Genomic DNA, 56,633 nt, shown 5'->3' on the forward strand with positions numbered 1-56,633 from the left:
GGCGGGGCCCTATTAACCCCGGTTCTTCACTCCCGGCGGTCGGTCGCTGCGCTCCCTCCCTCTGGTCGCTCCAGAACCGGGGCGGGCCCCGCCCGTGGGTGTGACCTGCCCGTAGAGGTCGAGGCCCGTCCTGTGTTTCCGGCCTCGAAGCGAGGCGGTGTAGCCGTGAGTCTCGAGGGCGGAAACACAGGACACAAGGGGGCTTCGACCCTGCGACGCCGGAGGCGGCGCCGACAGAGTTGACGTACCTGGGTGTAGCTGTAACTATGGATTACAGATATGCGCCCGAATCATCGACGAGAGGCAGTGACGATGACGTCCTCAGCCACCACGGTGTCCGACGAGCAGTTGGTCGCCCAGGCCCAGGAGTACGCGGAAAAGCTGTTGCTGCTGTCGGAGGGTTCGGTCAACCGCAACTTCGATCCCTTCGAGGACATCGACTGGGACAATCCCGACTTCGACGCCGACGCCCGCCCCGAGCGCTGGATCCTGCCGATCTCGGGCGATACCGTCGGCCGGCACCCCTGGTATCAGGCGCTGCCGAAGGACAAGCAGATCGCCCTCGGCAAATACCGCCAGGCCAATGTCGCGAAGGTCGGTCTGCAATTCGAGGCCATCCTGATCAGCGGCATGATGCAGCACGTCTTCGGTCTGCCCAACGGTGATCCCGAATTCCGCTACTGCTCCCACGAGATGATCGAGGAGCACAACCACACCCTGATGTTCCAGGAGATGGTGAACCGGATCGGCGTGGACGTACCCGGTATGGGCCCGCTGGTGCGGCAGTTCCGCCATATCGCGGTGCCGGTCGCGGTGGCGTTCCCGAACCTCTTCTTCATGGCGGTGCTGGGCGGCGAGGAGCCGATCGACCACATCCAGAAGGAAGTGCTGCGCTCCGGGGAGGATGTCCACCCCATCATGCGCGGCGTGATGGCCATCCATGTGGCCGAGGAGGCCCGGCACATCTCCTTCGCCCACGAATTCCTCAAGCGGCACGTCCCGGAATCGTCGCGGACCAACAAGTTCGTGCTGTCGATCGCGATGCCGATCGTCATGTGGATCCTGGGTCGCGCGATCGTGACACCGCCCAAGGCGTTCTTCGACGAATTCGATATCCCGAAGAACGTGCGCAAGGAACTGTTCCACGGTTCCGACGACGCCAAGCAGACCTTCAGCGACTACTTCGGCGACGTCCGCACCCTGGCCAAGGAGATCGGCCTGATCAACCCCATCTCCAAGCGGGTCTGGAAGGCGCTGGGGATCGACGGCCACACCACCCGCTACCGGTCCGAGCCGCTGCGCGCCGCGTCCGGCAAAGCGGCCTGAGCCGGCGGTAGCACCTCGATGCCCTACGTCGTCACCCAGTCGTGCTGTAGCGACGCGTCCTGCGTCTACGCGTGCCCGGTCAACTGCATCCACCCCACCCCGGACGAACCCGATTTCCGGACCGCGGAGATGCTCTACGTCGATCCGGCCGCGTGCGTGGACTGCGGCGCGTGCGCGTCGGCGTGCCCGGTGGACGCCATCACCTCGTCGAAGAAACTGACCGACGAGCAGAAGCCTTTCATCGAGATCAACGCCGATTTCTACCGGCAGTCGAGGCCCCGCCCGCTGCTGGCGCCGCCGGTACCGGCCGCGGCCGTCGACACCGCCGGACGCGGCCCGCTGCGGGTGGCCGTCGTCGGCTCGGGGCCGTCGGCGATGTACGCGGCCGACGAACTGCTCACGCAGCCGGATGTGCGGGTGACGGTTTTCGACCGCCTGCCGGTGCCCTACGGGCTGGCCCGCTACGGAGTGGCGCCGGATCACGAGAAGACCCGTCAGGTGTCGGAGTTGTTCGATGTGATGTCGCGGCAGCCCGGCTTCGGGTCCTACTTCGATATCGAAGTCGGGAAGCACATCTCGCACGAGGAACTGCTGGCCTATCACCACGCCGTGGTCTACGCGGTCGGCGCGTCCTCGGACCGCAAACTCGGCATCCCGGGCGAAGGGCTGGCCGGGAATGTCTCGGCCACCGAATTCGTGGCCTGGTACAACGGGCACCCCGACCATCTGGACCACGAGTTCGACCTCTCGCAGCCGCGGGTGGTCGTGGTCGGCAACGGTAACGTCGCGCTGGACGCGGCACGTATCCTGACCACCGATCCGGAGCGGCTGGCCGGAACCGCCATCTCACCGATCGCGCTCGAGGCGCTGCGGCACAGCGCGGTGCGTGAGGTCGTGGTGCTGGGCCGGCGCGGGCCCGCCGAATCCGCTTTCACCGTGCCGGAATTCGTCGGGTTGCTGGGCGCCGACGTCGATATCGCGATCGAGGGTGATCTGCCCACGCTCACCGGCAAGTTGCCCTACCAGCTGGAACAGAAACTGAAACTGCTGCGGCAGGTCGGTGACCGCCCGTTCGGGCAGCGCCGGCGCATCGTCTTCCGGTACCAGAGCGCCCCCGCCCGGATCCTGGGCCCGGACCGGGTCACCGGGATCGAGGTGGAGCGCACCGAATCGGTGACCGGCGAAGACGGCCGGGTGCGCGCCGTCGGTACCGGTGATCTCGATCTGCTGGAGACCGGGCTGGTGCTCACCTCCGTCGGCTACCGGGGTGTGCCCACGCCGGGTCTGCCGTTCGACGAGCAGCGCGGGATCATCCCGAACCGGGCGGGCCGGGTGCTCGACGGGCCGGACGGCGCCGCGGTCACGGGCGCGTATGTGACGGGCTGGATCAAACGGGGGCCCACCGGATTCATCGGTACCAACAAGTCCTGCTCGCAGGAAACGGTGCGGCAGCTGGCCGACGATTTCAACGCGGGCCGGCTCGCCGAACCCGCGGGCAGCGCCGCGGCGTTCGACCGGCTGCTCCGGCAGCGCCGCCCGCAGGCGCGGGCCGCGGGTGCGGTGTCGAACACCGGAAAACCCGTGCGGCGCTTGTTCAGCCGCGCCTGAGCAATCACTTCGCATCCGCCCGCCCGGCGTTGTGCCGGGCGGGCGGTTTTCTTTTTGCCGCATCGAATTGAGCGAAATAGGCTACTGATCGGTTACTGGTTGGTATGCACTGTATTCCGACTATTCCAGTGTCAGTGGGGCTTACGGGAGGACAGTGGTCCGGACAGGGTGCTGTCCGCCTGTGATCGCATCATCTTCGCAGTTCATGGCCGTATGTGTGGAATCCGGCGATATGAACTGCCGGTTTGTTTCCGGGGCGATTATCGGGGATGCGTTCTGTAACTTCGGCTTTCCTTGCCGTTTATTGGATTTCACCGCACCGTTGCAGCTAACCTGTGGTCGCTGTTTGGAAAACGACCGCGCCCATGGCTCTTCGAAGGACGTGGTCTCGGTGCGTTGACGGGATGGCAAATGACTTCTGGGCTGGGCATAAGCATCGGCACGGTGAACGTGGTCTCGGCACGAGTCGGTGCTCAGGGCTCCCGCCCCGCGGTGCGAACCCGGCGAACGGCCGTGGGTTTCGACAGCGGCGGCACCGCGCGGCTCGGCGGAATCACCCGGTTCTCCACGGCGGTCAGCGAATTCGCCGATCTCGGCCGCAACCCGGAATCGGTGTACGTGGACGGGCGGATCTGGTCGCCGGCCACGATCTTCGCCTCGGTGGTGCAGGGGCTGGTCGCCGCGGAGCCGGCCACCGGGGTGGTGGCCACCCATCCGGCCGGATATTCACGCAAACACCTCGAACTGCTGAACCAGAGTCTGGATCTCGCCGGTGTGGGACATGTGCAACTGGTCCCGGAACCGGTGGCCGCCGCGCATTGGCTCGATACCGAGCACGGTCCGCTCGACACCGGATTCGTCCTGGTCTACGACCTCGGCGGTAACAGCCTCGACGTCTCCGTCGTGCGTACCGGACCGGATTGGCCGGACCATCCGGTGGTGGGAAAACCGGTGCGCTCCTACGAATTCGGCGGCCGCCCGCTGGGCGCGCTGATCGCCCGGTGCGCCGGCGATCGCGCCATCGGCCCGGCCGAACCCGCGACCGGGGCGGTATCGCTCATGTCGTTCGTCAACCCCGAGGGTCTGCGCCGCGAACACGTACGGGATTCGCTCGAGGTGGTGCGCAGCGCCGTGCGTTCGGCGGGGGTGTCGCTCTCCGATATCGCCCGGGTGCTCGTGGTGGGTGGCGCGGCCCGGCCGCCGCAGGTCGCCGGGACCCTCGCCGAACTGGGTCTGCCGGTGACGATCGCCGCCGATTCCGGACAGTGCGTGGCCCTCGGCGCGGCCGCGATGGCGGCGGAGAGCGTGGCCGCTACCGGATCGTCGCGGGCCAAACATCCGCCGATCTTCTCGGGCGCGGCCCTGTTCTCCGCCGTGGCCATGTCCGCGGCCACCATCCTCGGCAACGGCCCGGCCGATACCGGTCCGGTGGACCAGGACCGGATTCCGCTGCAGAGCCCGGGCGCGGTCCGGTACGAGATCCACGGGGAAGCGCGGGTGGAGCGCTCCGCCACCGGCTGGACCGTCTCCTACGCGCCGCTCGACCCGGGCGCCCTGGTCGCGCCGGCGGCGTCCTCGCGCCCGTACGGGCCGCCGATGCCGGGAGCGGGATCCGCGGATCGTACGGAACACGCCCGCTCCGACCGGGCCGCCGAGGCGGGCTCCGGGACCCACAACTCGGCCCGCGACAGTCACGAACTGCCCGCGGCGCACCGTGAAGACGAGCCCAGCCGGTTCGCTCATCCGCTGCCCTCGGAACGGCCCGCGACGACGCCGGGCCGGGATCGGGACGAGGGGGCCGGGAGCGCGCCCGGCAGCGGCGCGGGCGACCCGCCCGATTCGGCACCGGACGGGTCGCAGGACGGTGGGGGAGAGCTGGATCCGGGCGGGTCACCGGACGACGGTGGGCCCGGAGGTGCGGGTATACCGCAGATTCCCGCACCCGGGAGCTGGTCCGATGGCGGCAACTGGTCCGATGGCGGTAGCTGGTCCGGTGATCAGGGCGGGTGGTCGGCTCCGGGGGCCGGAGATCCGGGGCCCGGATCCGGGGACGGGGCGGGTTCGGAGGCGGGTGATCAGGGCGGGGCGACAAGCGGGACCGGTGGCGATTCCGGCGCCGGCGGGTCGGATTCCGGTTCCGGCGGTTCCTCGTCCGGCGGGGGTTCGGATTCGTCGTCCGGGCACGGCGGCGATTCGGGTCACTCCGGAGGTGGCCGGGGCGGTGATTCCTCCGGTGGAGGTGACTCCGGCGGTTCCGATTCCGGCGGTGATTCCGCCGGAGGAGGCTCTTCCGGAGGCGATTCCTCCGGGGGCGGCGACTCATCCGGGGCCGGCGATTCCTCCGGCGGCTCGAAATCCACCTCCGGCGGTTCGGATTCGGGCGGCTCCCGTTCCGGCGGCGGCGACGGCGGTTCATCACGGGGTGGCTCGTCGCGGGGCGGGTCTCGCAACTGATATCGGTGGTCCCCGGCCTTTCCCGCGAAAACCCCGTGCCACCCCGGGGTAGGCGCGGCACAATCGATTCCGTGGAGGTTGACGGGGGCCCGCCGCGGCTGATCGCGCTGGATGTGGACGGCACACTGCTGAAAACCGGTACGCCGGTGAGCGACCGGGTGGTGCGGGTGGTGCGCGCGGCCGTGGCCACGGGTACGCATATCGTGGTGAGCACCGGCCGGACCATGGTCACCACGCGGCCGGTACTGGAGGAACTCGGCCTGGTCCGGGGGCACGCCATCTGTTCCAACGGGGCCGTGCACCTGGATATCGAGCGCACGGATCCGGTCGCGGTCCATCATTTCGATCCCGCGCCCGCGGTCGCCGCGCTGCGGAAACTGTTCCCGGAGATGATCTTCACGGCCGAACGGGTGGGGCAGGGGGTGTGGGCCACGGGCGCGAGCCCGGGCGAGTACTACCCGGGCGGTGAATACCTGGTGGTCGACGATCTCACCCTCGGCAGCGAACCGACGCCGCGCCTGAACTGCTGGTGGCCCGAGGGATCCACCTCCGAGATGCGCCGGCTCATCGACGAACTGGCCATACCGGATATCAGCTGGGTATACGGCGAGTTCGGGCCGTGGCTCACCATCTCCCGGCACGGGATCTCCAAGGGCTGGGCCCTCGAACGGTTGCGCGCACTACTCGATATCCCGCGGGCCGCGACGCTCGCCATCGGTGACGGGTTCAACGATCGGGAGATGTTCGCCTGGGCCGGGCATTCGGTGGCCATGGCGAACGCCCCGGCCGAATTGCACGAGGTGGTCGACGAGGTCACCGCCGATGTCACCGCGGACGGCGTGGCGGCGGTCCTGGAACGCTGGTTCTGAGCGGTGCCGGTCAGGCGGAGAGAGGTAGCGCGCGGGTGAGCGCGGAGTCGTAGCGGTCCCAGACGATATCGGCGGTCAGCGGGTCCGGCCCGAGAACCGCCGCGTGCGGGAGGCCGGGTGCCTGGGCGCGCAACCGGTCGGTGAGCAACCCCGGCGCCAGGAACCACGGCGCCACCAGCACCTGGTCGGCGCCGCGGGCGCGCAGCCGGGCGGCCGCCCGCGGCAGCGCGGGATCCGCGGTCGCGAAGCATACTTCGGTCGGCAGCCCGGTCCGGGTCGCGAGCCGCCGGGCCACCCGGGCGGTGGCGCGGTTGGCCGCGTCCGAGGACGATCCGACCGCGGCCATCGCGATCCCGACCCGCTGCCGGGCGGGATCCCACCCGTTGTCGGCGCAGGCGGTCCGAACCCGATCGCGCAAGACCTCGAGCAGGCGAGGATCCGCGCCGAGTACATCGGCCTGCACCGGGTGCAGCCGCGGATTCCGGGCCGACGCCTCGGCCAGGAGCGCGGGCAGATCCACCCGGGCGTGGTACGCGCTGCCGAGCAGCAGTGGCACCACCACCGCACGGGTCTGCCCGGTTGCCGCGACGGAATCGAGAACCTGCCCGACCGAGGGCGCGTTCAGGTCGAGAAACGCCAACCGCGCCGGTATCTCCGGGCGGGCGGCCCGGATCCGCTCCAGCAGCGCGGTGACCGTGGCGGCCGAGCGGGGATCCCGGCTGCCGTGGGCCACCGCGAGCAGAGTGGGTGGCATCAAGCCTCGGATCCGACCTCGACCGCGGTGAGCACATCCCCGACCAGTCCGGCCGCGAGAGTGTTCCCGCCCGCCGGATCGATCAGCAGGAAACTGCCGGTGTGCCGGTTGGTGCGGTAGTCGTCGGCCGCGATCGGTTCGGCGACCCGCAGTGAGATCCGGCCGATATCGTTGAGCGCCAGGGATTCCGGGGCCGGATCGGCTGCCAGCCGCTGCTCGTCGAAGCGTTCGGTGAGCGCGCCGACGATGGCCTGGGTGGTGCGGGTGCCGTGCTTGAGCAGCAGCCGCGCACCCGCGTGCAGCGGTTTGTCGCCGAGCCAGCAGACCGTGGCGTCGAAGGTGTCGACGGGTTCCGGGGCGTCGCCGGGGGAGACGATGGTGTCGCCGCGGGAGATATCCACCTCGTCGGTCAGGATCAGCGTGACACTGCGACCGGCCTGGGCGACGGCGAGTTCCCCGTCGGGGGTGTCGATCCGCTCCACCGAGGTGCGGATACCCGAGGGCAGGACGACGACCTCGTCACCGGGGGCCACCGACCCGGCCGCGATCTGCCCGGCGTAGCCGCGGTAGTCCGGGTATTCGGGAGTGCGGGGCCGGATCACGTACTGCACCGGGAACCGCAGGCCGACGGCGTGCTCGCCGGAGTTGTCGGCATCCACCGGCACCGATTCGAGATGCTCGATCAGCGACGGACCGCTGTAGTACGGGGTCTTGTCCGACCGGGCGGCGATATTGTCGCCGTGCAGCGCGGAGACCGGGATCTCCAGCACATCCTCGTCCGACCAGCCGAGGGTGCGGGTGAGCTGGGAGAACTCCGCGGAGATCTCCGCGAACACCTTCGCCGCCGCGGCCTGCTGCGCCTGCTCGCTGGGCTCGTCCTGCCCGACCAGGTCGATCTTGTTCACCGCCAGCACCAGTTTCGGCACGCCCAGCAGCGCCAGGACCGCGGCATGGCGGCGGGTCTGCTCGATCACGCCTTTACGGGCGTCGACGAGCAGGATCACCAGTTGCGCGGTCGAGGCGCCCGAGACGGTGTTGCGGGTGTACTGCACGTGGCCCGGGGTGTCGGCCAGCACGAACGACCGCTGCGGGGTCGCGAAATAGCGGTAGGCGACATCGATGGTGATGCCCTGCTCGCGTTCGGCACGCAGCCCGTCCACCAGTAACGACAGGTCCGGAGTGGACAGGCCCTTGTCCACCGACGCCCGGGTCACCGCGTCGATCTGGTCGGCGAGCACGGATTTGGTGTCGTAGAGCAGACGTCCGACCAGCGTGGACTTGCCGTCGTCGACAGAACCGGCGGTGGCCAGCCTCAGTAGGTCGGACATATCAGAAGTAACCCTCTCGTTTACGGTCTTCCATGGCGGCTTCGGAGACCCGGTCGTCGCCACGGGTCGCACCGCGTTCGGTCAGCCGGGAAGCGGCGACCTCGGCCAGGATGGCCTCGTTGTCGGCGGCGTCGGACAGGATTGCGCCGGTGGTGGAACCGTCGCCGACGGTGCGGTACCGCACCGAACGGGTCTCGAGCACCTCGCCGTCGTCGGGTCCGCCCCAGCTGCCGGGGGTCATCCACATCCCGTCGCGCTGGTACACCGGGCGCTGGTGGGCGTAGTAGATGGTGGCCAGTTCGACGTTCTCGCGGGCGATATAGCGCCAGATATCGAGTTCGGTCCAGTTGGACAGCGGGAACACCCGCACATGCTCGCCCGGCGCGTGCCGGCCGTTGTACAGGTTCCACAGTTCGGGCCGCTGCCGCTTCGGGTCCCACTGGCCGAAGGCGTTGCGCAGCGAGAAGATCCGCTCTTTGGCGCGGGAGCGTTCCTCGTCGCGGCGGCCGCCGCCGAAGACCGCGTCGAACCGGTTCTCGCTGATGGCGTCGAGCAGCGGCACGGTCTGCAGCGGGTTGCGGATACCGTCGGGGCGTTCGGTGAGGCGGCCGTCGGCGAGGTAGTCCTCCACACTCGCCACATGCAGCCGCAGGCCGTACTTCGCCACCACGTGGTCGCGGAATTCGAGCACCTCGGGCAGGTTGTGCCCGGTGTCCACGTGCAGCAGCGCGAACGGCAGCGGTGCCGGCCAGAACGCCTTGAGCGCCAAGTGCAGCAGGACGGTGGAGTCCTTACCGCCGGAGAACAGGATCACCGGGCGCTCGAACTCGCCCGCGACCTCGCGGAAGATATGGATGGCTTCCGATTCCAGCGCGGCCAGGGTGTCGAAATCCGAGAGTCCGATGGAGCGTTCGGTGCTGAGTGCTTTGGTCATGACGCGTGTAACCCGCATTCGGTCTTGGCGAGGCCGGCCCAGCGGCCGCTTCGCGGATCGGATCCCGGCTCCGGCTTCCGTGTGCACGGAGCGCAGCCGATGGACGGATACCCTTCCTCCACCAGGGGATTGACGAGAATCGAATGCTTCTCGATGTAGTCCTGCATTTCGTCGTCGGACCAGGGCGCGATCGGGTTGATCTTCACCAGCCCGAAACCCTCGTCGAAGGAGATCAGCGGGGCGTTGGCACGGGTGGGGGCCTCCACCCGGCGGATACCGGTGACCCACGCGTTGTAGGGCGCCAGGGAATTGCGCAGCGGCACCACCTTGCGCAGGCGGCAGCATTCGCCGGCATCGCGGGCGAACAGATCCTTGCCCAGCAGAGCGTCCTGCTCGTCGACGGTGTGTTCGGGCCGCACGTTGACCACGTTCACCCCGTACACCGCCTCCACGGCGTCGCGGGTGCCGATGGTCTCGGCGAAGTGGTAGCCGGTATCGAGGAACAGTACGTCCACTCCGGGCCGGACCTCGGCCGCCAGCTGGACCAGCACCCCGTCCTGCATATTCGAGGCGACGATATAGCCGCTGCCGAAGTTCTCGTCGGTCCAGCGCAGCAGCTCCTCGGTGGAAGCGTCCGGGCCGAGTTCGGCCGCGCCGCGCTCGGCCAGCGCCTTCAGCTCCTCGGTGCTCAGTTTGGTGGGCAGCTGTTTCTGCTCGGTTGTCACAGTGGGTTCTCCCGTCACCACGCTCGCGGGTTTCATCGCAGATCGGCTTCCTCGGCGCGAACGGCCCACTGCGCGAACCGTTCCCCGCCTTCGCGGTGTTTGACGAAGTTGCGGACCACGCGCTCGATGTAGTCACCGAGTTCGGCGCTGGTCACCTTGTGCTGGCGCAGTTTGCGTCCGAAGGCGCTGTCGAGGCCGAGGCTGCCACCCAGATGAACCTGGAAGCCCTCCACCTGATTCCCGTCACCGTCGTCGACCAGCTGGCCCTTGAATCCGATATCGGCGATCTGGGACCGGCCGCAGGAGTTCGGGCAGCCGTTGATGTTGATGGTGATCGGCACATCGAGCTGGGCGTTGATATCGGCGAGCCGCTGCTCCAGCTCCGGCGCCAGCACCTGGGACCGTTTGCGGGTTTCGACGAAGGACAGTTTGCAGAATTCGATTCCGCTGCAGGCCAGCAGATTGCGCCGCCACACCGAGGGCCGGGCCTGCAGACCCAGCGGTTCGAGTTCGGCGATGAGCTGTTCGACCTTGTCGTCGGCGACGTCGAGCACGATGAGCTTCTGGTACGGGGTGAACCGGATCCGGTCCGACCCGGCGCGCTCGACGGCCTCGGAGACCTGGGTGAGAATGCTGCCCGAGACCCGGCCCGCGATGGGGGAGAACCCGACAGCGTTCAGGCCGTTGCGCAGTCGCTGCACACCGACGTGGTCGATGGGGCGGCTCGGCTTCTCCGGCGCCGGGCCGTCGACCAGTTTGCGCTTCAGGTACTCGTCCTCGAGCACCTGGCGGAACTTCTCGATACCCCAGTCCTTGACCAGGAACTTCAGCCGCGCCTTGGTGCGCAGCCGGCGGTAGCCGTAATCGCGGAACAGCGAGACCACGGCCTCCCAGACCTCGGGCACCTCGTCCAGCGGCACCCACGCGCCGACCCGTTGGGCCAGCATCGGGTTGGTGGACAACCCGCCGCCAACCCACAGGTCCAGGCCGGGGCCGTGCTCGGGATGGTTCACGCCGATGAACGCGACATCGTTGATCTCGTGCACCACGTCCTGCTGGCCCGAGATCGCGGTCTTGAACTTGCGCGGCAGGTTGGAGTACTCCGGTTTGCCGATATAGCGGCGCACGATCTCGTCGATGGCGGGCGTGGGATCGAGGATCTCGTCGAAGGATTCCCCGGCCAGCGGGGAACCCAGCACCACACGCGGGCAGTCGCCGCAGGCCTCGGTGGTCTGCAGGCCGACGCCCTCGAGCCGCTTCCAGATCTCGGGCACGTTCTCGATCTCGATCCAGTGGTACTGGACGTTCTCGCGATCGGAGAGGTCGGCGGTATCGCGGGCGAACTCGGTGGAGATACCGCCGAGCGTGCGCAGCTGCGCGACATTCAGCGCGCCGCCGTCGCAGCGCACCCGCATCATGAAGTACTTCGCTTCGAGCAGATCGATGTTCTCGTCGCCGGTGTAGGTGCCGTCGTAGCCTTCTTCACGCTGGGTGTAGAGACCCCACCAACGGAAGCGGCCCCGCAGATCGCCCTTGTCGATACTGTCGAAGCCGCCCTTGGCGTAGATGTTCTCGATCCGGGTGCGGACGTTGAGGGGGTTGTCGTCCTTCTTGGATTGCTCGTTCGGGTTGAGCGGTTCCCGGTAGCCGAGCGCCCACTGGCCCTCGGCGCGGCGGCGCACCGGCTTACCGGTGCGGGCGCGCGCGGGGCGGGCGGCGGGGGCCTCGGCCTTCGCGGGGGTGGTGGCGTCGGTGCTCGACGTCATGAAGTCGCTCCTGCTGGGTTGGGCTTACGTCCGTGCTGAGGGCGCGAGGGGCTGGACTCGCGCCCGCGGTGTCAGCGGGCCGAAATCCTCGAATGGAATCGCCGGAGAATCCGGGAAGGCGCAGCTGAGCTACCGGGCGGAACCGGGCAGACAACAGGCGCTGCAGACACGCTTGAAGTCGACGTGGCGACGTGCCACAAGTCGTACTCCGGATGCGCGCATGCGACCCATTGTGCCATGCCGGAGCCGGGGTTCCGACCGCCCTACCAGTATTTCCCGCGAACAAGCGGGAAATTCCCTGGTTCTACCGTTCTATTTGTGACGGCCGTCATATTTACGCAGCCAACGGCTCCCGGGACGGATCATCATGACCTCCGCGGTTGACCTGAACTTCGGTCGAGGTTGCAGGCTCGGGGTCATGACGATCGAAACTACGCATACCGCCCACGGCCCCGCCGATATCGACGCCGCGACCGCCGCGATCCACGCGGTGGTCGCCGCGGTCGCGCGCGCCCAGGCCGAGGAGGACGTCGCCGGATTCGCCGGACTCTTCCGGTCCGACGCGATCTGGACCACCGGCCACGGCAAACGTCTCTACGGCCGGGCCGCCATCGCGGAGTTCACCGCACGGGTGCTGCCCGGCGCGAGCGCACACGGTCACGCGACCTATGAGGTCGAGCACATCCTGTTCCTGCGCCCCGATGTGGCGGCCGTCAAGGTCCGGCAGCGCTACGCCGGCGGCGCCGGTGAACCGGCGAGCGAGGGCACGCCCATGTATGTCATGACCAGAGAGGACGGCCGCTGGATGCTCACCGCGAACCAGAACACCCCGGTCGTCGAGGGCTGAGCCGCCCGCGGTCACACTGGAGAGGTGAACCCCGCCGCCACCGCATCGCCCACCGACGCCTCCGCTCCGGTGCTGCGCGATTTCGGTGGCGGTCCCTTCGGCATCTATATCCATGTGCCGTTCTGCGCGACCCGCTGCGGTTACTGCGATTTCAACACCTACACCGCCGGTGAGCTGGGCACCTCCGCCTCCACCGAGTCGTGGGCCGACGCGCTACGCGGGGAACTGGCGACCGCGGCCCGCGAATTCGACGCGCTGCCGAGCGCGACACCGGAGGTGGCGACGGTTTTCGTGGGCGGCGGCACACCCTCGCTGCTGGGCGGCGACGGTCTGGCCGGGGTGCTCGACGCGATCCGGGCGGAGTTCACCCTCGCCCCGGACGCCGAGATCACCACCGAATCGAACCCCGAATCGACGGCGCCGGCGTTCTTCGAACGGATCCGCGACGCCGGATTCACCCGGGTCTCCCTGGGGATGCAATCGGCCGCGCGGCACGTGCTGGCGGTCCTGGACCGCACCCACACGCCGGGCCGCGCCGTCGCCGCCGCCCGGGAGGCGCGCGCCGCCGGATTCGATCATGTGAACCTCGACCTGATATACGGCACCCCGGGCGAACGCGACAGCGATCTGGACGCCAGCCTGGACGCAGTTCTGGAAGCGGGCGTCGACCACGTCTCGGCCTATTCGCTCATCGTCGAGGACGGCACTGCGCTGGCCCGCCGGGTGCGGCGCGGAGAACTGCCCGCCCCCGACGAGGACGTGCTCGCCGCCCGCTACGAACGGATCGACGCCCGGCTCGAAGCCGCCGGACTCACCTGGTATGAGGTGTCGAACTGGGCCGCGGGCGACGCCGCGCGCTGCCGCCACAATCTCGGCTACTGGGACGGCGGCGACTGGCTCGGCGCGGGCCCGGGCGCCCACAGCCACCTCGGCGGAGTGCGCTGGTGGAATGTGAAGCATCCGGCCCGCTATGCCGATCAGGTCGCCGGTGGCGGCCTCCCCGCCGCGGGCTGGGAGGCGCTCACCCGCGACGACCGCTACCTCGAGCGCATCATGCTCACCCTGCGCCTGCGCAGCGGCCTGCCGCTGACCGATCTCGACGCCGCCGGTCACGCGGCGGCGCGGCGTGTATGCGCCGACGGGCTGGTCACGATCATCGGCGACCGGCTGATCCTCACCGATCGCGGGCGGTTGCTCGCCGACGGAATAGTCCGGGACCTCCTCGGCTGAGCGACCGTCTCCGCGCGGTGATCGCCCTTATGCTTTTCGATCATGCGCCCGCGACGTTATCCTGTGCGCCACTACAGACACCGAGTGAACGGGCGGCGCAACTACACTGGTAACGAACCCGGTGGTACGTGAGCCGGGTTCGCGAGACCCGGGCGCCGGCCGGCCACATCGACGCGCGGTAAGGCTAGGAGGTGGGTCGATGTCGAGCACCGAGGATCGGCGCTTCGAGGTCCTGCGGGCGATCGTCGCCGACTATGTCTCCACCAAGGAGCCCATCGGTTCGAAGACGCTGGTAGAACGCCATAATCTGGGCGTTTCCAGCGCGACCGTCCGCAACGATATGGCGGTTCTGGAGGCAGAGGGTTATATCGCCCAGCCGCACACCAGTTCCGGGCGCATCCCCACCGACAAGGGTTATCGCCAGTTCGTGGACCGGATCGCCGAGGTGAAACCGCTCTCGCCGGCCGAACGCAAGGCGATCATGCAGTTCCTGGAGTCGGGCGTGGACCTCGACGACGTCCTGCGCCGCGGTGTCCGCCTGCTCGCCCAGCTCACCCGCCAGGTCGCGGTGGTGCAATACCCGACGGTCTCGGCCTCGACGGTGCGCCACCTGGAAGTGGTGGCGTTGAACCCGGCCCGGTTGCTGCTGGTGGTGATCACCGACACCGGGCGCGTGGACCAGCGCCTCGTGGACCTCGGCACCGTCGTCGACGACGAGGACCTGGCCGCGCTACGCGGCATGCTGGGCGGCGCCATGGACGGGAAGCGCCTGGCCACGGCCTCGGCGGCCGTCGCGGAACTCCCGGAACAGGCGCCGCCGAAACTGCGCGACGTGCTGATCAAGGTCTCCACGGTGCTGGTGGAAACCCTCGTCGAACACCCCGAGGAACGTCTCGTACTCGGCGGCACCGCCAACCTCACTCGCAACGCCGGCGACTTCGGTATCCCGGGGTCGCTGCGCACCGTCCTGGAAGCCCTCGAAGAGCAGGTCGTGGTGCTCAAACTGCTCGCCGCGGCCCAGCAGCCGGGTACCGTCACGGTACGGATCGGCGAGGAGACCCAGGTGGAGGAGATGCGCGGCACCTCGGTCGTCACCACCGGCTACGGCGCCGCGGGCGCGGTCCTCGGCGGAATGGGCGTCCTGGGCCCGACCCGGATGGACTACCCCGGCACCATCGCGTCGGTGGCCGCGGTGGCCCGCTACATCGGCGAAGTCCTCGCGGAACGCTGAGCGCTCACCCAGGGGCCCGCGACCCCGTGCGTGGCGCGCCAGTAGACTCGGCCTTTCGACCGGATAAAGTTGAGTCGACCCGACTAACCCCATCAGCGGGCGGCGACACCCATCACGAGCCACGCGGCCGGCCGAGCGCGCCGGAGCCGTGGACAGCGACCAAGGACTAAGAGAACTCAAGTGGCACGGGACTACTACGGAATGCTCGGTGTCGGCAAGGACGCCTCCGACCAAGAGCTCAAACGCGCCTACCGCAAGCTGGCTCGCGAACTGCATCCCGACGTGAATCCGGACGAGGCGGCGCAGGCGCGGTTCAAGGAGGTGTCCGCGGCCTACGAGGTGCTGTCGGATCCGGAGAAGCGCCGCATCGTCGATATGGGCGGTGACCCGCTGGAGGCCGGCGGCGGCGCGGGCGGATTCAGCGGCGCCGGGTTCGGCGGTCTCGGCGATGTGTTCGAGGCGTTCTTCGGTGGGATGAGCGGTGGCGCCGGTGGTGGCGCCCGCAAGCCCCGCGGCCGGGTGCAGCCGGGCGCCGATTCGCTGGTGCGGACCCGGTTGAGCCTGGCCGAATGCGCGGTCGGGGTGACCAAGCACCTCACCGTGGACACCGCGATCCTCTGCGACCTGTGCCAGGGCGCGGGTACCAACGGCAATTCCAAGCCGGTGCGCTGCGAGACCTGCGGCGGCGCGGGCGAGGTCCAGTCGGTCCAGCGGTCGTTCCTCGGTCAGGTGCTCACCTCCCGCCCCTGCCCCACCTGTCGTGGTGCCGGCGAGACGATCCCCGATCCCTGCCACAAATGCGGCGGTGACGGCCGGGTGCGCGCCCGCCGCGAGATCGCCGCGCCCATTCCGGCCGGAGTCGCCAACGGGATGCGGGTGCGCCTGGCCGCGCAGGGCGAGGTCGGCCCCGGCGGCGGCCATGCCGGTGACCTCTATGTCGAGATCGTGGAACAGCCGCACGATGTGTTCGTGCGCGACGGCGACGATCTGCACTGCACGGTCCGGGTGCCGATGGTCGACGCCGCGCTCGGAACCACCGTGGTGATCGACACGATCATGGACGGGCCCACCGAGTTGAGCATTTCGCCGGGAACCCAGCCCGGAGAGATCTCGGTGCTGCGCGGGCACGGGATGCCCCGGCTGCGCTCCAGCGCCCGCGGCGACCTCATGGCCCATCTGGATATCGTCGTCCCGACCAAATTGGACGGTAAGCAGACCGACCTGCTGCGCAAATACAAGGGGCTGCGGGCCAAGGACAAGGCCGAGGTGATGTCGGCGCAGTCCGAACACAACAGCGGCCTGTTCGCCCGGTTGCGGGCGTCGTTCAGCGGACGCTGAGGCCATGGCCGCCACGGTCTTCTACCTGGACGAGATCCCGGAACCCGGGGGCGTCGCGCTGCTGGACGGGCCCGAGGGCCGTCATGCCGCGACGGTGCGCCGGATCCGGGCCGGGGAACCGATCACGCTGTCCGACGGCCGGGGAGTGGTGGCGCGTACGGAGGTCGTGGCCGCGCAGAAGGACCGCCTCGAACTGCTGGTGCACGACCGGGAGCGCGCCGCGCCCGCGTCCCCGGCGGTCACGGTGGTCCAGGCCCTGCCGAAATCCGAGCGTTCGGAGCTGGCGGTGGAATTGATGACCGAGGCCGGGGCGGATCTGATCGTGCCGTGGCAGGCCGCGCGCTGCGTATCGAATTGGGAGACCAAAGCGGACAAGGGCGTGGCCAAATGGCGGACCGCGGCGCGGGGCGCGGCCCGGCAGTCGCGGCGGGCCTACATTCCGGAGGTCACCGCCCTGCACCGGACACCGGCGGTGGCCGACGCCGTCCGGGCCGCGAAGGCCCAGGGTGCGGTGGTCGCCGCGCTGCACGAATCGGGGACCGCCGCGTTCACCGAGCTGCCGTGGGCGGCGGCGCCGGCCGCGATGCTCATCGTGGGCCCGGAAGGTGGACTCGACGATGCCGAACTGACGGCACTGGCCGGGGCCGGGGCCGATGTGGTGCGGCTGGGTCCCACGGTGCTGCGCACCTCGACCGCGGCGGCGGTGGCGCTGGGCGCGCTCGGAGCCCTGACCGCGCGCTGGTGAACGCGGCGCCGGCGCGCGGGTGAACGTCGGGTGAAACCGTGATCCTCCCGCTCCGCGGCGCTGTGGGCAGCCGATATTCCACTGGGACGTGCCGGGGCCGAGAGTTAGACTCTGGGCAGCGACAGAATTCGCACCCAGCTCCATCAGCGTGCATTACCGCAGCTCCGAGACCGGAAAGCAGGCCATAGCGACTACGTGCGATCACAAGGCGATATCGGCGATCAGAATCCCTCCCCGGCCGGGAACGGCACTTCGGAGCCTCCGGCCCGCACCGTCCGCTCGAGTATCGAACTCGCCCCGGAATCGGTTTTCCCCTTCCTCGGATCCGCCGACGAGAACCTCCGCGAGCTGGAAGAACTGCTATCCGCCGATGTGCACGTACGCGGCAACCTGGTCACCCTGACCGGACGCGCGGGCGATGTGGCGCTGGCCGAACGCGTGATCGAGCAACTGGTGGCCCTGACCGGCCGGAACCGGGTGATCACCCCCGAAGCGGTACGTCACACCGTCTCCATGCTCACCGAGGGCAGCGCCGAATCCCCGGCGGAGGTTCTCAGCCTGGACATCCTGTCCCGGCGCGGGAAGACGATCCGGCCCAAGACGCTCAACCAGAAGCGCTATGTCGACGCGATCGACGAGAACACGATCGTATTCGGGATCGGCCCGGCCGGTACCGGTAAGACCTATCTGGCCATGGCCAAGGCCGTGCAGGCCCTGCAGACCAAGCAGGTCAACCGGATCATCCTCACCCGCCCCGCGGTGGAGGCGGGGGAGCGGCTGGGCTTTCTGCCCGGCACCCTCAACGAGAAGATCGACCCGTATCTGCGCCCGCTCTACGACGCCCTGCACGACATGATGGACCCCGAGGCCATCCCCAAGCTGATGGCGGCCGGTGTGATCGAGGTCGCGCCCCTGGCGTACATGCGCGGGCGTGCCCAGCCGCTGTTCACCAAGGTCCTGACGCCGGAGGGTTTCCGGCCGATCGGCGATCTGGAGGTCGGTGATCTGGTCGTCGGGTCCGACGGTCGGCCCACCCCGGTGCTCGGGGTGTACCCGCAAGGACCGAAGGAGATCTACCGGGTCCATACCCAGGACGGTGCCTCGACCCTCGCGTCCGCGGATCATCTGTGGTCGGTCTACACCAGAGACGATCGTCGCCGCGGCAAGCCGCCGCGGGTTCTCGAGACCCGAGAGATGGTGGGTAACCTGCGCGCGGCCCACTACCACCGCTACGAGCTTCCGCTGCTCGGCGCGCCGGTGTGTTTTCCGGAGACGCCGGTGCCGATGGATCCCTATGCGCTCGGGCTCCTCCTGGGTGATGGATGCCTGACGGGCAAGACCACTCCATCGTTCGCCACGAACGATCCGGAACTCGTGCAAGAGCTTGTGGCGGCGGTACCGGGAATCGCCGTGCGGCGGGTATCCGGCGTGGATTACGTGCTGAGGCGGGACCGGCAGGCCGGTGAGCCGGTGACGCTGGAGAACCCGATCACCGGGGTGGCCAGGCAGCTGGGTCTGGCAGGGACCCGTTCGAATACGAAGTTCGTTCCCCGGGAATACCTGTACAACGACGTGTCGGTGCGACTCGCAGTGCTGCAAGGACTGCTCGATTCCGACGGCGGCCCCGTAACGCAGTCGGCGCGGACATGCCGGATCCAGTACACGACGGTGTCGGATCGCCTGCGCGACGACGTCCTCTTCCTGGTGCGTTCCTTGGGCGGCGTCGCCTACACCCGGGTCCGTGCGGCGCAGGGCCGTACTCCCGGAATGGCGAAGGGCCGGCCGGTGCACTATCGGCACAACGCGCACGTCATCGATATCCGGTTGCCGGCGGGGATCGAGCCGTTCAGGCTGGCTCGCAAGGCGGAGAAGTACGCGGCCGGCGGTGGTAGGCCGATGCGTTTCATCGACCGGATCGAGCCGGCGGGGACCGAGGAGGCGGTGTGCATCCAGGTCGCGGCGCAGGACTCGCTCTACGTGACCGAAGACTTTCTGCTCACCCACAACACGCTGAACGATTCGTTCATCATTCTGGACGAGGCGCAGAACACGACCGCCGAGCAGATGAAGATGTTCCTGACCCGACTCGGATTCGGGTCGAAGATCGTGGTCACCGGCGATGTCACCCAGGTGGATCTGCCGCACGGGTCGCGGTCGGGGCTGCGGGCGGCCAGTGAGATCCTCACCGATATCGAGGATATCCATTTCGCCCAGCTCACCAGCAGCGATGTGGTGCGGCACCGGCTGGTGTCGGACATCGTGGACGCCTACGAGAAGTTCGAATCGGAAACGCGTCCACCGGTAGGGCCGCCGCATATGTCCGGGAACCGGGCCCAGCGGCGGGCGGCGGGCCGGACCGCGCGCCGGTAGCGTCCGATGCCGGGACGCGCTCCGGTTCGGGTGTGCGGTCCGGGACGGGGCGGCGCCTCCGCATTCGTCGTGGCGGCGCCCGGACGTCGGCTGGGTTCTCGCCGGCGCCACCCTTTAGGCTGACCAGGTGAGTATCGAGATCGCCAACGAGTCGGGTATGGAAGTTCCCGAGGAAGACCTGGTGGGCGTCGCCCGGTTCGTGATCGGCCGGATGGACGTCCACCCGGCCGCCGAACTGTCCATGGTGCTGGTCGATCTCGACACCATGGCCGACCTGCATATGCGCTGGATGGACCTGCCCGGGCCCACCGACGTCATGTCGTTCCCGATGGACGAGCTGGAACCCGGTGGCCGCCCCGACAGCCCCGAACCGGGGCCCTCCATGCTCGGCGATATCGTGCTCTGCCCCGAGTTCGCCCTGGACCAGGCCGCGAAGGCCGGGCATTCCCTCGACCACGAACTGGCACTGCTGACCGTGCACGGTGTCCTGCATCTGCTCGGCTACGACCATGCCGAACCGGCCGAGGAGAAGGAGATGTTCGGCCTGCAGGCCCGGCTGCTCGAGCAGTGGTACGAGGAACTGCGTGACGCGGCCCGGCGGGCCGAACTCGCCGCCCGCGATGCCCGCCTGCTGGGCAAAACGGGTTTCGCGGCGCCCGACGAAGGGCGTTCGTGGCCGGGTGACGCGCACGCGTGAACGAGATGACCCTGCTGCTGTTCGCCGCGTTGCTCGCTGCGGTCGGCGGAGTGTTCGCCGCGGTGGATTCGGCGCTGAACACCCTGTCACCGGCCCGGCTCGACGATATGGCGCGCAGCGAGCGTCCCGGCGCGGTGCGGTTGAGCCGGATCGTCGACGACCGGCCCCGCTATGTGAACCTGATGGTGCTGTTGCGCATCCTCTGCGAGATCACCGCGACCGTGCTGCTGGCCGCCGCGCTGAGCAGTTTTCTCGACAGCGGCTGGGCGCTGCTGGTGACGGCGGTGGCGATGGTGCTGGTGTCCTACGTGGTGATCGGGGTCGGGCCCCGGACCCTGGGCCGCCAGCACGCCTATTCCATCGCTCTGGCCGCGGGACTGCCGCTGCAGTTCATCGGCGCGCTGCTGGGACCGGTGAGCCGGTTGCTGATCCTGCTCGGTAACGCGATCACCCCCGGTAAGGGTTTCCGCAACGGCCCGTTCGCGTCGGAGATCGAGTTGCGCGAAGTGGTGGATATGGCGCGCGAACGCGGTGTGGTCGCCGACGACGAGCGCCGCATGATCCAGTCGGTGTTCGAACTGGGCGACACCATCGCGCGCGCGGTGATGGTGCCGCGCACCGAGATGGTCTGGATCGAGGCCGATAAATCGGTCGCGCAGGCGATGTCGCTGGCGGTGCGCAGCGGGCACTCCCGCATACCGGTCATCGGGGAGAACGTCGACGACATCCTGGGTGTGGTGTACCTGAAGGATCTGGTGCCCTACGCCGATCGCGGTCGCAGTGTGCGGGTGCGCGAGGTGAAGCGCGACGCGGTGTTCATGCCCGATTCCAAACCGCTCGACGATCTGCTGGACGAAATGCAGCGCCGCCGCAACCATATGGCGCTGCTGGTGGACGAATACGGCGGTATCGCTGGACTGGTCACCATCGAGGATGTCCTCGAGGAGATCGTCGGCGAGATCGCCGACGAATACGATACCGACGAGACCCCGCCCATCGAGGAGATCGAACCGGGCCGGTACCGGGTTTCGGCCCGGCTACCGGTCGCCGACCTGGGTGAGCTGTACGGTTTGCCGATCGACGAGGAAGAGGTCGACACCGTCGGCGGCCTGCTCGCGCACGAACTGGGCCGGGTGCCGCTACCGGGCGCCGAGGTCGTCGCGCACGGTCTGGAACTACGTGGTGAGGGCGGCGCGGACGCCCGTGGCCGGGTCCGGGTGCACACCGTGGTGGTGGGCCGGGCGCCGGAGCAGAATTCGGAAACCGATCCGGGATCGGAACGGGATCGCCCGTCCACCCGACAGGACGAGGGAGCAGGCGATGAGTGAACTGGATACCGAGGACAACAAGCTGGTGGTGCTGGCCCGGGGTGCGCTGGGGCGGACGGGCGGATCGGGGGGCGCCGCGATCCGCGATACCGACGGCCGCACCTACGCCGCGGGGGAGGTCGGGTTGCAGGCACTGCGGTTGACCGCCCTGCAGTCGGCGGTCGCGGCGGCGATCTCCAGCGGCGCCGAGGGTTTCGAAGCGGCGGTGGTGATCGGCGGGAAATTCGCCGACGCCGGGGTCGCGGCGGTGCGGGAGGTCTCGGCCGGCGCCCGCATCATCTTCGCCGACGCCGCCGGTACGGTATTCGATATCGCCGAGGGTTACGAGGCCAGTGATGCCTGAGAGCGGTGAGTTCCGTTCCGGTTTCGTCTGTTTCGTCGGCCGGCCCAATACCGGTAAATCGACGCTGACCAATGCGCTGGTGGGCGCGAAGATCGCGATCACCAGTTCGCGCCCGCAGACCACCCGGCACACCATCCGCGGCATCGTGCACCGCGAGCACACCCAGCTCATCCTGGTGGACACCCCCGGGCTGCACCGGCCCCGGACACTGCTGGGGCAGCGTCTCAACGATCTCGTCCGCGATACCTATTCCGAGGTGGATGTGATCGCGCTGTGCATTCCGGCGGACGAGAAGATCGGCCCCGGCGATCGCTGGATCGTGCAGCAGGTCCGGCAGATGGCTCCCAAGACCACCCTGATCGGTGTGGTCACCAAGATCGACAAGGTGGGCAAGGAGCAGATCGCCCGCCAATTGATGGCGGTCTCCGAACTGCTCGGCCCGGAGGCCGAGGTGGTTCCGGTGTCGGCCACCAAGGGTGAGCAGATCGAAGTGCTGGTGAACGTGGTCGCTGCCGAGATGCCGCCCGGACCGGCCTTCTATCCCGACGGCGAGCTCACCGACGAGCCTGAGGAAACCCTGATGGCCGAGCTCATCCGGGAAGCCGCGCTGGAGGGGGTCCGTGACGAGCTGCCGCATTCGCTGGCGGTGGTGATCGAGGAGATCCTGCCCTACGAGGAGCGCGAGGACATGCTCGATGTGCACGCGCTGCTGTATGTGGAACGGCCGAGCCAGAAGGCCATCATCATCGGCAAGGGCGGCGGCCGGCTGAAAGAGGTCGGGACGAACGCGCGCAAGCAGATCGAGCACATCCTCGGCACCCGGATCTATCTGAACCTGCACGTGAAGGTCGCCAAGGATTGGCAGCGCGATCCCAAACAGCTGGGCAAGCTCGGCTTCTGATCCCCGGGCTCCGTGATCGCGGCGCCGGAGTTCCTGTCGGAGCCGTCTGCGAAGCTGTGGCGATGCTGCCCGCCGCCCGCGTTGTGTCCGATCTCGTCTCCGCGATCGCCCCGGTCGACGAGACCGAACAGGCGCATCTGGCCGAGGCCGCCCGCTGGGTGCACGGCACCGGCGATCTCTTCCGCCGCCGGAAGCCGGATGTGCCACCGCGCCATCTGGTTTCGTACCTCGCGGTGGTCGATCCGGGGAACACCGCCGTGTATCTGGTGGATCACCGCCAGGCGGGTCTGTGGTTGCCGCCGGGCGGACATGTCGAACCCGGGGAGCATCCGGTCCGCACCGCGTGCCGCGAAATCGAGGAAGAACTCGGTATCACTGTCGATCTCACCGCGATGACCGAACCGCTCTTTCTCACGATCACCACCACGGTCGGGGTCCACGGCGGCCACGAGGACGTCAGCCTCTGGTATGTGGTCACCGTCGATCGCGATACCGCTTTCACTCTCGACCCCACCGAGTTCCGCGGTGGCCGGTGGTGGAGTATCGACGAGATCGGCGCGGCCGACCCGGCACTGTTCGATCCGCATCTCGGCCGGTTCCTGGCGAAATTGCGCGGCGACGCCCGATCGATGCACGCATGGCGTATCGAGGAGCGGGAATACGCGCGGCAGGAGGCCCGCCGCGGCCGCCGGTTCGCCTATCCGGACCTCGATCCCCGGCGCACGGCGCTGGTCGTGATCGATATGGTGCCGATGCACGTATCGGAGAACGCCTACTGTCGCGGCATCGTGCCCGGTATCAACCGGCTGGCCGGGGCGCTGCGGGCGGCGGGCGGCACGGTCGCCTGGGTCGTCCCCGAACCCGGCGAGCCCACCCCGCACGCGGTCGAGTTCTTCGGCCCGCGGGTGGCCCGGGTATTCAGCGGTTCGGGGGTGACGGAAACTCCGGAGCAGCGGATATGGCACGAACTCGAAACCCGTGATCACGATCTTTTCGTCGAGAAATCCGCCTACAGCGCCTTCTTTCCCGGCCGCTGCCCGCTACCCGAACTGCTCGGCGAACGGGGCATCGATACCGTGCTGATCACGGGAACGGTCACCGATGTGTGCTGTTCGGCCTCGGCGCGTGACGCGAGCACCCGGGGTTTCCGGGTGCTCATGGTGGCCGATGCGAACGCGGCCCGCCGCGATCGGGACCACAACGCCACCCTGCACACCATCTACCGTTCGTTCGGCGATGTGCGTCCGGTGGCGGATGTGGTGCGCATGATCGACGCCGGCCCCGAACTGCCGGAGGCCGGCGCCTGTGGCCGTTCCGACCCGGACACCCGCGATGTGGCCGGACCCGTCGAGGATCGGCCACACCAGGTGTGACAACAGGTCACGAGCCGAGTACGAGGACTCGATCACCATTCGTTCGGTCAGAGGGAAGCAGTTCCGCGAGGCCGGCGGTACCGGCGGGTGTGATGTGGACGCTGCGGGGGACACTGCCCCTCGTGATCCACTCGAGGTCGAAGAGCCTGGTGGTGATCGCGGTGCCGAGCGGGCCGGCGAGATGATGGGCTTGTTCGGTCCAGTCGACGCAGTAGCGGAGCGGCTTCGTGGTGGTCAGGCGGCGGTCGTCGATACCCCACGCGCCCAGGGCCCGGGCGCCGATGGGTGTGAGCCTATAGCGGTCGCCTCTACCGGGTGCGGACAACCGGTCACCGGTGACTTCGGGATGATGATGCCCGTCGCCTCCACTGATCCAGCCCGCCGCGATGAACCGCTGGAAGAGATCGACACCGGCCTCCCCGGCCAGATGGCGATAGCAGGTTCTGGCGGTCCGGACCGCGTGGGCGCGGGTATGGGCGCGCAGTGAGGTGATCGTGGTGAGCGGCGCCAGGTTCGCGAGCGCTTCCAGGACGCCTTCGACCTCCGCGCCGGCGAGCCGGTAGTAGCGATTGCGGCCCTGCTGTTCGACCGAGACCAGACGCCGGTCCAACAACAACGCCAAGTGGTTGCTGATCGTGGAGGCGGAGACACCGGCTTCTCGGGCGAGCCGCCCGGCGGTCAGCGCGCGCCCGTCGGCCAGCGCCATCAGCACACGCGCGCGCCGGGGATCCGCGAATGCCGACGCGATGCCCGCGATATCCGGTTCGCCCGGGGCGGCACGGTTCTCTTCCATGACCCGATGCTACGAGCGGATCCTTTCGATGTCCGCTGAAGTATTCCGGGCCCACGATCGTCGGCATGGCACCGAATCGTTCTCGCCGGCCGCTGACGCTCGCGTTGTGCGCCGGCTACTTTCTGGTCCTGCTGGATGTGACAGTCGTCAACGTCGCGTTGCCCCGGCTCGGAACCGAGCTGCACGCCGGTGGCGCCGGCTTGGCGTGGGTGGTGGACGCGTACACCGTTCCGTTGGCCGCGCTGCTACTGATTTCGGGTTCGGCCGGGGACACGATCGGGCACCGCCGGGTCGTCCTGCTCGGTTTCATCGGGTTCGGCGCCGCGTCCGTGCTGTGCGCGCTGGCTCCGACGATCGCCGTCCTGGTGGTGGCGCGGGCGATCCAGGGCGTCGCGGCCGCGGCGATGCTGCCGGGTACTCTCGCGCTCCTGATCGAGAACACCCCGGACGAGGCCGGACGCTCCCGGGCGGTCGGTATGTGGGCGGCCGTCGGAGGCGCCGCCCTGCCGGCCGGGCCGGTTATCGGCGGGATGCTGATCCAGGTCGCCGGATGGCGGGCCGTGTTCTGGGCGGCCGTTCCGGTCGTCGGCCTCGCCCTTCTGCCCGTCCTGGGTCTGTCCCGTACCACGGAACGGCCGCACCGGGACGGGAGTCTGGACTGGCCGGGCGCAGTCCTGCTGGCGGCGGGGCTCACGGCTACGGTCACCGCGATCATCCGGGCACCTGCCTCTACCGGGTCGGCCGCGGTGCTCGCGGTGATAGCCGGCTGCGCCCTGGTCGCCTTCCGCTTCGTCGAGCGCAGAGCGCCGCGCCCACTGCTGCCCGTCCCATCCAGGGCGCGATTGCCGCTCGGTTCGGCCTGCTTGGTGGCCGGGCTGATGAACCTGTGCGCCCTCGGCGGATTGTTCCTGCTGACCCAGGTGTTCCAAGACGTGAACCGGCTGGACCCTTTCCCGGCCGGGCTTCTCCTTCTCCCCGCGCTGCTGCCCCTGCCGCTCCTCGGCACGGCCGCGGGCAGGTTGGGTGACCGCTACGGAGTATGGCGGACCAGCGCGCTCGGGCTCGTCGTCGTTGCCGCCGGGCTGGCCGGGATCGGTATCACGATCACCGGCGCTCCCTCCATTGTTTCGGCGATCTTCCTCGCACTGTGGGGATGTGGGCTGGGCATTCTCACGCCCGCTGTCGTTTCCGCAGCCCTCGAGGCGATACCCGGTTCACCGGGCCTGGCATCCGGCGCGAGTAACACAGGCCGGCAGACCGGGGGCGCGGTCGGCATCGCATGTTGTGCGGCGATCGCGGGGCGGGCCGGAGGTCCGGGCTTCCTCTCGCACGCGATCGGGCTGTTCGTCGGCGCGGCGATCCTGGCGATCCTGGCCTGCCTGCTGTGCTTCGGCGTTTCTCGGCACAGCCGCGTTCGATCGGCGGCCGGTGATCGTGACGCCGGATAGGACGCGTCCGGAATCGATTGTCCGGGTCGCGATTCGGACACTGAGTGTTAGCTGAGCTTTAGCTTACTCGAGTGGCGGACGTTGGACCAGACCGATATGCTACGGCCCGTACCCGAATTAACCGGAGCGAAACCATTTTTCATCCGACGATTCGGTAACGGACACGATGGGGTGTCGGATGCGGGCTCGGCGTTGGGTCGGCAGGACGAAGCGCGAGCGGGGGTACCCGACCTATGTATGAATCGGTGGCGTCGGCCCCGGCCGGGGGAGCCGGCCGCAGGCCCTGGCTGGCCCCGGCACTGGCGCTGGGTATCTCGGTCACGGTGGGTGTAGGAGTGCTGTGTGGCGCCGTGCTCTCGGTGGCCCCGGCCGACCGCTTGCTCACCGCCGTCTGGATCTCCCTCACCGTGGTGGCCGCGTGTACCGCCGTCACCACCGCGGTGTATTTCCGCGGCATGATCACCGCCGAGCAGCGCCGCGCCGACGCCGCGCTGGACCGGGCGGCCCGCGAGCAGGCCCGTGCCGCCGCCGCCGAACAGAATGTCCTCGCCGAGAAGGAGGCCACCGCGACCGCCGAGCGGCGCCGGTCGGCCGCCATCGCCGCCCTCGCCAACGCGGCGGGCCGGATGCAGGCGATGACCACCAGCATGCTGGCCGAACTGCAGGATCTCGAACACCGCTACGCCGATCAGGCCGTACTCGCCGATCTGCTGAAACTCGATCACGCGACCGCTCAGGCGGGCCGCCTCGCCGACAGTATCGCCATCCTGAGCGGTGCGCGGACCGGGCGGCGCTGGGCCAAACCGATCGTGATGGAACGGGTGCTGCGGGCCTCGATCGGGCGGGTCGGCGGATATCAGCGGGTCCGGATGCGGGCCATCGCCGATATCGCCATCGCCGGACACGCGGCCGAGGGCGTGATCCACGCCCTGTCCGAACTGGTCGACAACGCCTGCCGTTTCTCGCCCCCCACCACCGAGGTGCATATCTACGCGGCGGAACTTCCCGCGGGTGTCGCGGTGACCATCGAGGACAGCGGCCTGGTGATGAGCGAATCCTCGCTGCGCCGCGCGCAGGCCACCGTTTCCGGTACGGAAACCGATGCGGCCGAAGGGCTTTCCTCGCTCAACGGCACCCGGTTCGGGCTGGCGGTCGTCGGGCGGCTGGCGCGCAAACACGGACTCACGGTCAGCTACCGGCCCTCCGCGATCGGCGGCACCGCGGCGGTCGTGATGATCCCGCGTGAACTCACCGCGCGAATCGAACCGCCCACCCCCGCCGCCCTGCCCGCCGGTCATACGGCCGGCCAGGCCGGGCTTCCGCCGGGGGTCACCGCGGATACCGATTCCGGATCCTTCCCCGCGTTCTCCGAAACCGGATCGCGATACCGCGCCCGGCCCGCCACCGGCGACGCGCTCGCGACCTTCGGGCTCGATCCCGATTCGACCGGCCGGCACGGCGCCGCGCGGCACAGTTCCGGCCGGTACCCGGTGGCCGCGGCCCCGGAAACGGAGGCGACCACCACCACTGTGCTGCCGAAGCGGCGCCGGGGGAGCACCCTGGCCGCCGCCCACCCCGAGGGTCTGCCCGACCCCGACGCTTTCGACGGTGAGGCCCCTCAGGATTCGCCCGCGAAACACCGATCGACAGCTTCCTCGCTGGGTGCGTTCCAGCGCGCGGTCACCGGCCGCGCCGACGACGAATCCCAGCCGTTCGGCGGACCGATCCAATCACCCGGCAACGGCGCCGCGCGATTGTCCCGTCATTCCATGACAACCGACTGGGAGAACGATCGATGACGATGACATCGGATCCGGCGCAACTGGATTGGCTGCTGCAGCGGTTACTCAGCGAAACCGCCGGCGCGCGGCACGCGGTACTGCTGGCCGCGGACGGCATCCAGATGTGCCATACCGCCGGGTTGACCATGGACCAGGCCGATCGCCTCGCCGCCATCGCCTCCGGAGTGCAGGCCCTGGCCGGTAGCGCCTCGGCGGAATTCGGTAACGGCCGCGGCGGGGTACGCCAGTCGATGACCGAGTTCTACGGCGGGATCCTGTTCATCGTCGGCGCCGGTGCGGGCGCGCAGATCGCGGTCCTGGCCGATGACGATGCCGACGCGGGCCTGGTCGGCGCCCAGATGGCGGCCCTGATCGAGCAGGTGGGAGAGTATCTGTCCGCACCGCCGCGGGGGAGTCGAGCGAGACTGCTGTGAACCGCCCCGGCCGCGACGACGAGCCCGACCGCTTCTACACCCTGACCGGTGGACGCGCCGCCCCGACCACCGACGAATTCGATCCGGTCACCCTGGTGGTGAGCGAATGCGATCCGGCCGCCGCCATGCAGCACGAGCATATGGCCATCCTGGCGATATGCCGGCAGCCGACCGCGGTGGTGGAGATCGCGGCCGAACTGCGGCTGCCGATCGGTATCGCGACAGTGCTGGTCGCGGATCTGCTGCACGCGGGAAAGGTCACCGTCCGCCATCCCGAACTCGCCACGGGACCCTACGGCGACACGTTCGATATCGACATGCTCGAGAAGGTGCTAGTTGGACTCCGTAGCCTTTGACGCCCGCCCCACTCGCGCCCGGGCGCCCCTGCACAACTCGGTGCGGCACGCACTGAAGATCGTCGTCGTCGGCGGATTCGGCGTGGGCAAGACCACGATGGTGCGTGCGGTCAGCGAGATCCAGCCACTGGACACCGAGGCGGTGATGACCAACGCGGGAGTCGGCGTCGACGATCTGTCCGGAGTATCCGGGAAGTCGACCACCACCGTCGCCTTCGATTTCGGGCGTATCAGCCTCGGCGAGGAGTACGTGCTCTACGTCTTCGGCGCTCCCGGGCAGGAACGGTTCTGGTTCCTGTGGGACCGGTTGTTCACCGGGACCCTGGGCGCGGTGGTGCTGGTGGATCCGCGCCGGATCAGCGACTCCTGGTACGCCATCGACCGCCTCGAATACCAGGGCACCCCGTTCGTGGTGGCCTGCAACTCCTTCGAGCCGATCCCCCCGGCGCTGGACGAGGTCCGCGACGCTCTCGATCTGGATCCGCAGGTGCCGCTGTTCGCGACCGATGCGCGGTCGCGGGAATCGAGCAAACAGGTGCTGATCGGGCTCGTCGAACATCTCATCGAGCGGCAGACGCCGCCGGCTCCGGTCGCGGGGGCGGGCGCATGACCCGGGCCGGCCACAACACCGGTATGCCCGCGGCCGCCTGCCCGGTGGGCCGGTCGGGAGCCGTACTGCTGGAGGGGCCGGGGTTCCACACCGATCCCGCACTGCTCTACACCCGGATGCGGTCGGAGCACGGTGCGGTCGTCGCGGTGGAACTCATCGGCCAGATCCCCGCCTGGCTGGTGATCGGCTACCGGGAACTGCATCAGGTCACCACCGACGGCCTGCTGTTCCCCCGGGATTCGAGTCTGTGGAACCAGTGGCCGGCGATCCCGCCGGACTGGCCGCTGCTGCCCATGGTCGGCCGCCCCCAGCCCGGAATCTATTTCACCGCGGGCGCCGCGCACGCCCGGCACGTGGGTCTGGTGGAGCCCGCGCTGGAATCGGTGGATCCGTTCGCGCTGCGGACCGCCTGCGAACATCTGGCCGACAGCCTGATCGACCGGTTCTGCGGTCGCGGTCACGCGGATGTGGTCAAGGAGTTCGCCGAACTGCTTCCGGTGCTCACCCTCGCCTGGATCATGGGCGTCCCCGAATCCGACGGTCCGTATCTCGCGCAGACCATGCAGGCGCTGTGCGACGGTGGGCCCGAGGCGCCCGCGGCCTACCAGCGGTTCGTCGAATACATGCAGCAACTGCTGGCGCAGAAGAAGGCCGAACCGGGGCAGGATCTGGTGTCGCGGATGCTGGCGCATCCCGAACCGTTCGCCGACGAGGAATACGTCCTGAACATGCAGTCGGTTACCGCGGCCGGGCATCTGCCGACCGCCGACTGGATCGGCAACTCGATCCGGCTGATGCTGGTGGACGACCGGTTCGCCGCGGCCTTCGGCGCCGCCCGGCACAGTATCGGCCAGGCGATGACCGAGGTGCTGTGGGAGGACACGCCCACCCAGATCCTGGCCGGACGCTGGGTCGCCCGCGATTCCCGCCTCGGCGAGGTGCTGGTACGCCGCGGAGATATGTTGCTGCTCGGCCTGGCCGCGGCCAACTCCGATCCGCATATCCGCCAGTACAGCGGGCACGGCGCCGATCCCGCCCATTCCGGTAACGCCGCGCATTTCGCGTTCGGGCACGGCGAATACCGCTGTCCCTATCCGGCCCAGCAGATCGCCGAGATCATCGCGCGTACCGGTATCGAGGTGCTCCTCGACCGGTTGCCCGATCTGGATCTGGCGGTTCCGGCCGAATCCCTGGTCCGGCGTCCTTCGCCGTTCCTGCGCGGATTCACTTCCCTTCCGGTCGTTTTCACACCTGTTCCCGCTGTTGGAGGTGGCTCGTGAGCCAGCAATGCCCGCATACCGCGGCCCTGACCATCGACCCCATGGTCGCCGATCTCGCGGGCGAGACCCGGACCCTGTGCGAGGGTCCGGAACTCACGAAGATCGAACTGCTCGGCGCCCCGGCCTGGACGGTCACCCGGCACAACCTGGCCCGCCGGCTGCTCACCGACACCCGCCTGGTCAAGGACCACACCCGGTGGAATCTGTGGCAGTCGGGGGCCGTCACCCGGGAATGGCCGCTGATCGGGATGATCGACGCCGGCCGGTCCATGTTCACCGTCGACGGCGCCGAACATCGCCGCCTGCGCATCAAGACCACTCGCGCCCTGGCGCCCCGCCGGCTGGGCGAACTGCGCCCGAAGATCGAACAGTTCACCGCGGAACTCCTCGACGATCTGGCCGCTGCCGCCGCCGGCGGCGACGCCGTGGACCTCAAACAGGTCTTCGCCTACCCGCTGCCGATGCGGGTGGTCAGTGAACTCATGGGTGTGCCGCGCAGCGACCACACCATGCTGCTGGAGTCGTACAAGAAGTTCTTCTCCCTGCTGACGCCGCACGACGAGCGGATGCGGGTCTTCGCCGAACTCGACGACTACTACACCGAGCTCATCAAGGAGAAGACCGCCCACCCGGCCGACGATCTGACCTCCGATTTCATCCACGACGTCGCCGAGGGCGAAACCCCGCTCACCGAAGCCGAAGTGCACGGCAACCTCAAGGCCCTGGTGGCGGCGGGTCACGAAACCACGGTCAGCCTCATCATCACCACCACCCGGGCGCTGCTCGCGAACCCGGACCAGCTGGCGGCCGTGCGCGCCGGCGACCGCACCTGGGAGGAGGCGATCGAGGAGACCCTGCGCTGGGACGGCCCGGTCATCCACCTGCTGATGCGGTTCGCCACCGAGGACATCACCGTCGGCGATCTCACCATCGAGAAGGGCGACGGGGTGGTCATGTCGTACCGGGCCATCGGCCGCGACCGCGATCTGCACGGCGAGGACGCCGATATCTTCGACCTCACCCGCCCGACCGCCCACCGCAATATCTCCTTCGGCTACGGCCCGCATATCTGCCCTGGCGCCGCCCTGGCCCGGCTGGAAGCGGCGATCGCGGTACCCGCGCTGTTCGAGCGGTTCCCCGATATCCGCAGCGCCGTACCGATCGGCGAAATGGGTAATCTCCCCGTCCTCACCCAGAACGACCCGGCCGCCATGGCTGTGTTGGTGGGAGCGGCTCCGCCGCTCGAGGTTCGGCCCTCCTGAGCGCCTGCTGTCAGGATGTGCTGAACGCCTAGACTCATGGCGTGCGCTTGTATCGTGACCATGCCGTCGTGCTGCGCCAGCACAAGCTGGGTGAGGCCGATCGTATTGTCACGCTGCTGACCAGGGAAAATGGTCTGGTGCGGGCGGTGGCGAAGGGGGTGCGGCGGACGAAATCGAAGTTCGGTGCGCGGCTGGAGCCGTTCGCCTACATCGATGTGCAGCTCTATCCGGGGCGCAGCTTGGACATCGTGACCCAGGTGCACACCGTCGAGGCCAATGCCTCCGCCATCATCGCCGACTACGGTCGCTACACCACCGCGTGCGCCGTCCTGGAGACCGCGGAACGCCTGGCCGGTGAGGAACGTGCCCCGGTGCCCCGCCTGCACACCCTCACCGCGGGGGCATTGCGCGCGATCGCCGAGGGGCAGCGCCCACACGAACTCGTTCTGGACGCCTTCCTGCTGCGGGCCATGGACTACGCGGGCTGGGCCCCGGCCGTCGACGAATGCGCCCGCTGTGCCACTCCCGGCCCGCACCGGGCATTCCATGTGGGCGCCGGGGGAGCGGTGTGCGTCCACTGCCGCCCGCACGGCGCGGTCACTCCGGCGCCCGCGGTGTTCGACCATATGCTCGCGCTGCGGTACGGCCGCTGGGACCTGGTGGAGACGATTCCGGAACCGGCGCGACGGCAGGCCTCCGGATTGATCGCGGCGCATCTGCAATGGCATCTGGAACACACACTCCGCACCCTGCCCCTGATCGAGCGTGCGGGGGCCGCACCGCGCTCCGGGCCCTCCGAGCCCGCGCGGGGGTCGGCGGCTTCTCGCGACGGTGTCGCCTCCGAGGTGGCGGGGAGCGCGTGAACCGGCGGGTGCCCGGACGCGACGGCCCCACTCGGGTGGGCGTCATGAACACAGATAGTCTTTTCGGGTGATCCTGCGTCGTGACTCCGCCGGTTCGGACGTATCCGCGTCTGCCGGTGTTCGCACTGTCCGTCCGCCGTCACCGCATCCGTCCGGCGCGACCCCGCCCGATATCCCGGCCGAGCTGGTGCCGCGGCATGTGGCGCTGGTGATGGACGGTAACGGCCGCTGGGCACAGGAGCGGGGCCTGCCGCGGACGGCGGGGCACGAAAAAGGCGAGGCCGTGCTCATGGACACCGTCGAGGGCTGTATCGAGATCGGTGTGAAGTGGCTGTCGGCGTACGCGTTCTCCACCGAGAACTGGCGACGCAGCCCGGACGAGGTGCGGTTCCTCATGGGCTTCAACCGGGATGTGATCCGGCGCCGCCGGGACGAGATGCACGAGATGGGGGTGCGGGTGCGCTGGGCGGGCCGACGACCTCGGTTGTGGCGCAGCGTGATTCGTGAGCTGGAGACCGCCCAGGAGCTGACGAAGGACAACACCGTCATGACCTTGACGATGTGCGTCAACTACGGCGGTCGCGCCGAGATCGCCGATGCCGCACGGGAGGTCGCGCGCCGGGTGGCGGCGGGTGAGCTCGACCCGGAGAAGGTGACCGAGGACGTGCTGGCCCGGTATCTGGACGAACCGGATATGCCGGATGTCGATCTCTTCCTGCGGCCTTCGGGCGAATACCGCAGTTCGAATTTCCTGATCTGGCAGTCGGCGTACGCGGAGTTCGTCTATCAGGCGACGCTGTTTCCCGATTTCGACCGGCGCAACCTGTGGGACGCCTGCCTCGAATACGCTCGCCGCGACCGCCGGTTCGGGGGCACCAAATGAGCGGGGACGCGGAGTCCGGCGCGCTGGCGCCGGATATCGAATTGAAGGCCCGGGCCGGTGCGGGTCTGGGGCTCTACGATATCGACGTCCGGGTCGACAACGACGGTTCGCTGCGTTTCGACTACGAGGGCGTGCTGTGTTCGGCGAGCGCGTTCACCCTGACGCCCGGTCTGGATGTGCTCTCGCTGACCTGCGTGCTGGCCTGGGATCGCCCGCTGAAACCGCAACTGCACAAGCGGGTGGCGGAACGGAACGCCGCGTTGCAGTTCGGGTCGATCGCGGTGATCGCGCACGACAAACTGGCCGATGTGATCCTGCGCTACACCTTCCCGGCGGCCGGCCTGGACGATCAGGCCCTCACGACCATGCTGCTGCTGGTGCTCGGCGGGGCGGGCGAGGCGCGCAAGGGTCTGCTGCCCTGAGCCCGTGGCCGGTGACGGTTCGTCCGGCTTCCGGCCCGGTCACCGGTGCGGGTCGTGGCTCAGGCCGGGGTGGCGGCGGTGTCCGCCGGCTCGGGCGGCGGGGTGTGCGGGTGATAGCGCCGGTCACCGTAGGGGAAGAGGGTATCGACACCGCGGATGTACCGGTCGCGGTCCAGATCGCCCATGAGCAGGTGTTGGAGTACGAAACCGGGTAGCAACCCGAAGAGCGCGGCCGCCACCGCGTCGAGGTCGCTGTCGGCGGGTAGCCAGCCGGCGGCGTGCATCCGCCCGGCGTACTCGCGCCACATGGACCGGATACCGCTCAGGGTTTCGCGGACGGGTACCGCGGCCTGTTCGTCGGTGAGTGCCAGCGACCAGGCCTGCGGCGCCAGGCGGATCCGGCCGTCGGGGCCGCTCTGGCCGTAGATCCACTCGGTCAGATGGGCGATGAGTTCGGCGGGGGTGGGCAGCGGATCGCCCTCGATGATCTCCAGCATGCGGGTGCGGATATCACCGGCCGCGGTCGTGGCCAGGGCCATGACCAGCTCGTCCTTGCTCTTGAAGTACCGATAGACCGCACCGGCCGACAGTCCCGACTCGGTGAAGACGTCCTGCATGGACGACTGGTGGAACCCTTTGCGGACGAAACACACCCGGGCCGCGTCGAGGATCTGCTGGCGGCGGCGTTCCAGGTGTTCGTCACTGACTCGGGGCATGCCTCCAAAGTAAAACGAATGTTCGTTCTTGACAAGCTCCGGGTCCGGTGAGACGGTGAGTGCACCGAAAAAGAACGAGCCTTCGATTTTCTGGGGAGAACGTCATGAACGTCATCCAGCGCGCGGTCGCCATCGGTGTCGGCGCGGCTCTACTGCAGGCGCTGATGCTGGTCGCCTTCGCCTGGCCGGCCACCAATATCGCGCCGCGTGATCTGCCGCTGGCCGTCGCCGGGCCGCAGGCCGCGATGGTGGAAGGGCGGCTCACCGGCCAGAACCCGGATGCCTTCGAGGTCGTCACCGTCGCCGACGCGGCGGCGGCCCGGGAGGCCATCGCCGACCGTGAGGTCTACGGCGCGATCGTCACCGGCAACGGGGCACCCCAGATGCTGATCGCCACGGGGGCGAGTCCCGCGGTCGCCCAGCAACTCACCCAGATCGGTCAGCAGCTGTCGGGCGCCCCGGCGGCGCAGGTCGAGGACGTCGTCCCGGGCGATCCCGACGACCCGCGCGGGATGGGATTCGGAACCATGGCGCTGCCGCTGGTGATGGCCGGTATCGCCGGAGGTGTGCTGCTGTCGCTGCTGATCCCCACCGCCGCCGGCCGGATCGTCGGCGCCCTCACCTTCGGGATCGCGGGCGGGCTGCTGAGCATGCTCGTCACCCAGACCTGGCTGTCGATCGTTCCCGGTTCCTACCTGATGTTGTCGGCGGTCGCGGGGCTGGTCTCGTTCGCCGTCGCCGGCACCGTGGCAGGGCTGGCCACGGTGATCGGACGGGCCGGTATCGGCGTCGCGGCGCTGACGATGCTGCTGATCGGCAACCCGTTCTCGGCCGCGACCTCGGCTCCGGAACTGCTGCCCCAGCCGTGGGGCACGGTCGGCCAGTTGCTGCCGCCGGGCGCCGCCGCCTCGCTGATCCGCTCGGTCGCGTTCTTCGACGGAGCCGGTGCGCAGAAACCGCTGCTGGTGCTGCTGGCCTGGGCTGCTCTGGCGCTGGTCCTGCTGGGGGTCGGCGTGGTCCGCGACAGCCGGCGCACCGATCCCGAACCCACCGCCGCCGCGGCGGTCCCGGTGGCCGCCTGAGGCGAGTCCGGGCCATGACGACGACAGGCCGCTACCGGTACCGGTAGCGGCCTGCCGCTGTATGGACTCAGCGCCCGCGCGTCACCGGCCGACCGCGGAGCACGCGTGGCAGCTGCCGAAGATCTCCAGGGTGTGGCTGACATCGGTGAACCCGTGGCTGGAGGCGGTACTCGCCGCCCATGCCTCGACGGTGGGTCCCGCGACCTCGACCGTGCGGCCGCAGTGCCGGCAGACCAGATGGTGGTGATGCCCGGTCGAGCACTGCCGGTAGACCGACTCGCCGTTATCGGTGCGCAGTACGTCCACCATCCCGGCGTCGGCCAGTGATTGCAGGGTGCGGTAGACGGTGGTCAGGCCGATGCCCTCGCCGCGCTGCCGCAGTTCGTCGTGTAGCTCCTGGGCCGAACGGAACCTGTCGACGTCCTCGAGTAGCGCGGCGATCGCGTTGCGTTGCCGCGTGGTGCGGATACCGACTGCTCTCCCCGTAGCGGTCCCTTTACCGGTGACCAGGTTCTCGGACACGAATTACCCTTCTTCTTCGGCGTGCGCGACTGCGTCGACCACGATATGCGCGAGATGGTCGTCGACGAGTTCGTAGAGGACCTCGCGGCCCGAACGCTCGCCGTGCACCACCCCGGCCGATTTGAGGATCCTCAGGTGCTGGCTGACCAGCGGTTGTGTGACACCGAGGGCATCGACCAGTTCGTGCACACAGCGCGGCGACTCCCGCAGTTGTAGCACGATGGCGATGCGTACGGGGGCCGCGAGTGCGCGCAGCAGCTCACCGGCGTTCTCCAGTACGGCCCGGGCGGGTATCGGAACCGGTGCGGGGGAGCGGTAGGGGTTGTGCTGCCCGACGGCGGCGGTATCGGTTGTCATGGTCCACTCCTTATTGGAAACCGGTCCCATTTTGATATGCAATGATATGCATGTCAAATGTCCATGCCGTGGTGGGTGCGAAACCCCGTGGCGTCGGCCATTAGGCTGTACAGGATCGCCCGATCCACGGCCCGCGGGCAACCGCCGTGGACGGCCGCGATCGCATCGCCCGATCCGGGCGGTGTACTACTGGCGATTCGTAGTGGATGGAGAATTCTCGCGTGGCACCCAAGTCGAAGGTGGACACCGTTGCCAACCTCGCCAAGCGCCGGGGGCTGGTGTACCCGTGTGGTGAGATCTACGGCGGTACCAAATCGGCGTGGGACTATGGTCCGCTCGGCGTCGAGCTGAAGGACAACATCAAGAAGCAGTGGTGGCGCGCCATGGTCACCAGCCGCGACGATGTGGTCGGCCTCGACTCCTCGGTGATCCTCCCGCGGCAGGTCTGGGTGGCCTCCGGCCATGTGGAGACCTTCTCCGATCCGCTGGTGGAATCCCTGCACACCCACAAGCGCTACCGGGCCGACCATCTACTCGAGGCCTACGAGGCCAAACACGGCCGCCCGCCGGCCAACGGCCTGGCCGATATCAACGACCCGGAGACCGGTCAGCCCGGTAAGTGGACCGAACCCCGGAATTTCTCCGGCCTGCTCAAGACCTATCTGGGCCCGGTCGACGACGAAGAGGGCCTGCACTATCTGCGCCCGGAGACCGCGCAGGGCATCTTCGTGAACTTCGCCAATGTGATGACCACCGCGCGTAAGAAGCCGCCGTTCGGTATCGCCCAGATCGGCAAGAGCTTCCGCAACGAGATCACCCCCGGCAACTTCATCTTCCGCACCCGCGAATTCGAGCAGATGGAGATGGAGTTCTTCGTCAAACCGGGCGAGGACGCCGAATGGCACAAATACTGGATCGACACCCGTTTCGACTGGTACACCGGCCTCGGCATCGATCCGGAGAACCTGCGCCTGTTCGAGCATCCGAAAGAGAAGCTCTCGCACTACTCCGCCGGCACCACCGATATCGAGTACCGGTTCGGATTCCAGGGCGGTGAATGGGGCGAGCTGGAAGGTATCGCCAATCGCACCGATTACGACCTGTCCACGCACGCCAAACATTCCGGCGCGGAACTGAGCTACTACGACCAGACCGCCGAGGAACGCTACGTCCCGTACGTGATCGAGCCGGCCGCCGGTCTGACACGGTCGCTCATGGCGTTCCTGGTGGACGCCTACGCCGAGGACGAGGCCCCCAACGCCAAGGGCGGCGTCGACACCCGGACCGTGCTGCGCCTGGACCGCCGGCTCTCTCCGGTGAAGGCCGCGGTACTGCCGCTGTCGCGTAACGCCGACCTCACCCCGAAGGCCAAGGATCTCGCCGCCCGGCTGCGCCGCAACTGGAACATCGAATTCGACGACGCCGGTGCCATCGGCCGCCGCTACCGCCGTCAGGACGAGATCGGCACCCCGTTCTGCATCACCGTCGATTTCGACACCCTCGACGATCAGGCGGTCACGGTCCGCGAACGCGACACCATGGCCCAGGAGCGGATCGCCCTCGACCAGGTCGAGGGTTACCTGGCCCAGCACCTGATCGGCTGCTGACCGCGTGCCCTCGCTCCCGCTCCGCCGGGAGCGAGGGGCCCGCACCCCTCGATAGCATCGGGGGGTGATCACCATCGAAAAGTCCTACACCGGCCATGTCGAACCCGGCGGCGCCGCGCAGCGCCGCGAGGTGCCGGGCGCCCGGGTGACCAAGATGTCGGTCGGCCCGATGGACAACAACACCTATCTGATCCAATGCGCCGCCACCGGCGCGACCCTGCTCGTCGACGCCGCCAACGACGCGGACCGTATCCTCGCGCTCATCGGCCAGGAAGCCACCGGTGGTATCGACCTGATCGTCACCACCCACCAGCACGCCGACCACTGGCAGGCCCTCGCCGCCGTCGCCGAATCCACCGGCGCCCCCACCGCCGCCCATTCCCTCGACGCCGAGCCCCTCCCGGTCACACCCCACCGCATCCTGGCCGAGGGCGATACGATCACCGTCGGCGATCTGACGCTGGAGATCATCCACCTGGTCGGCCACACCCCGGGGTCGGTCACCCTGGTCCTCACCGACGGGTCCGGCCGCACCCACCTCTTCACCGGCGATTGCCTGTTTCCCGGTGGAATCGGAAAGACTTGGCGCCCAGGCGATTTCGAGACCCTGCTGGAAGGTGTGACCACCAAACTGTTCGATCGCTACGGCGACGACACCGTGGTCTACCCGGGCCACGGTGACGACACCACCCTCGGCGCCGAGCGACCCCAGCTGGGGGAGTGGCAGAGCCGAGGCTGGTGACCCACCGGCCCCGGCCGTGGATACGCCACCGCCCTCGGTGCGTACGGTTACGCAGCCGAGGGCGGTGAGGGTGATCAGGCCAGGCCGACCAGCTGACCGCGGAGCCAGGACAGGGCGGTGGCGCCCCCGGCGACCTGATAGCTCGGGTAGCTCTGGTGGATTCCGGATTTCACGAAATCGTCGACCTGCTGCCGGCGCTCCTCATAGGCGTCGTTGTTGAGCTGGTCGTGCAACAGGCCGAGGCCGCCGGCGGCGAGGGCGTCGTTCAGCAGTTCGACGCCCAGTGAGTGGTAGTTGCCGAGCTGGGTGGGGTCGGCGTTGGAGACCTGGGCGAAGAAGCCGGCGATCCGGGCGGCGAAATCGCCGTCGGGGGTGGAGCAGTAGAGGTCGCCGACCGCGCAGAAGGTGTAGGTGCGGTTGCTCAGCCAGCCGAAACCGGTGAGGCGCGGGCCGCCGGCGCCGGCGCCGGGAACCGGCGGGCCGATGAGGACGTCGGTGGGGGAGCGGCGCGGATCGGCGATCAGGCCGACCAGGGCGACCCGGTCGGCGGGGACGATACCGAGCCCGGTGCCGATCTCGGAGGCGAGGTCGCCGGCGGCGTCGGCGCCCTGGCTGTAGCCGAGCAGGGCGAAGCGGGTGTTGCCGCAGCGACCGGCGACCTCGGAGATCAATCCTTTGGCGCCGGCGATGGCTTCGTTCTTGGACCGGCCGTAGACCTCGCCCTCCCACGGGAAGGCCGTGGCGGTATAGGCGACGTAGTCGCTGTAGGCGCCGCGGGGCAGGCCGTCGGCGACCGCAGCCAGCATGCCCTTGCCGGGCTCGGCCTTCGAGGTCTCCCACGTCCCGGGGATCGCCACCACATACAGGCCCGGGCAATTCGCGGGTGTGGCGTGGGCGGTCGTGGCGACCGCGGGTGCGAGGACCGAGGCGAGGGTGACCGCCAGACCGGCGGTGGCGCTCTTCCATCGAGGAAACATCGTGTACTCCATGTGCTCACCGAGACGGCCACCGGCCGTTCATCTGTTCCCAGGGTTCCCAAAACAGTCGACGGGCATGCCGCGGCGATGCGGCCGACACGTACGAAAAAGCGGGCCCACCGCGACCGGAGGTTTTCCGGCGCGCAGCGGAACTCGCCGTGTCATAGCAAATCACAAATGCGCGCGTTTCGGCGTGTGAAAGGTACGCGTGTTCGTCCCGGATCAACGCGATATTCACGAAGAGGCCGGGTGCCGCCGCGGCAGCACCCGGCCCGGATCAGATGCGCGCCACCGGCTCCTGGAGTTCGGTGACCCATTTGTTCTCGTCCACATCCCAGACCAGCGTGACCTCACGGCCCGCCCCCACGGTGCGGTACCCGTTCTCCTCGATCCACCGGGTCAGGTCCTGGTGGGGTTCCAGGGCGCCGTCCATGCTGCCGCGATGGATCTGGGTGGCGGCCAGCGGCATCGCGGGCAGGTCGACGACGGTGTAGTCCGGTGCGGCACCGGGTTCGGCGGTGACCGGCATCGCGGCGTGCGCGAGCACCGACCCGTCGGCGTGCTGGTCGTAGTAGACGACGGCGGGGCCGACGATGGCGACGCCGGCCCGGTCCAATCCGTCGCACAGATCCGTGAACAGCCGCTGGACCGCCGGGCCGATCGCCTCGGGGGTGAAATCGGCGACGACGGTGCTGCGTTCGGCCACCCGGACCGCCGGGACGGATTTGATGACGATCTCGTCGGTAGGCATGGCGCCCTCCCTTTCGATGATGCGGAGTCTCGCCTCGACCCGGATGAGCCGGTCCCGGTCGGCGGTGATCCGCTGCTCGATCTCGGCCCGGCGCAGGGCGAGCATGCCGCGCAGTTCCGGACCGGTCACCGCGTCGCCGAGGACCCGGCCCACCTGATCGAGGGTGAAGCCGAGTTCCTTCAGCGCGATGATGCGGTTCAGCCGGGCCAGCTGCCCGACCTCGTAGTAGCGGTAGCCGCTCACCGGATCCACCCGGGCGGGTACCAGCAACCCGAGCCGGTCGTAGTGGCGCAGCATCCGTACCGACACCTGCCCGTGCCTGGCGAAATCTCCGATACTCAACATGACGCCTCCGGTTCTATGGTCTGACACGGGGAGAGGGTCAAGCCGCGGCCCCGAGCGCGCCGTGTCCCGGGTACGGACCCCGCCTGGCAGACTTGTGTGGTGACTTGGGCACCAGTGCGTACTCGACCGGACTCGCGTGCCGATTCCGGCCGTTCGCGCGGGATCGGTGCCGCCATCGTGCGCTGGGGCGGCCGTCTGGTCGGTGGAGCCCTGGTGGTGGGCCTGGTACTGCTGGGCGGTACCGCGGTGCGGGTATGGCAGGTGGCGCGGATCGAGGACTACACCCCGGCCGATGCCATCGTGGTGCTGGGCGCCGCCCAGTATTCGGGTACGCCCTCGTCGGTGTTCGAGGCGCGGCTCTATCAGGCGGAGAAACTGTACGAGCAAGGTGTTTCGGATCTGGTGATCACGGTCGGCGGTAAGCAGGAGGGCGACCTCTACACCGAGGCCGCGTCCGGGAAGATGTATCTGATGGAGGCCGGTGTCCCGGCGGATTCCATCCTCGCCGTGGAGACCGGATCCGACACCCTGCGCAGTGTGGAGGCCGTGGCCACCGCGATGCACGAGCGCGGGCTCGATTCCGCGGTGCTGGTCAGCGACCCGTGGCATTCGCTGCGCACCCGCACCATGGCCCGCGACGCCGGTATCGACGCCTGGACCGCGCCCACCCGCACCGGCCCCGCCGTGTACACCCGGGAATCGCAGGCGCACGGCATCGCCCGCGAGACCGCGGCCCTGCTCTGGTATCAGCTCACGCATTTCTCCGCGGATTTCAGCTATACCGCCGGGCAGTGAGCCCTTCACCCGCTCGTGCCACCGAACACGCCGACCGGTCACCACCCGGTGGCAGACTCGTGCGATGAGCTACACCGAGCACGATCGCGAACGCCTGGTCACCGAGGCGCCCAAAACGGCCGGCCTGGTCGATCCGGGTGTTTCCGGCAACGGCCACCGCAGCGAATTCGCGCGCGACCGTGCCCGGGTGCTGCATTCGGCCGCGCTGCGGCGATTGGCCGATAAGACCCAGGTCATGGGTCCGCGGGAAGGAGACACGCCCCGGACCCGGCTCACCCATTCGCTGGAGGTCGCCCAGATCGGGCGCGGGATCGCCGACGGGCTGGGATGCGATCCCGATCTGGCGGAACTGGCGGGTCTGGCGCACGATATCGGCCACCCGCCCTACGGGCACAACGGTGAGAAGGCACTCGATCTGTTCGCGGCCGATGCGGGCGGCTTCGAGGGCAACGCCCAGAATCTGCGCATCCTCACCCGGCTCGAACCGAAGGTGCTCGACGCCGACGGCAGCAGCGCGGGCCTCAATCTCACCCGTGCCGCGCTGGACGCGGCGATCAAATATCCCTGGCAGCGCGCGGAACCGGGCGGCAAATTCGGCGCGTATGCCGTCGACGCCGAGCGGCTGGCCTGGGTCCGCAAGGATGCGCCGGAACGCCGGCCGGCACTGGAATGCCAGGTTATGGACTGGTCCGATGATGTCGCGTACTCGGTGCACGATGTCGAGGACGGCATCATCGCCGGACGGATCGATCTGCGGGCGCTGGCCGATCCGGTGGAGCGGGCGGCGCTCGCCGAACTCGGGCGCGTGCAGCACCGCGATCTGACGATCGACGATCTGGTGGCGGCGGCGCGGCGGTTGTCGGAGCTGCCGGTGGTCGCGGGGGTGTTCACCTACGACGCCACCCTCACCAGTTCGGTTGCGCTGAAGCGGCTGACCAGCGAACTCGTCGGCAGATTCGCGAACGCGGCGGTGGTGGCGACCCGCGAGGCCTGGCCCGGAACACCGGCCCGCTACTCCGCCGACCTGGTGGTTCCCCCGGTGGCCGCCGCCGAGGTCGCGATCCTCAAAACGGTGGCGCTGCGCTATGTCATGTCCGATCCCGACCACAAACTGCGCCAGGGCGAACAGCGCGACCGGCTGACCGCCGTCGCCGAACACCTGCTGGTCACCGGCCCCGCCGCACTGGACCCGATCCTGCAGCCCTGGTGGGAGGCCGCGGTCGACGACGCCGCCCGGGTCCGGGTGATCGTCGACCAGATCGCCTCCTACACCGAGAGCCGGCTGGAGCGGGTCGCGGCGCAGCTGTAGGGCGGCCCGCGCTGCCCTCTAGACTCGACTTCCGTGACCGGACGAATACCAGCTCGCGATATCACCGCCATTCGGGAGCGTGTCCGGATCGAGGACGTGGTGAGCGAGTACGTCACGCTCAAGAACGCCGGACCGCAGTCGATACGCGGGCTGTGCCCGTTCCACGACGAGAAGTCCCCGTCCTTCCACGTCCGTCCGCATCTGGGCCTCTTCCACTGTTTCGGCTGCGGTGAGGGCGGCGATGTCTACGCGTTCCTGCAGAAGATCGAACACATCGGGTTCGTGGAGGCGGTGGAGCAGCTCGCCGACCGGATCGGGTTCCGGATCAACTACGAGGGCGGCGGCACGTCCGTCCAGCGCGACCGCGGGACCCGGTCCCGGCTGGTCGCCGCCAACGCCGCGGCCCACGAGTTCTATATGGAGCGTTTGCGCGGTCCCGACGCCACCATGGCCCGCAAATACCTCACCGACCGCAATTTCGACGAGGCCGCCTGGACCCACTTCGGCTGCGGATATGCCCCCGACGGCTGGGACACGCTCACCAAACACCTGCTGAACCGCGGTTTCGATTTCAAGGAACTGGAGGCGGCCGGCCTGTCCAAACAGGGGCGGCGCGGGCCGATCGACCGGTTCCACCGGCGGTTGCTGTGGCCGATCCGCAACCTCGGCGGGGATGTGATCGGTTTCGGGGCCCGCAAACTGTTCGACGACGACACCATGCCGGGTAAATACGTCAACACCCCGGAAACGCTGCTGTACAAGAAGTCTCAGGTGTTGTTCGGGCTCGACCACGCCAAGCGCGAGATCGCGAAGAGTCACCAGGCGGTGGTGGTCGAGGGTTACACCGATGTCATGGCCATGCATCTGGCCGGGGTGAAAACCGCGGTGGCGGCCTGCGGCACCGCGTTCGGCGACGATCATTTCTCCGCCCTGCGGCGGCTGCTGATGGACGACAACTTCTGGCGCGGCGAGATCATCTTCACTTTCGACGGCGATGCGGCCGGCCAGGCCGCCGCGCTCAAGGCGTTCCTCGGCGATCAGAAGGTGTCCGGCCAGACCTACGTGGTGGTGACGCCGGACGGCGAGGATCCGTGTGAGCTGCGCCAGCGCGCCGGTGACGCCGCCCTGCGGGATCTGGTGGCCCGCCGGGAACCGCTGTTCGATTTCGCGCTGCGCCAGGAGATCGCCAAACGCGAGGACAGCCGCACCCGGGCGCTGACCTACGACAGCCAGGTCGAGGTGATGCGCTGGGCGGTGCCGATCGTCGCCCAGATCAAGGATCACGGCCTGCGTAAACGCTATGCCACCCAGCTGGCGGAATGGACCGGCTGGCAGGATCCGCAGCTCGTCTACCGTCGCGTCGACGAGGAGGCCCGCAAGATCCGCGGGGCGGCCGCCGCGCCCGCCCGGGCCAACCGCGACGACCGGTCCGGGGGCTCGTCCGGCGCCGCGGCCCGCCCCGATCCCCGGGACCCCGTTCTGCGCTCGCAGCGGCAGGCGCTCGCCGCCGGTCTGCAGTATCCGGAAATCGCGGGCCCGGCGTTCGATGCCCTGGAAGCCGACGCCTTCACCCATCCCGCCTATATCGAGGTGCGCCGGCTCATGGCCGAAGCGGGCGGGACCGGGGCCGGGTTGTCGGGCGCGGACTGGATCCACGCGATCGGCGACCGCACCGACGACCTGACGCTGCGTGCCATGATCTCGGAACTGGCCAGTGAGCCGTTACCGGTGAAAACGACCAACGATATTCCGCGCTTCATCACCGGGGTGCTGGCCAATGCCCAGGCGGCATGGGTCGGCCGCCAGATCGCGGAACTCAAATCCCGCCTGCACCGGGTGTCCTCGGTGGACGACCCGGACACCTATATGGCCCTGTTCGGCGATCTGGTGGCACTGGAGCAGTACCGCAAGAGCCTGCTCGAGCAGGCCATGGGCAACGACGGCCGGTCGGCCGCGGGTTAACGCCGGCGCAGCTGGTCGTGCGGGACCATCACCGTGGTGTGCTCGTCCAGCGGCTCCATCGGCTCGAGCTTCGGCTGCGTGCTCAACCGATCCGACAGCCGCTGCCGGCTCACCATGACCAGCTTGCGCGTCACCGGGCTGCCGGCCACCGCACGGGCGCTCGCGCTGATCTGCTCATAGCGCGCCCGTCCGGCCTTACTGCCCAGCACATAACCGGCAGCGATACCGATGATCAACCGCAGCATTTCGGTCGAGCTCCTCCCAGTAGTCCGTGCCGCCCCATCCTGCCCGACCGCACCGACACCTGTCGATCCGGCGCCACGGCGGACCGGCCGCTCAAACCCGGTTTTCCCGCCCGTCGTCCGGCCCGACCCCGCGATTTGGGCGCGCACCCACCCATACGCTAGAGTTTCCTCTCGGCCAGCCCGGTACGGGCGGGGCCGCCGAGCAATCCCCTATAGCTCAATTGGCAGAGCAGCCGACTGTTAATCGGCAGGTTACTGGTTCGAGTCCAGTTGGGGGAGCAGAAACAGTCCCTCTACCGGTATCGACCGACCGAGGGATTTTCTCTTTTCCGGTCGAATGAGTCGCGCGTGCGGATGGGTCAGTAGTCGAGAGCGTGTTCCGGCTGGCAGACATGCATCGGTGACGGCAGGTACCGGGTGACGGCATCCAAGAGCGTGGCGAAATCGCCCGGCGGTGCCGCTTCGCACAGGACGGGCACCGCTTCCCCGAGACGCGTGAGGTTGCGGATGCGGTCGTGTAGTTGTTGCGGTGTGCGCATCGGGACCAGATCTACGACCTCGGCGAACCCGGTACCGATCCCGTGGGGGAGTTGCAGCGTCAACGGTGACGCCCCGTGCATATCCGCGATGGTCCGGATGCAGCGGTCGAAATCGGCGTCGGGGTGATCGAGTCCGGTCACCAGGCACAGCCGGGCCACCTGATGGTCGTCGGCGACCCGCAGGACGGTTTCGAGTTTCGGGGCGCGCGGTACGGCGGCGTTCATCACCGCGACCAGACCGTCCGTCATCCGGATGGCGCGTTCCAGGGCCTCGATGGGGGCATGGCTGGACAGTTCGGTGAAACGGATCAGGTGCTCGACGCGGTCGGTGGTCCATCCGACCGTCGTCCCACCGCTCGTTCCGGTGCAACCACGGAACAGGCGGTGCGCGACCCGGATCGTCTCGTCGGGGTCCCCGACGATCGTGACATTGCGAATCGAGTGCGGATCAATCGTGTTGGTGCCCATCGCGTTGCGGTACTCCAGGTCGATTCGAGGACGCCGTCGCCTCCTCAATTCGGTCTCACGGTACCTCCGGTGGCGCGCCGGGGGAGCGGATTCCCGCCCCAAAGTAGAACGTGTTCCTATAACGTCGGGTCTGTGCAGAAGGAACAACGCCCCGCCGTGGCCGACTGGTTCACCGCGGACGACGGCACTGTGCGCCTGAAGGGCAGTCGCTGTACTGCCTGCGGCACGCCGTATTTCCCGCGGAACACGCTGGCCTGCCGCAACCCGCAGTGCGCCGGCCCGAAAGACGGCTCCGAACTGGCCGAATACCTGTTCTCCACCCGTGGCCGCATCTGGTCGTACGCCGACGCCCGGTACAAACCGCCCGCGCCCTACGTCTCGCCCGATCCGTTCGAACCGTATGTGGTCGCGGCGGTGGAGCTCGAGGTCGAGCAGATGGTGATTCTCGGCCAGGTGGTGCGCGGTCTCACGGTGGACGATCTGGCCGTCGGCATGCCGGTCGAGCTGACCCTCGGCGTGCTGTACGAGGACGAGGAAGCGGAACACACGGTGTGGATGTGGAGGCCGGTCGATGACCGAGAATGATCGCGATATCGCCGTCCTCGGTGCGGGTATGCACCAGTGGGGGAAATGGGGGCGCAATTTCGTCGAATACGGTCTGGTCGCCGCCCGCGCGGCGCTGGCCGACGCCGGGGTGGACCATCGTGACGTCGGCTATATCGCCGGCGCGGATACGATCCGCAACGGCTATCCCGGGTTCGTCTCCGGGGCGACGTTCGCCCAGGCACTGGGCTGGTCGGGCGCGCGGATCTCGAGCAGCTACGCCGCCTGCGCCTCGGGTGCGCAGGCCGTCGCCAACGCGCGCGCCCAGATCCTGGCCGGATTGTGTGAGGTGGCGCTGGTGGTCGGCGCGGATGCCGCGCCGAAAGGTTTCTTCCAGCCGGTCGGCGGGGAACGCCGTGACGATCCGGACTGGCTGCGGTTCCATCTGCTCGGGGCCACCAACCCCATCTATTTCGCGCTCTACGCCCGCCGGCGGATGGCGTTGCACGGCGCCACGCTCGACGATTTCGCCGCCGTCAAGGTGAAGAACGCCCGGCACGGGCTCAACAACCCGTATGCCCGCTACCGCAAAGAGGTATCGGCCGAGGATGTCGCCGCCTCGGCGATCGTCTCCGACCCGTTGCGGCTGCTGGATATCTGCGCGACCAGTGACGGCGGCGCCGCGCTGGTGCTGACCTCGATGGAGTACGCACGCCGCCACGGGCTCACCGACCCGGTCCGGATCCGGGCGCTGTCGACGGTCACCCCGACCTTCCCCAAGACCGAGATCGACCTGCCGGATTTCGCGACGGATTCCGCCGTCGCCGTCGAGCCGCCGCCGCGCGGGTTCCGAGCCGCCGTCGCCCACGCCGCCTACGAGGAGGCGGGACTCGGGCCGGAGGACCTGTCGCTCGCGGAGGTGTACGACCTCTCCACCGCGCTGGAACTGGACTGGTACGAAGATATCGGGCTCTGTGAGACGGGCGGCGCGGAGGCGCTGCTCCGCAGTGGCGCAACGACATTGGGTGGCCGGATACCGGTGAACCCCAGTGGCGGGCTGGCCTGTTTCGGGGAGGCGATCCCGGCCCAGGCGATCGCTCAGATCTGCGAACTCACCTGGCAGTTGCGCGGACAGGCCGAGGGCCGTCAGGTGGACGGTGCCCGCGCGGGAATCGCGGTGAACCAGGGTCTCTTCGGTCACGGTTCGGCGATCATCGCCACCCGCTGACACCGGGACAGGTCCGGCTATCCCGCGACCGTGCGGGGTAGCCGGGCGGTGAGATCGTCTTGCGCCGCCGGGTCAGATCTCGCGGGTGGCCGAATGGGTGAGCAACCCGGACGAGATCAGCAGCAGACCGCTGGCGTGGAAGATGGCGCCCACCCCGATCAGGCCGGAGAGACTTCCCGCCACCACCGGTACCGCGACCTGGCCGATCCGGTTGCCCGCCAGCCGGACCGCGAGCGCGGCGGCCCGGTTGCGCGAATCGGCGATCACCGTGACCCAGGACATGGTGAGCGGCTGGCCGACACCCCAGAAGAATCCCATCAGCAGCATGGCCAGCATGAGCGGGACGACCGCCGAGGTGAACGGTACGAGGGCCATGGGGACGCCCGAGGCGAGCGTCGCGGAGACGAGCAGCCAACGCCGCGGCACCTTCCGGAGCAGGACGGGCATCGTCGCGCGGGACAGCACCGAGGTGACGGTCCGCGCGGTGAGCAGGGCGGTCACCGTGGCGACGCTGAGACCCATCTGCTGCCCGAGGACGGGCAGATAGGCCATCAGCAGATCCATCGCGGTGAGCACGGTCAGGCTGGAGTAGATGGCCGGTTTCATACCCGGCGTGGCGAGCAGCCGGAAGGTGGACTGCTGTCCGTCGACCGCGTCGGACCGGCTGACCCGGGTGGTGCTCCCGGGTGCGAAGAGGAAGGCCGGCAGGACGGCCGCGGCGGCGATCGAGGCCATCACCAGCAGTGCCGGACCGGTACTGACCGCGCCCGAATCCTGAGTGGTGAGCGTGGCCACCAGGCCGGCGATCGGGAAGCCGAGCAACTGTCCGACGGAGACACTCAGGGTGAGGTGCCCGAACCGCGAGTCCATGTGCTCGGGCGGTGACCAGAGCGCGACCATGCTCTGACAGGCCACGGTATGCAGCATCTGGGCGAGCCCGAGCAGTGCGCTGGCCGTTCCGAGTACGAACAGCTGGGTGCTCGCGGCCGCCAGGACCACCGCGACCACGGTCAGGCACAGTCCCAGGCGCAGTGCCGGGACGGCCAGCCCGCGGTCGACGGCCCGGCCGATCCGGAGCGCGACGACGAGCGGCAGTACGGCGAACGCCGCGGTGATGAGTCCTACGGCGAGACCGTCTCCGCCCAGCGCCAGCGCCCGGTAGGAGATCAGCGTGCGGACACCGCTGAGCACGGTGTGGGAGAGCAGCGATACGGTCGCGACGGCAAGGAACCAGGTGGGCCGTCCCACGACCGGGTCAGTGCCCGGACTCGGTGACGACCGGGTCGGATCCCTCGGATCCGCCGGCCCGGAGATCGGTATCGGTCTGGCGCAGTTCCCAGGCGTGCAGGACATGATCGCGCATGGCGGCGCGGGCGGCTGCGCCGTCGCGCTGCTCCAGCGCCGCCAGGATCAGGTCGTGGTCGTGATCGAGTGCCTCGCAGAAGGATTGGACGCCCCACAGCGTGACCGACGGTTTGAATCGCTCCCACAGGTGGCGGACCGAGTCGATCACCGCGGCCGAGGTACTGGCGTAGATGCTGAAGTGCAGCTCGCGGTTGAGGACCGAGAGCCGGGCCGGATCCTCGCCGGCGGCCGTCGCGCGCACCAGGTCGTCGTTGGCGCGCAGGACCGCCCGGAAATCGTCGTCGGTCATACGCTCGCAGGCGATTTCGCAGGCGAGGCCCTCGAGTTCGGCGCGCATCCGGTAGAGATCCCGGGCCATCTGCGGCGTGAAGTCCCGCACGGTGGCGCCCCGGTGGCTGGTGTAGTCGACGGCGCCGTCGGCGGCGAGGATCCGCAGCGCTTCCCGCACGGGCGTGGGGCTCACGCCGTATCGCTTGGCGATGGCGGTCTGGCGTAGCTGATCGCCGGGATTGATGACACCGGAGTCCATATCGGCCCTCAGACGCTCCAGCACGTAGGCGGTACGGCTCTGCGGCAGGGGTGCGTTGGTTTGGGTCACTGCGGTCGGCTCCTGATCGGACTCGGATCGTCTCGCGCCAGCGCGCCGTAACGCCGACTGGCCGGGGGAGGCTCAGCGTATCACGACAATATTCGATAGATCAGAAAAAAGATTCTATAGAACATATTGACTAGAGCCGGAAACCTCTGCCAGGGTTATGACCTGGCTCACGTGACCGTCTTCACGTGAGCGAGCTCACGAAGCACGACCGCATCACCAGGAGGCACCCGGTGGCCGATGTTCACAACCGGCGATGGACAGAGTTGGGGGAGCGTGACCGCGAACAACTCCGGCTGCTGCTCGTCGACGCTTTCGCGCTCGCCGCGGCGGGTACCGCCTCGCGGGACGCCCAGCGGGTCCTCGCCGGTCTGCGGGCGGTCGGTGGCGGCGAGGTCCGGGTGCCGTGGACGGACCTGAGACTGTCCGCCCCGGCCGCCGTGGCCGGGACCTCCACTCTCATCCACGCCTGGGATTTCGACGACACCCACGACGAGGCGGTGGTGCACACCGCGAGTGTGGTGGTGCCGGCCGTGCTGGCGGCCGCCGCCACCGCCGGAGCGAACGGCGAGAGCATCGCGGACGGCCTGGTCACCGGTGTCCATCTGCTGTCCCGGCTGGCCCGGGTGACCGGTCCCCGGCCCGGTGTCATCCGGACGGCGGGCCTGGGCGCTCTCGCGGCCGCGGCGGCCGCCGCCACCGTCTGGGGACTGCCCGGCGACGGTGTGGAGCACGCCGTGGCGCTGTCCCTGGGCGCGGCACTGGCGCCGGGCACCCGGCAGGCCGTGGTGGACGGGTCGGTGGCCAAACGGATCCAGCCGGGGCTCGCCGCGCAGTTCGGTATCACCGCCGCCGCCCTCGCCGCCCAGGGCGTCGAGGGGCCGAGTGGCTGGCTGGCGGGCGACTTCGGGCTCGCGCCGGGTTCGGGGGCGGTATGGGACGACCTGTTCGCCGGGGATTTCGAAGGCCGCTGGGTGGCCTTGAAGCCCTATCCCGCCTGCCGCTACACGCACGCGGCGCTCGCGGCCGCGCAGACTCTGCGGGACCGGCACCCGCACTGGGACGAGATCGACGAGGTGCGGGTGCATGTACCGGAAGGTCCGGCGTACGCGCTGGTCTCCCGGCCCTACCGGGACCGCGGCGCCCCGCTGGTGGATGCCCAGTTCTCCATTCCGTGGCAACTCGCGGCCCTGTGGGTCACCGGCCGCTACGACCTGACCACATTGCACGGGGGCGGTCTCGGCGATCCCGGTATCGCCGCGGCGGCCGCCCGGATCGTCGTCGAACAGGACCTCCCGGAAAGCGCGGTGATGACCGGCGCCCGCGTCGAGATCCGTACGGCCGCCGGCGCGTTCGCCGTCGCCGAGGCGCCGATGCCCGGGGCCGACGGTACAACCTGGCAGACGCTCCTGCGCAAGGCCGAATCCTGCCTGCGGGTCGCCGGTCACACCGACCCCGCCGGCGCGGCCGGCGCGCTCCGGGAACTGGCCGGGCGGTTGCCCGATCTCGACGCGTCCGCGCTGACCGCCGCCCTCGAACGCACGACAACACTTCGACCGTAACGAGAGACGATAGGAAACCGTTGATGGATTTCAGCCTCACCCCCGAACAGACCGCCCTGGTCGAATCGGTGACGAAACTGGCCGAGCGTGAATTCGGCGAACGGGCCTTCACGCGTACGGAGTTCGCCTGGGACAGCCTGGAAGTCCTGGCCCGCAACGACCTCACCGGTCTGACACTGCCCGTCGAACTCGGCGGCCAGGGCGCGTCGCTGCTGGACGCGGTGCTGGTCATGATGGCGATCACGAAGGTGTGCCCGCACAGCGCCGATGCCCTGCAGGCGAGCAACTTCGGTGCGATCCGCCAGGTGGCGAACTTCGGCTCCGACTTCGTGAAGGCCGAGGTGCTCCCGCTGTTCCTCCAGGGGAAAGCACTGGTGACGGCGGGTATGTCCGAGCCCGAGGCCGGAAGCGCGCTGACCGATCTGCGCACCACCGCCCGGATCGAGGGCGACCACGTCGTTCTCAACGGCCAGAAGTGCTGGAACTCGCACGGGCCCGATGCCACGCATTCGGTGGTCTGGTGCCGGTTCGGGCCGAGTTCTCGCGATATCGGAGCCGTGCTGGTGCCGTTCGACTCACCGGGGTTCTCCCGGGGCAAACGCGAATACCACATGTCCGGGGAATCGCACTGCCAGCTGTTCTTCGACGAGTGCACGGTTGCCAAGGAGTACGTCCTCGCCGACAGCGGAGCGCTGAAGAAGATGCTCTCGATCTTCGGTGTGGAGCGGATGGGTAACGCGTCACGCGCGCTGGCGCTGGCGGAGAAGGCCTACGACCTGGCGGTCGAACACGCGTCGGTGCGCACCCAGTTCGGGAAGAACCTCTGCGAGTTCCAGGGTCTGCAATGGAAATTCGCGGATATGAAGGTCGAATTGGACGCCGCGAAGATGCTGCTACTGCGCGCGGTGGCCAATGCCGACGCCGGCACCCCGGATTCGACCGAGGCCGCGATCGCGAAACTACACGCCAACCGCACCGCCTTCGCCGTCGCCAACGACGCCATGCAGATCTTCGGCGCCAGCGGCTACTCCCAGGAGTTCCCGCTGGAGTACATCGTCCGGCGGACCCGTGGCTGGATGATCGCGGGCGGTTCGGTCGAAATCCTCAAGAACACCATCGCCGGGTCGATCTTCGGCCGGCGTTTCGACCAGCGCGCCGGGGCGGTGGCCCGATGACCGCCGTGGCGCGCACCGCGACCTCGCTGGACGGCGCCACCGACGCCCTCGTCTCCTGGGTGCTCGACTCGGCCACCCCCGAACTGCCCGCGGCGGTCGCGCACCATGTCCGCCGCCTGCTGGTCGATTACACGGCGGCGGTAGTTCCCGGTTCCACCACGGCGGTCGCCCGTGCGGTCGCCACCCACGTCGCCGCGACCTACGGCGGCACGGGCGCCACCGCGGTCGGCCTCGGCACGGTCTCCGCGCCGGGCGCCGCCCTGCTCAACGGGACCAGCTGCCACAGCCTCGAGGTGGACGACGGGTACACCCCCGGTTCCGTGCACCCCAGCAGCGTCGCCTTCCCCGCGGTGCTGGCGGCGGCGGAGGCGCGGGGCAGCGATACCGTGACCACGACACGCGCCCTGGCGGTGGCGCTCGAGGCGATCTCCCGGCTCGCCGCGGCAGGCCATCCGGCGACCTGGCGCAACCACTTCCACAACACGCCGCTGGCCGGTGTCATCGGCGCCACCTGCGGGGTCGCCGTGCTGCACGGACTCGACGCCGCCCGCCTCCACGACGCGCTCGGTATCGCCGCCTCGCACGCCGGCGGACTCTTCGCCTTCCTCGGGAAATCGGCCGAGGTGAAGCGGGTGCACCCGGGTAAGGCCGCGCGGGACGCGGTGGCCGCCGTCGAACTGGCGGTGGCCGGGGTGACGGGCCCGCATTCCATCCTGGAGACCCCGCACGGCTACGTGGACGCCTTCGCCGCCGGCGGCTTCGACGCGGGTGTCCTGCTCGACGGCCTGGGCCGGGACTGGGTGGTGCTGAACTCCTACGTCAAGCCCTACCCCTCGTGCCGGCATCTGCACGGCCCGCTCGACGCGGTGCTGGCGCTGCGCGCCGAACACGGGATCGGCCTCGACGATATCGCCGGGGCGACCGTGCGGACGTACACGGTGGCCTCGCATCACGCGGCGACGGTCGCCGATTCGCTGCTGGACGCCCAGATGAGCATCCCGTTCGCGCTGGCCACCGCGCTGGCCCACGACGAGGTCGGCCTGACCGAGTTCGGTGCGGAGGCCCGCCGCGACCCCCGGATCCGCGATTTCGCCACCCGGGTCGAGGTGCTCGCCGACGAGCGGGCCGACCGGGAGTATCCGCGACTGCGCCCCGCCGCGGTCGAGTTGCGGCTGCACGACGGCCGGACCCTCACGCACCGGGTCGAGTTGCCCTACGGCGAGCCCGGCAACCCGGTGACCGACGCGGAGATGACCGCCAAGTTCGTCCGGCTCGCCGCACCGGTTCTCGGAACCCCGGTCGCCGAGAAACTGGCCGCCGACCTGTGGGCGTTCGAATCCCTCGACGTCGTCGCCCGCACCGATCTGCACGTGAGGACACAGTCATGACGCAGTTGACCGACTCTGTTGTCGAGGAGCGGGTCCCGGATCGGGCGGACCTCGGCCGGGCCCTGCTGGCCCCGCGATCCGTGGCGATCATCGGCGCGTCCGACGACGCGCGCAAAACCACCGCACGGCCTCTGCAGTTCCTGCGCCGGCAGGGTTTCACCGGCGCCGTCTACCCGGTGAATCCGCGCCGGGAGACGGTGCTGGGGGAACGGTCCTGGCCGGATATCGCCTCGCTGCCGGAGGTGCCGGATCACGTCTTCGTCGTGGCCGATACCGGGCTGGTGGTGTCCGCGGTGCGGGACTGCGGCCGGGCCGGTGTGCCGCTGGTGACGGTGCTGTCGGGCGGATTCGGCGAGTCGGCCGAGGGCGCCGGGCGGCTGCGCGAACTGCTGGCGGTGGCGGCGGAGTACGGCGTCCGCGTGATCGGTCCCAACAGCATCGGTGTGGTCAATCCACGCAACGGGCTGATGCTCACGGCCAACGCGGCCTTCGCCGAAGAAGGTATCCCGGTCGGCTCGTCCTTCGTGGCCTCCCAATCCGGGAGCGTCATCGGTGCGCTCATGACCCGGGCCAAGGCCCGTGGTCTGGGCTTCTCCGGGTTCGTCTCCACCGGTTCCGAGGTCGACCTGACGCTGGGCGAGATCTGCGCGGCGACGCTCGACGACCCCGAGGTCGCCTCCTACACCCTCTTCATGGAGTCGCTGGAGAACGCGGACGCACTGGGCGCCTTCGCGGTCGAGGCGGCGGCCCGCCGCAAGCCCGTCACCGTCTACAAACTCGGTCGCAGCGATGCCGCCGCGGCTCTGGCCGTCTCCCATACCGGCGCCCTGTCCGGCGAGGACGACGAGGCCGAGGCGTTCTTCCGGGCCTGCGGTTTCGCCCGGGTGGACAATTTCGAGGCGCTGATCGAAACCGAGGCGCTCCAGCGCCGGATCGGCCCGCCCACGCCGGCGGGCGGGCGCCGGGTCGCCGTGATCACCTCCACCGGCGGCGGCGCGGCGATCCTGGTGGATCAGCTGGAACCCCTGGGCGTCACAGTGACGCGGCCGAGCCGTGCGGTCTTCGACCGGCTCGCCGACCTGGGGCTCGACGTTGCCGAGAACCTGATCATCGATCTCACCCTCGCCGGCACCCGGCACGACCTGGTCGACGGGGCCCTGACCGTGCTGCGGACCAGCGGTGAGTTCGATCTGGTGCTCTTCGTCATCGGCTCCTCGGCGCGACTCAACCCCGAACTGGCGGTGAGCGCGATCGCCGAGCACGCCGAGGGCCCGGTCCCGGTGGCGGCCTGGGCCCTGCCCGACGCGCTGGAATCGGTCCGTCGGCTGCACGAGGCGGGCGTCCCGGCCTTCCGCACCGCGGAGGCGTGCGCCCAGGCCGTGGCCGCGACCCTGCGCCGGCGGCCCGTGGATCCGGCGACGCTACGCGGCCGCCGGACCGGAATCGCGCCGGGTGGGCGCGCCCTCGACGAGGTGTCCTCCGCCGAGGTCCTCACCGGCCTCGGCCTCCGATTCCCGGTCACCACGACCTGCGGCCTCGACGGCGTCCCCGCGGTCGAGCCGCGATTCCCGGTGGTGGTCAAGGCACTGTCGGACCGGTTGCCGCATAAATCCGACGCCGGGGCGGTGGTCCTGGGCGTCGCGGACCCGGCCGGGCTGCGGGCGGCGATTTCCACCATCCTGGCCGGTGTCGAGGCCTACGACGCTACGGTGACCCTCGATCGCTTCCTCGTGCAGGAGATGATCACGGAGACGGTGTTCGAGGCACTGGTCGGCTACCGGGTCAGCCCGGCGGTCGGACCATTGGTCCTGCTGGCGGCAGGTGGCGTCTACACCGAGATCTACGAGGACTCGTCGCTGCGCCTGGCGCCGGTCACCGAGGATCAGGCCCGCGAGATGGTCGAGGAGGTCAAGGCGACGGCGATCGCCCGCGGCTTCCGCGGCGGCCCCGACGGTGATCTCGACGCGCTGGTCGACGCCGTGGTGCGTGTTTCGCGGCTCGCGCTGGAACGGCCCGATGTCGTCGAGGCGGAGGTCAATCCCGTCGCCGTGCAGGCGCGCG

Annotated in this window: 53 protein-coding genes and 1 tRNA gene (1 of these 54 running past the window's edge); 38 read left to right on the forward strand and 16 right to left on the reverse strand. The window is 69.0% G+C overall.

The window, feature by feature from the left end; genetic code table 11:
* Positions 1-312 precede the first annotated feature (312 nt).
* The 4 genes from ACZ6SF_RS16670 (at position 313) to ACZ6SF_RS16685 (ending at position 6,257) form a co-directional block, all read left to right on the forward strand.
* Complete coding sequence (locus tag ACZ6SF_RS16670; RefSeq protein WP_466063020.1) at positions 313-1,326, forward strand: AurF N-oxygenase family protein; 1,014 nt, start codon at positions 313-315, stop codon at positions 1,324-1,326.
* 18 nt (positions 1,327-1,344) lie between these two features.
* A complete protein-coding gene (locus ACZ6SF_RS16675; protein ID WP_466063021.1) occupies positions 1,345-2,934 on the forward strand; it encodes an FAD-dependent oxidoreductase in 1,590 nt (529 codons plus the stop codon).
* A 513-nt stretch (positions 2,935-3,447) separates the two neighbouring features.
* Positions 3,448-5,388 carry an Hsp70 family protein gene (locus ACZ6SF_RS16680; RefSeq protein WP_466063022.1) on the forward strand — a complete coding sequence of 647 codons (1,941 nt, stop codon included), beginning with the start codon at positions 3,448-3,450 and terminating at the stop codon, positions 5,386-5,388.
* A 71-nt stretch (positions 5,389-5,459) separates the two neighbouring features.
* Positions 5,460-6,257, forward strand: a complete 798-nt coding sequence (locus ACZ6SF_RS16685) for an HAD family hydrolase (protein ID WP_466063023.1) — start codon at positions 5,460-5,462, stop codon at positions 6,255-6,257.
* A gap of 10 nt (positions 6,258-6,267) precedes the next feature.
* On the opposite strand, the gene ACZ6SF_RS16690 is transcribed toward ACZ6SF_RS16685, so the two are convergent.
* From ACZ6SF_RS16690 to ACZ6SF_RS16715, 6 genes are all read right to left on the reverse strand, one after another.
* The gene (locus ACZ6SF_RS16690; RefSeq protein ID WP_466063024.1) at positions 6,268-7,011 is read right to left on the reverse strand and encodes a sirohydrochlorin chelatase; all 744 of its coding nucleotides are present in this window, start codon (positions 7,009-7,011) and stop codon (positions 6,268-6,270) included.
* The gene (locus tag ACZ6SF_RS16695; RefSeq protein ID WP_466063025.1) at positions 7,011-8,339 is read right to left on the reverse strand and encodes a sulfate adenylyltransferase subunit 1; all 1,329 of its coding nucleotides are present in this window, start codon (positions 8,337-8,339) and stop codon (positions 7,011-7,013) included. The genes ACZ6SF_RS16690 and ACZ6SF_RS16695 overlap by 1 nt, the downstream gene beginning before the upstream one ends.
* A gap of 1 nt (position 8,340) precedes the next feature.
* Complete coding sequence (gene cysD / locus ACZ6SF_RS16700; RefSeq protein WP_466063026.1) at positions 8,341-9,273, reverse strand: sulfate adenylyltransferase subunit CysD; 933 nt, start codon at positions 9,271-9,273, stop codon at positions 8,341-8,343.
* Positions 9,270-10,034 carry a phosphoadenylyl-sulfate reductase gene (locus tag ACZ6SF_RS16705; protein WP_466063027.1) on the reverse strand — a complete coding sequence of 255 codons (765 nt, stop codon included), beginning with the start codon at positions 10,032-10,034 and terminating at the stop codon, positions 9,270-9,272. Before ACZ6SF_RS16705 ends, cysD begins: the two co-directional genes overlap by 4 nt.
* Complete coding sequence (locus ACZ6SF_RS16710; RefSeq protein WP_466063028.1) at positions 10,031-11,764, reverse strand: nitrite/sulfite reductase; 1,734 nt, start codon at positions 11,762-11,764, stop codon at positions 10,031-10,033. The genes ACZ6SF_RS16705 and ACZ6SF_RS16710 overlap by 4 nt, the downstream gene beginning before the upstream one ends.
* A gap of 129 nt (positions 11,765-11,893) precedes the next feature.
* Positions 11,894-11,995: an Ms4527A family Cys-rich leader peptide gene (locus ACZ6SF_RS16715; RefSeq protein ID WP_450002885.1), complete on the reverse strand. Its 102-nt coding sequence runs from the start codon at positions 11,993-11,995 to the stop codon at positions 11,894-11,896.
* 187 nt (positions 11,996-12,182) lie between these two features.
* On the opposite strand from ACZ6SF_RS16715, the gene ACZ6SF_RS16720 reads away from it, so the two are divergent.
* The 11 genes from ACZ6SF_RS16720 (at position 12,183) to ACZ6SF_RS16770 (ending at position 24,167) form a co-directional block, all read left to right on the forward strand.
* Positions 12,183-12,611 carry an SgcJ/EcaC family oxidoreductase gene (locus ACZ6SF_RS16720; RefSeq protein WP_466063029.1) on the forward strand — a complete coding sequence of 143 codons (429 nt, stop codon included), beginning with the start codon at positions 12,183-12,185 and terminating at the stop codon, positions 12,609-12,611.
* A gap of 24 nt (positions 12,612-12,635) precedes the next feature.
* Positions 12,636-13,841 (forward strand): radical SAM family heme chaperone HemW, encoded by a 1,206-nt coding sequence (gene hemW, locus ACZ6SF_RS16725; protein WP_466063030.1) that lies wholly within the window; start codon positions 12,636-12,638, stop codon positions 13,839-13,841.
* 199 nt (positions 13,842-14,040) lie between these two features.
* Positions 14,041-15,072 carry a heat-inducible transcriptional repressor HrcA gene (gene hrcA / locus ACZ6SF_RS16730; RefSeq protein ID WP_466063031.1) on the forward strand — a complete coding sequence of 344 codons (1,032 nt, stop codon included), beginning with the start codon at positions 14,041-14,043 and terminating at the stop codon, positions 15,070-15,072.
* A gap of 180 nt (positions 15,073-15,252) precedes the next feature.
* Positions 15,253-16,410 (forward strand): molecular chaperone DnaJ, encoded by a 1,158-nt coding sequence (dnaJ, locus tag ACZ6SF_RS16735; RefSeq protein ID WP_466063032.1) that lies wholly within the window; start codon positions 15,253-15,255, stop codon positions 16,408-16,410.
* Between the two features lie 4 nt (positions 16,411-16,414).
* The gene (locus ACZ6SF_RS16740; RefSeq protein ID WP_466063033.1) at positions 16,415-17,155 is read left to right on the forward strand and encodes a 16S rRNA (uracil(1498)-N(3))-methyltransferase; all 741 of its coding nucleotides are present in this window, start codon (positions 16,415-16,417) and stop codon (positions 17,153-17,155) included.
* A 213-nt stretch (positions 17,156-17,368) separates the two neighbouring features.
* A complete protein-coding gene (locus tag ACZ6SF_RS16745; RefSeq protein WP_466063602.1) occupies positions 17,369-19,525 on the forward strand; it encodes a PhoH family protein in 2,157 nt (718 codons plus the stop codon).
* 127 nt (positions 19,526-19,652) lie between these two features.
* Positions 19,653-20,222 carry an rRNA maturation RNase YbeY gene (ybeY, locus tag ACZ6SF_RS16750; RefSeq protein WP_450004103.1) on the forward strand — a complete coding sequence of 190 codons (570 nt, stop codon included), beginning with the start codon at positions 19,653-19,655 and terminating at the stop codon, positions 20,220-20,222.
* Positions 20,223-20,227: 5 nt separating this feature from the next.
* The gene (locus tag ACZ6SF_RS16755; protein ID WP_466063603.1) at positions 20,228-21,550 is read left to right on the forward strand and encodes a hemolysin family protein; all 1,323 of its coding nucleotides are present in this window, start codon (positions 20,228-20,230) and stop codon (positions 21,548-21,550) included.
* Entirely contained in the window at positions 21,543-21,893 is a 351-nt protein-coding gene (locus ACZ6SF_RS16760; RefSeq protein ID WP_466063034.1) for a cytidine deaminase, read from the forward strand. The genes ACZ6SF_RS16755 and ACZ6SF_RS16760 overlap by 8 nt, the downstream gene beginning before the upstream one ends.
* Entirely contained in the window at positions 21,886-22,794 is a 909-nt protein-coding gene (gene era / locus ACZ6SF_RS16765; RefSeq protein WP_466063035.1) for a GTPase Era, read from the forward strand. The genes ACZ6SF_RS16760 and era overlap by 8 nt, the downstream gene beginning before the upstream one ends.
* Positions 22,795-22,856: 62 nt before the next feature.
* Positions 22,857-24,167 carry an isochorismatase family protein gene (locus ACZ6SF_RS16770; RefSeq protein WP_466063036.1) on the forward strand — a complete coding sequence of 437 codons (1,311 nt, stop codon included), beginning with the start codon at positions 22,857-22,859 and terminating at the stop codon, positions 24,165-24,167.
* Between the two features lie 7 nt (positions 24,168-24,174).
* Here ACZ6SF_RS16770 and ACZ6SF_RS16775 read toward each other — a convergent pair whose 3' ends face one another.
* Positions 24,175-24,960 carry an ArsR/SmtB family transcription factor gene (locus ACZ6SF_RS16775; protein ID WP_466063037.1) on the reverse strand — a complete coding sequence of 262 codons (786 nt, stop codon included), beginning with the start codon at positions 24,958-24,960 and terminating at the stop codon, positions 24,175-24,177.
* Between the two features lie 65 nt (positions 24,961-25,025).
* Here ACZ6SF_RS16775 and ACZ6SF_RS16780 point away from each other — a divergent pair, with 65 nt between their 5' ends.
* The 10 genes from ACZ6SF_RS16780 to ACZ6SF_RS16825 all read left to right on the forward strand — a co-directional run bounded on the left by ACZ6SF_RS16780 (position 25,026) and on the right by ACZ6SF_RS16825 (position 34,299).
* Positions 25,026-26,408, forward strand: coding sequence for an MFS transporter (locus tag ACZ6SF_RS16780; RefSeq protein WP_466063038.1), 1,383 nt, complete (start codon positions 25,026-25,028; stop codon positions 26,406-26,408).
* Between the two features lie 233 nt (positions 26,409-26,641).
* Positions 26,642-28,207 (forward strand): sensor histidine kinase, encoded by a 1,566-nt coding sequence (locus tag ACZ6SF_RS16785; protein ID WP_466063039.1) that lies wholly within the window; start codon positions 26,642-26,644, stop codon positions 28,205-28,207.
* On the forward strand, positions 28,204-28,623 hold the full coding sequence (locus tag ACZ6SF_RS16790) for a roadblock/LC7 domain-containing protein (protein WP_466063040.1): 420 nt from the start codon (positions 28,204-28,206) through the stop codon (positions 28,621-28,623). Before ACZ6SF_RS16785 ends, ACZ6SF_RS16790 begins: the two co-directional genes overlap by 4 nt.
* On the forward strand, positions 28,620-28,979 hold the full coding sequence (locus ACZ6SF_RS16795; RefSeq protein WP_466063042.1) for a DUF742 domain-containing protein: 360 nt from the start codon (positions 28,620-28,622) through the stop codon (positions 28,977-28,979). The genes ACZ6SF_RS16790 and ACZ6SF_RS16795 overlap by 4 nt, the downstream gene beginning before the upstream one ends.
* Complete coding sequence (locus tag ACZ6SF_RS16800; RefSeq protein WP_466063043.1) at positions 28,960-29,589, forward strand: GTP-binding protein; 630 nt, start codon at positions 28,960-28,962, stop codon at positions 29,587-29,589. The genes ACZ6SF_RS16795 and ACZ6SF_RS16800 overlap by 20 nt, the downstream gene beginning before the upstream one ends.
* On the forward strand, positions 29,586-30,869 hold the full coding sequence (locus ACZ6SF_RS16805; RefSeq protein WP_466063044.1) for a cytochrome P450 family protein: 1,284 nt from the start codon (positions 29,586-29,588) through the stop codon (positions 30,867-30,869). Before ACZ6SF_RS16800 ends, ACZ6SF_RS16805 begins: the two co-directional genes overlap by 4 nt.
* Positions 30,866-32,131 carry a cytochrome P450 family protein gene (locus ACZ6SF_RS16810; RefSeq protein ID WP_466063045.1) on the forward strand — a complete coding sequence of 422 codons (1,266 nt, stop codon included), beginning with the start codon at positions 30,866-30,868 and terminating at the stop codon, positions 32,129-32,131. Before ACZ6SF_RS16805 ends, ACZ6SF_RS16810 begins: the two co-directional genes overlap by 4 nt.
* Before the next feature lie 41 nt (positions 32,132-32,172).
* A complete protein-coding gene (gene recO / locus ACZ6SF_RS16815; RefSeq protein WP_466063046.1) occupies positions 32,173-32,994 on the forward strand; it encodes a DNA repair protein RecO in 822 nt (273 codons plus the stop codon).
* Between the two features lie 67 nt (positions 32,995-33,061).
* A complete protein-coding gene (locus tag ACZ6SF_RS16820; RefSeq protein ID WP_466063048.1) occupies positions 33,062-33,877 on the forward strand; it encodes an isoprenyl transferase in 816 nt (271 codons plus the stop codon).
* Complete coding sequence (locus ACZ6SF_RS16825) at positions 33,874-34,299, forward strand: hypothetical protein (protein ID WP_449998899.1); 426 nt, start codon at positions 33,874-33,876, stop codon at positions 34,297-34,299. The genes ACZ6SF_RS16820 and ACZ6SF_RS16825 overlap by 4 nt, the downstream gene beginning before the upstream one ends.
* Before the next feature lie 59 nt (positions 34,300-34,358).
* Here the strand turns inward: ACZ6SF_RS16825 and ACZ6SF_RS16830 are convergent, their stop codons facing one another.
* The gene (locus ACZ6SF_RS16830) at positions 34,359-35,015 is read right to left on the reverse strand and encodes a TetR/AcrR family transcriptional regulator (protein WP_466063049.1); all 657 of its coding nucleotides are present in this window, start codon (positions 35,013-35,015) and stop codon (positions 34,359-34,361) included.
* A 104-nt stretch (positions 35,016-35,119) separates the two neighbouring features.
* Here ACZ6SF_RS16830 and ACZ6SF_RS16835 point away from each other — a divergent pair, with 104 nt between their 5' ends.
* Positions 35,120-36,097, forward strand: coding sequence for a hypothetical protein (locus tag ACZ6SF_RS16835; protein WP_466063050.1), 978 nt, complete (start codon positions 35,120-35,122; stop codon positions 36,095-36,097).
* An 81-nt stretch (positions 36,098-36,178) separates the two neighbouring features.
* On the opposite strand, the gene ACZ6SF_RS16840 is transcribed toward ACZ6SF_RS16835, so the two are convergent.
* Both ACZ6SF_RS16840 and ACZ6SF_RS16845 read right to left on the reverse strand, forming a co-directional pair.
* Entirely contained in the window at positions 36,179-36,619 is a 441-nt protein-coding gene (locus ACZ6SF_RS16840; protein WP_466063051.1) for a Fur family transcriptional regulator, read from the reverse strand.
* 3 nt (positions 36,620-36,622) lie between these two features.
* On the reverse strand, positions 36,623-36,976 hold the full coding sequence (locus tag ACZ6SF_RS16845; protein WP_357422015.1) for an ArsR/SmtB family transcription factor: 354 nt from the start codon (positions 36,974-36,976) through the stop codon (positions 36,623-36,625).
* A 206-nt stretch (positions 36,977-37,182) separates the two neighbouring features.
* Here ACZ6SF_RS16845 and ACZ6SF_RS16850 point away from each other — a divergent pair, with 206 nt between their 5' ends.
* Both ACZ6SF_RS16850 and ACZ6SF_RS16855 read left to right on the forward strand, forming a co-directional pair.
* Positions 37,183-38,583, forward strand: coding sequence for a glycine--tRNA ligase (locus ACZ6SF_RS16850; RefSeq protein WP_466063052.1), 1,401 nt, complete (start codon positions 37,183-37,185; stop codon positions 38,581-38,583).
* Between the two features lie 67 nt (positions 38,584-38,650).
* On the forward strand, positions 38,651-39,325 hold the full coding sequence (locus ACZ6SF_RS16855) for an MBL fold metallo-hydrolase (protein WP_466063604.1): 675 nt from the start codon (positions 38,651-38,653) through the stop codon (positions 39,323-39,325).
* Positions 39,326-39,399: 74 nt separating this feature from the next.
* Here ACZ6SF_RS16855 and ACZ6SF_RS16860 read toward each other — a convergent pair whose 3' ends face one another.
* Positions 39,400-40,302, reverse strand: a complete 903-nt coding sequence (locus ACZ6SF_RS16860; protein WP_466063053.1) for a cutinase family protein — start codon at positions 40,300-40,302, stop codon at positions 39,400-39,402.
* 277 nt (positions 40,303-40,579) lie between these two features.
* Positions 40,580-41,398: a MerR family transcriptional regulator gene (locus ACZ6SF_RS16865; protein WP_466063054.1), complete on the reverse strand. Its 819-nt coding sequence runs from the start codon at positions 41,396-41,398 to the stop codon at positions 40,580-40,582.
* Between the two features lie 174 nt (positions 41,399-41,572).
* Here ACZ6SF_RS16865 and ACZ6SF_RS16870 point away from each other — a divergent pair, with 174 nt between their 5' ends.
* The 3 genes from ACZ6SF_RS16870 (at position 41,573) to dnaG (ending at position 45,464) form a co-directional block, all read left to right on the forward strand.
* Positions 41,573-42,193 carry a YdcF family protein gene (locus ACZ6SF_RS16870; RefSeq protein WP_466063605.1) on the forward strand — a complete coding sequence of 207 codons (621 nt, stop codon included), beginning with the start codon at positions 41,573-41,575 and terminating at the stop codon, positions 42,191-42,193.
* Positions 42,194-42,257: 64 nt separating this feature from the next.
* Complete coding sequence (locus tag ACZ6SF_RS16875; protein ID WP_466063055.1) at positions 42,258-43,502, forward strand: deoxyguanosinetriphosphate triphosphohydrolase; 1,245 nt, start codon at positions 42,258-42,260, stop codon at positions 43,500-43,502.
* 33 nt (positions 43,503-43,535) lie between these two features.
* Positions 43,536-45,464: a DNA primase gene (dnaG, locus tag ACZ6SF_RS16880; RefSeq protein ID WP_466063056.1), complete on the forward strand. Its 1,929-nt coding sequence runs from the start codon at positions 43,536-43,538 to the stop codon at positions 45,462-45,464.
* Here the strand turns inward: dnaG and ACZ6SF_RS16885 are convergent.
* The gene (locus tag ACZ6SF_RS16885) at positions 45,461-45,709 is read right to left on the reverse strand and encodes a hypothetical protein (RefSeq protein WP_466063057.1); all 249 of its coding nucleotides are present in this window, start codon (positions 45,707-45,709) and stop codon (positions 45,461-45,463) included. The two genes, dnaG and ACZ6SF_RS16885, sit on opposite strands and share 4 nt — an antisense overlap.
* 206 nt (positions 45,710-45,915) lie before the next feature.
* On the opposite strand from ACZ6SF_RS16885, the gene ACZ6SF_RS16890 reads away from it, so the two are divergent.
* Positions 45,916-45,988: transfer RNA gene (locus tag ACZ6SF_RS16890), tRNA-Asn, on the forward strand.
* An 80-nt stretch (positions 45,989-46,068) separates the two neighbouring features.
* Here the strand turns inward: ACZ6SF_RS16890 and ACZ6SF_RS16895 are convergent.
* Complete coding sequence (locus tag ACZ6SF_RS16895) at positions 46,069-46,716, reverse strand: GTP-binding protein (protein ID WP_466063058.1); 648 nt, start codon at positions 46,714-46,716, stop codon at positions 46,069-46,071.
* Between the two features lie 132 nt (positions 46,717-46,848).
* Here ACZ6SF_RS16895 and ACZ6SF_RS16900 point away from each other — a divergent pair, with 132 nt between their 5' ends.
* Together ACZ6SF_RS16900 and ACZ6SF_RS16905 are read left to right on the forward strand one after the other, a co-directional pair.
* Positions 46,849-47,301 carry a Zn-ribbon domain-containing OB-fold protein gene (locus ACZ6SF_RS16900; protein WP_466063059.1) on the forward strand — a complete coding sequence of 151 codons (453 nt, stop codon included), beginning with the start codon at positions 46,849-46,851 and terminating at the stop codon, positions 47,299-47,301.
* Complete coding sequence (locus ACZ6SF_RS16905; protein ID WP_466063060.1) at positions 47,288-48,487, forward strand: lipid-transfer protein; 1,200 nt, start codon at positions 47,288-47,290, stop codon at positions 48,485-48,487. The genes ACZ6SF_RS16900 and ACZ6SF_RS16905 overlap by 14 nt, the downstream gene beginning before the upstream one ends.
* A gap of 72 nt (positions 48,488-48,559) precedes the next feature.
* Here ACZ6SF_RS16905 and ACZ6SF_RS16910 read toward each other — a convergent pair whose 3' ends face one another.
* Together ACZ6SF_RS16910 and ACZ6SF_RS16915 are read right to left on the reverse strand one after the other, a co-directional pair.
* Entirely contained in the window at positions 48,560-49,735 is a 1,176-nt protein-coding gene (locus ACZ6SF_RS16910) for an MFS transporter (protein WP_466063061.1), read from the reverse strand.
* Positions 49,736-49,742: 7 nt separating this feature from the next.
* On the reverse strand, positions 49,743-50,450 hold the full coding sequence (locus ACZ6SF_RS16915) for a GntR family transcriptional regulator (RefSeq protein ID WP_466063062.1): 708 nt from the start codon (positions 50,448-50,450) through the stop codon (positions 49,743-49,745).
* A 185-nt stretch (positions 50,451-50,635) separates the two neighbouring features.
* Between ACZ6SF_RS16915 and ACZ6SF_RS16920 the strand changes: the two genes are divergently transcribed.
* The 4 genes in view from ACZ6SF_RS16920 to ACZ6SF_RS16935 are tightly spaced (at most 23 nt apart) and all read left to right on the forward strand, a layout consistent with a single transcriptional unit that may run on beyond the window.
* Positions 50,636-52,009 carry an MmgE/PrpD family protein gene (locus ACZ6SF_RS16920; RefSeq protein ID WP_466063063.1) on the forward strand — a complete coding sequence of 458 codons (1,374 nt, stop codon included), beginning with the start codon at positions 50,636-50,638 and terminating at the stop codon, positions 52,007-52,009.
* A gap of 23 nt (positions 52,010-52,032) precedes the next feature.
* Positions 52,033-53,184: an acyl-CoA dehydrogenase family protein gene (locus tag ACZ6SF_RS16925; RefSeq protein ID WP_466063064.1), complete on the forward strand. Its 1,152-nt coding sequence runs from the start codon at positions 52,033-52,035 to the stop codon at positions 53,182-53,184.
* Entirely contained in the window at positions 53,181-54,572 is a 1,392-nt protein-coding gene (locus tag ACZ6SF_RS16930; RefSeq protein WP_466063065.1) for an MmgE/PrpD family protein, read from the forward strand. The genes ACZ6SF_RS16925 and ACZ6SF_RS16930 overlap by 4 nt, the downstream gene beginning before the upstream one ends.
* A protein-coding gene (locus ACZ6SF_RS16935) for an acetate--CoA ligase family protein (protein WP_466063066.1) crosses the window boundary here: on the forward strand, positions 54,569-56,633 show its 5' portion. The gene runs 53 nt beyond the window's last position; only the first 2,065 of its 2,118 coding nucleotides appear in the window; it begins with the start codon at positions 54,569-54,571; the stop codon falls past the right edge of the window. The genes ACZ6SF_RS16930 and ACZ6SF_RS16935 overlap by 4 nt, the downstream gene beginning before the upstream one ends.

The sequence above is a fragment of the Nocardia sp. NPDC049935 genome, assembly GCF_055586645.1.

What these genes read in the sequence shown, in the direction of transcription:
- ACZ6SF_RS16670 (WP_466063020.1), top strand. Translation starts at nt 313, where the DNA reads ATGACGTCCTCAGCCACCACGGTGTCCGACGAGCAGTTGGTCGCCCAG.
- ACZ6SF_RS16675 (WP_466063021.1), top strand. Translation starts at nt 1,345, where the DNA reads ATGCCCTACGTCGTCACCCAGTCGTGCTGTAGCGACGCGTCCTGCGTC.
- ACZ6SF_RS16690 (WP_466063024.1), bottom strand. Translation starts at nt 7,011, where the DNA reads ATGCCACCCACTCTGCTCGCGGTGGCCCACGGCAGCCGGGATCCCCGC.
- ACZ6SF_RS16695 (WP_466063025.1), bottom strand. Translation starts at nt 8,339, where the DNA reads ATGTCCGACCTACTGAGGCTGGCCACCGCCGGTTCTGTCGACGACGGC.
- cysD (WP_466063026.1), bottom strand. Translation starts at nt 9,273, where the DNA reads ATGACCAAAGCACTCAGCACCGAACGCTCCATCGGACTCTCGGATTTC.
- ACZ6SF_RS16705 (WP_466063027.1), bottom strand. Translation starts at nt 10,034, where the DNA reads ATGAAACCCGCGAGCGTGGTGACGGGAGAACCCACTGTGACAACCGAG.
- ACZ6SF_RS16710 (WP_466063028.1), bottom strand. Translation starts at nt 11,764, where the DNA reads ATGACGTCGAGCACCGACGCCACCACCCCCGCGAAGGCCGAGGCCCCC.
- ACZ6SF_RS16715 (WP_450002885.1), bottom strand. Translation starts at nt 11,995, where the DNA reads ATGGGTCGCATGCGCGCATCCGGAGTACGACTTGTGGCACGTCGCCAC.
- ACZ6SF_RS16720 (WP_466063029.1), top strand. Translation starts at nt 12,183, where the DNA reads ATGACGATCGAAACTACGCATACCGCCCACGGCCCCGCCGATATCGAC.
- hrcA (WP_466063031.1), top strand. Translation starts at nt 14,041, where the DNA reads ATGTCGAGCACCGAGGATCGGCGCTTCGAGGTCCTGCGGGCGATCGTC.
- ACZ6SF_RS16740 (WP_466063033.1), top strand. Translation starts at nt 16,415, where the DNA reads ATGGCCGCCACGGTCTTCTACCTGGACGAGATCCCGGAACCCGGGGGC.
- ACZ6SF_RS16755 (WP_466063603.1), top strand. Translation starts at nt 20,228, where the DNA reads ATGACCCTGCTGCTGTTCGCCGCGTTGCTCGCTGCGGTCGGCGGAGTG.
- ACZ6SF_RS16760 (WP_466063034.1), top strand. Translation starts at nt 21,543, where the DNA reads ATGAGTGAACTGGATACCGAGGACAACAAGCTGGTGGTGCTGGCCCGG.
- era (WP_466063035.1), top strand. Translation starts at nt 21,886, where the DNA reads ATGCCTGAGAGCGGTGAGTTCCGTTCCGGTTTCGTCTGTTTCGTCGGC.
- ACZ6SF_RS16770 (WP_466063036.1), top strand. Translation starts at nt 22,857, where the DNA reads ATGCTGCCCGCCGCCCGCGTTGTGTCCGATCTCGTCTCCGCGATCGCC.
- ACZ6SF_RS16775 (WP_466063037.1), bottom strand. Translation starts at nt 24,960, where the DNA reads ATGGAAGAGAACCGTGCCGCCCCGGGCGAACCGGATATCGCGGGCATC.
- ACZ6SF_RS16780 (WP_466063038.1), top strand. Translation starts at nt 25,026, where the DNA reads ATGGCACCGAATCGTTCTCGCCGGCCGCTGACGCTCGCGTTGTGCGCC.
- ACZ6SF_RS16785 (WP_466063039.1), top strand. Translation starts at nt 26,642, where the DNA reads ATGTATGAATCGGTGGCGTCGGCCCCGGCCGGGGGAGCCGGCCGCAGG.
- ACZ6SF_RS16790 (WP_466063040.1), top strand. Translation starts at nt 28,204, where the DNA reads ATGACGATGACATCGGATCCGGCGCAACTGGATTGGCTGCTGCAGCGG.
- ACZ6SF_RS16805 (WP_466063044.1), top strand. Translation starts at nt 29,586, where the DNA reads ATGACCCGGGCCGGCCACAACACCGGTATGCCCGCGGCCGCCTGCCCG.
- ACZ6SF_RS16825 (WP_449998899.1), top strand. Translation starts at nt 33,874, where the DNA reads ATGAGCGGGGACGCGGAGTCCGGCGCGCTGGCGCCGGATATCGAATTG.
- ACZ6SF_RS16830 (WP_466063049.1), bottom strand. Translation starts at nt 35,015, where the DNA reads ATGCCCCGAGTCAGTGACGAACACCTGGAACGCCGCCGCCAGCAGATC.
- ACZ6SF_RS16835 (WP_466063050.1), top strand. Translation starts at nt 35,120, where the DNA reads ATGAACGTCATCCAGCGCGCGGTCGCCATCGGTGTCGGCGCGGCTCTA.
- ACZ6SF_RS16845 (WP_357422015.1), bottom strand. Translation starts at nt 36,976, where the DNA reads ATGACAACCGATACCGCCGCCGTCGGGCAGCACAACCCCTACCGCTCC.
- ACZ6SF_RS16850 (WP_466063052.1), top strand. Translation starts at nt 37,183, where the DNA reads ATGGAGAATTCTCGCGTGGCACCCAAGTCGAAGGTGGACACCGTTGCC.
- ACZ6SF_RS16860 (WP_466063053.1), bottom strand. Translation starts at nt 40,302, where the DNA reads ATGTTTCCTCGATGGAAGAGCGCCACCGCCGGTCTGGCGGTCACCCTC.
- ACZ6SF_RS16865 (WP_466063054.1), bottom strand. Translation starts at nt 41,398, where the DNA reads ATGTTGAGTATCGGAGATTTCGCCAGGCACGGGCAGGTGTCGGTACGG.
- ACZ6SF_RS16875 (WP_466063055.1), top strand. Translation starts at nt 42,258, where the DNA reads ATGAGCTACACCGAGCACGATCGCGAACGCCTGGTCACCGAGGCGCCC.
- ACZ6SF_RS16885 (WP_466063057.1), bottom strand. Translation starts at nt 45,709, where the DNA reads ATGCTGCGGTTGATCATCGGTATCGCTGCCGGTTATGTGCTGGGCAGT.
- ACZ6SF_RS16895 (WP_466063058.1), bottom strand. Translation starts at nt 46,716, where the DNA reads ATGGGCACCAACACGATTGATCCGCACTCGATTCGCAATGTCACGATC.
- ACZ6SF_RS16905 (WP_466063060.1), top strand. Translation starts at nt 47,288, where the DNA reads ATGACCGAGAATGATCGCGATATCGCCGTCCTCGGTGCGGGTATGCAC.
- ACZ6SF_RS16925 (WP_466063064.1), top strand. Translation starts at nt 52,033, where the DNA reads ATGGATTTCAGCCTCACCCCCGAACAGACCGCCCTGGTCGAATCGGTG.
- ACZ6SF_RS16930 (WP_466063065.1), top strand. Translation starts at nt 53,181, where the DNA reads ATGACCGCCGTGGCGCGCACCGCGACCTCGCTGGACGGCGCCACCGAC.